At 62.3% G+C, this 55,866-nt stretch carries 59 protein-coding genes and 1 pseudogene (2 of these 60 cut by a window edge); 54 read left to right on the forward strand and 6 right to left on the reverse strand.

The annotated features are described in order from the left end of the window. From ispC to ispD, 17 genes are all read left to right on the forward strand, one after another. A protein-coding gene (ispC, locus tag DCO48_RS05405) for a 1-deoxy-D-xylulose-5-phosphate reductoisomerase (RefSeq protein WP_116549591.1) crosses the window boundary here: on the forward strand, positions 1–643 show its 3' portion. 548 nt of this gene lie to the left of the window's left edge; only the last 643 of its 1,191 coding nucleotides appear in the window; the start codon falls outside the window, past its left edge; its stop codon occupies positions 641–643. A gap of 57 nt (positions 644–700) precedes the next feature. Next, the gene (gene rseP, locus DCO48_RS05410) at positions 701–2,053 is read left to right on the forward strand and encodes an RIP metalloprotease RseP (protein ID WP_116549592.1); all 1,353 of its coding nucleotides are present in this window, start codon (positions 701–703) and stop codon (positions 2,051–2,053) included. A 74-nt stretch (positions 2,054–2,127) separates the two neighbouring features. Next, positions 2,128–4,476 carry an outer membrane protein assembly factor BamA gene (gene bamA / locus DCO48_RS05415; RefSeq protein WP_116549593.1) on the forward strand — a complete coding sequence of 783 codons (2,349 nt, stop codon included), beginning with the start codon at positions 2,128–2,130 and terminating at the stop codon, positions 4,474–4,476. A 45-nt stretch (positions 4,477–4,521) separates the two neighbouring features. Beyond that, positions 4,522–5,025 (forward strand): OmpH family outer membrane protein, encoded by a 504-nt coding sequence (locus DCO48_RS05420; protein ID WP_116549594.1) that lies wholly within the window; start codon positions 4,522–4,524, stop codon positions 5,023–5,025. Positions 5,026–5,027: 2 nt separating this feature from the next. After that, a complete protein-coding gene (gene lpxD, locus DCO48_RS05425) occupies positions 5,028–6,083 on the forward strand; it encodes a UDP-3-O-(3-hydroxymyristoyl)glucosamine N-acyltransferase (RefSeq protein WP_116549595.1) in 1,056 nt (351 codons plus the stop codon). 111 nt (positions 6,084–6,194) lie between these two features. Then, positions 6,195–6,635, forward strand: a complete 441-nt coding sequence (gene fabZ / locus DCO48_RS05430; RefSeq protein WP_085724505.1) for a 3-hydroxyacyl-ACP dehydratase FabZ — start codon at positions 6,195–6,197, stop codon at positions 6,633–6,635. After that, entirely contained in the window at positions 6,632–7,408 is a 777-nt protein-coding gene (gene lpxA, locus DCO48_RS05435; RefSeq protein ID WP_116549596.1) for an acyl-ACP--UDP-N-acetylglucosamine O-acyltransferase, read from the forward strand. The genes fabZ and lpxA overlap by 4 nt, the downstream gene beginning before the upstream one ends. Before the next feature lies 1 nt (position 7,409). Beyond that, positions 7,410–8,537 carry a lipid-A-disaccharide synthase gene (gene lpxB / locus DCO48_RS05440; protein ID WP_116549597.1) on the forward strand — a complete coding sequence of 376 codons (1,128 nt, stop codon included), beginning with the start codon at positions 7,410–7,412 and terminating at the stop codon, positions 8,535–8,537. Continuing rightward, positions 8,538–9,167, forward strand: a complete 630-nt coding sequence (rnhB, locus tag DCO48_RS05445; RefSeq protein ID WP_116549598.1) for a ribonuclease HII — start codon at positions 8,538–8,540, stop codon at positions 9,165–9,167. Positions 9,168–9,259: 92 nt separating this feature from the next. Next, positions 9,260–12,781 carry a DNA polymerase III subunit alpha gene (gene dnaE, locus DCO48_RS05450; protein WP_116549599.1) on the forward strand — a complete coding sequence of 1,174 codons (3,522 nt, stop codon included), beginning with the start codon at positions 9,260–9,262 and terminating at the stop codon, positions 12,779–12,781. Positions 12,782–12,887: 106 nt separating this feature from the next. Further along, on the forward strand, positions 12,888–13,835 hold the full coding sequence (gene accA, locus DCO48_RS05455) for an acetyl-CoA carboxylase carboxyl transferase subunit alpha (RefSeq protein ID WP_116549600.1): 948 nt from the start codon (positions 12,888–12,890) through the stop codon (positions 13,833–13,835). Positions 13,836–13,953: 118 nt separating this feature from the next. Continuing rightward, positions 13,954–15,261, forward strand: coding sequence for a tRNA lysidine(34) synthetase TilS (gene tilS, locus DCO48_RS05460; RefSeq protein ID WP_116549601.1), 1,308 nt, complete (start codon positions 13,954–13,956; stop codon positions 15,259–15,261). Between the two features lie 272 nt (positions 15,262–15,533). Beyond that, positions 15,534–17,162 (forward strand): CTP synthase, encoded by a 1,629-nt coding sequence (locus DCO48_RS05465; RefSeq protein WP_116549602.1) that lies wholly within the window; start codon positions 15,534–15,536, stop codon positions 17,160–17,162. A 3-nt stretch (positions 17,163–17,165) separates the two neighbouring features. Continuing rightward, entirely contained in the window at positions 17,166–18,011 is an 846-nt protein-coding gene (gene kdsA, locus DCO48_RS05470; protein WP_116549603.1) for a 3-deoxy-8-phosphooctulonate synthase, read from the forward strand. A 154-nt stretch (positions 18,012–18,165) separates the two neighbouring features. Beyond that, entirely contained in the window at positions 18,166–19,455 is a 1,290-nt protein-coding gene (gene eno / locus DCO48_RS05475; RefSeq protein ID WP_116549604.1) for a phosphopyruvate hydratase, read from the forward strand. A 159-nt stretch (positions 19,456–19,614) separates the two neighbouring features. Further along, positions 19,615–19,893 (forward strand): cell division protein FtsB, encoded by a 279-nt coding sequence (gene ftsB / locus DCO48_RS05480; protein ID WP_116549605.1) that lies wholly within the window; start codon positions 19,615–19,617, stop codon positions 19,891–19,893. Beyond that, entirely contained in the window at positions 19,890–20,597 is a 708-nt protein-coding gene (ispD, locus tag DCO48_RS05485) for a 2-C-methyl-D-erythritol 4-phosphate cytidylyltransferase (RefSeq protein WP_116549606.1), read from the forward strand. Before ftsB ends, ispD begins: the two co-directional genes overlap by 4 nt. A 40-nt stretch (positions 20,598–20,637) precedes the next feature. Here the strand turns inward: ispD and DCO48_RS05490 are convergent, their stop codons facing one another. Next, positions 20,638–21,534, reverse strand: a complete 897-nt coding sequence (locus tag DCO48_RS05490; RefSeq protein ID WP_116549607.1) for a LysR substrate-binding domain-containing protein — start codon at positions 21,532–21,534, stop codon at positions 20,638–20,640. Positions 21,535–21,641: 107 nt separating this feature from the next. Here DCO48_RS05490 and DCO48_RS05495 point away from each other — a divergent pair, with 107 nt between their 5' ends. The 9 genes and pseudogenes from DCO48_RS05495 (at position 21,642) to DCO48_RS05535 (ending at position 29,855) form a co-directional block, all read left to right on the forward strand. After that, the gene (locus DCO48_RS05495; protein WP_116549608.1) at positions 21,642–22,754 is read left to right on the forward strand and encodes an S-(hydroxymethyl)glutathione dehydrogenase/class III alcohol dehydrogenase; all 1,113 of its coding nucleotides are present in this window, start codon (positions 21,642–21,644) and stop codon (positions 22,752–22,754) included. A gap of 8 nt (positions 22,755–22,762) precedes the next feature. After that, on the forward strand, positions 22,763–23,611 hold the full coding sequence (fghA, locus tag DCO48_RS05500) for an S-formylglutathione hydrolase (RefSeq protein ID WP_116549609.1): 849 nt from the start codon (positions 22,763–22,765) through the stop codon (positions 23,609–23,611). Positions 23,612–23,690: 79 nt separating this feature from the next. Continuing rightward, positions 23,691–24,164: a 2-C-methyl-D-erythritol 2,4-cyclodiphosphate synthase gene (ispF, locus tag DCO48_RS05505; RefSeq protein WP_116549610.1), complete on the forward strand. Its 474-nt coding sequence runs from the start codon at positions 23,691–23,693 to the stop codon at positions 24,162–24,164. Beyond that, a complete protein-coding gene (truD, locus tag DCO48_RS05510) occupies positions 24,161–25,219 on the forward strand; it encodes a tRNA pseudouridine(13) synthase TruD (RefSeq protein WP_116549611.1) in 1,059 nt (352 codons plus the stop codon). Before ispF ends, truD begins: the two co-directional genes overlap by 4 nt. Continuing rightward, the gene (gene surE / locus DCO48_RS05515; RefSeq protein WP_116549612.1) at positions 25,207–25,956 is read left to right on the forward strand and encodes a 5'/3'-nucleotidase SurE; all 750 of its coding nucleotides are present in this window, start codon (positions 25,207–25,209) and stop codon (positions 25,954–25,956) included. Before truD ends, surE begins: the two co-directional genes overlap by 13 nt. A 38-nt stretch (positions 25,957–25,994) precedes the next feature. Beyond that, positions 25,995–26,633, forward strand: a complete 639-nt coding sequence (locus DCO48_RS05520) for a protein-L-isoaspartate(D-aspartate) O-methyltransferase (protein WP_165840735.1) — start codon at positions 25,995–25,997, stop codon at positions 26,631–26,633. 172 nt (positions 26,634–26,805) lie between these two features. Continuing rightward, positions 26,806–27,663, forward strand: coding sequence for a peptidoglycan DD-metalloendopeptidase family protein (locus DCO48_RS05525; protein ID WP_116549614.1), 858 nt, complete (start codon positions 26,806–26,808; stop codon positions 27,661–27,663). Between the two features lie 110 nt (positions 27,664–27,773). Continuing rightward, entirely contained in the window at positions 27,774–28,781 is a 1,008-nt protein-coding gene (rpoS, locus tag DCO48_RS05530; protein WP_116549615.1) for an RNA polymerase sigma factor RpoS, read from the forward strand. 547 nt (positions 28,782–29,328) lie between these two features. Then, a pseudogene (locus tag DCO48_RS05535) lies at positions 29,329–29,855 on the forward strand (transposase). Positions 29,856–29,969: 114 nt separating this feature from the next. On the opposite strand, the gene fdxA reads toward DCO48_RS05535, so the two are convergent. Continuing rightward, complete coding sequence (gene fdxA / locus DCO48_RS05540; RefSeq protein ID WP_116549616.1) at positions 29,970–30,293, reverse strand: ferredoxin FdxA; 324 nt, start codon at positions 30,291–30,293, stop codon at positions 29,970–29,972. A 138-nt stretch (positions 30,294–30,431) separates the two neighbouring features. Then, on the reverse strand, positions 30,432–32,999 hold the full coding sequence (gene mutS, locus DCO48_RS05545; protein ID WP_116549617.1) for a DNA mismatch repair protein MutS: 2,568 nt from the start codon (positions 32,997–32,999) through the stop codon (positions 30,432–30,434). Positions 33,000–33,172: 173 nt separating this feature from the next. Here mutS and DCO48_RS05550 point away from each other — a divergent pair, with 173 nt between their 5' ends. From DCO48_RS05550 to recX, 24 genes are all read left to right on the forward strand, one after another. Further along, positions 33,173–33,907, forward strand: a complete 735-nt coding sequence (locus tag DCO48_RS05550) for an XRE family transcriptional regulator (RefSeq protein ID WP_116549719.1) — start codon at positions 33,173–33,175, stop codon at positions 33,905–33,907. A gap of 467 nt (positions 33,908–34,374) precedes the next feature. Beyond that, a complete protein-coding gene (locus DCO48_RS05555) occupies positions 34,375–34,707 on the forward strand; it encodes a phage holin family protein (protein WP_116549618.1) in 333 nt (110 codons plus the stop codon). Positions 34,708–34,930: 223 nt separating this feature from the next. Continuing rightward, complete coding sequence (locus tag DCO48_RS05560) at positions 34,931–35,209, forward strand: hypothetical protein (RefSeq protein ID WP_165840734.1); 279 nt, start codon at positions 34,931–34,933, stop codon at positions 35,207–35,209. A 145-nt stretch (positions 35,210–35,354) separates the two neighbouring features. Continuing rightward, positions 35,355–35,894 (forward strand): hypothetical protein, encoded by a 540-nt coding sequence (locus DCO48_RS05565; protein ID WP_116549619.1) that lies wholly within the window; start codon positions 35,355–35,357, stop codon positions 35,892–35,894. A gap of 85 nt (positions 35,895–35,979) precedes the next feature. Next, positions 35,980–36,498: a hypothetical protein gene (locus DCO48_RS05570; protein WP_116549620.1), complete on the forward strand. Its 519-nt coding sequence runs from the start codon at positions 35,980–35,982 to the stop codon at positions 36,496–36,498. Continuing rightward, positions 36,495–37,055, forward strand: coding sequence for a phage baseplate assembly protein V (locus DCO48_RS05575; protein WP_116549621.1), 561 nt, complete (start codon positions 36,495–36,497; stop codon positions 37,053–37,055). Before DCO48_RS05570 ends, DCO48_RS05575 begins: the two co-directional genes overlap by 4 nt. Positions 37,056–37,124: 69 nt before the next feature. Then, complete coding sequence (locus DCO48_RS05580) at positions 37,125–37,451, forward strand: GPW/gp25 family protein (RefSeq protein WP_116549622.1); 327 nt, start codon at positions 37,125–37,127, stop codon at positions 37,449–37,451. Further along, positions 37,448–38,329: a baseplate J/gp47 family protein gene (locus DCO48_RS05585; RefSeq protein ID WP_116549623.1), complete on the forward strand. Its 882-nt coding sequence runs from the start codon at positions 37,448–37,450 to the stop codon at positions 38,327–38,329. Before DCO48_RS05580 ends, DCO48_RS05585 begins: the two co-directional genes overlap by 4 nt. Before the next feature lies 1 nt (position 38,330). Continuing rightward, entirely contained in the window at positions 38,331–38,942 is a 612-nt protein-coding gene (locus DCO48_RS05590; protein ID WP_116549624.1) for a phage tail protein I, read from the forward strand. Next, the gene (locus DCO48_RS05595) at positions 38,935–40,533 is read left to right on the forward strand and encodes a phage tail protein (protein WP_116549625.1); all 1,599 of its coding nucleotides are present in this window, start codon (positions 38,935–38,937) and stop codon (positions 40,531–40,533) included. The genes DCO48_RS05590 and DCO48_RS05595 overlap by 8 nt, the downstream gene beginning before the upstream one ends. Then, on the forward strand, positions 40,523–40,966 hold the full coding sequence (locus DCO48_RS05600; protein ID WP_116549626.1) for a phage tail assembly chaperone: 444 nt from the start codon (positions 40,523–40,525) through the stop codon (positions 40,964–40,966). The genes DCO48_RS05595 and DCO48_RS05600 overlap by 11 nt, the downstream gene beginning before the upstream one ends. A gap of 98 nt (positions 40,967–41,064) precedes the next feature. Next, complete coding sequence (locus DCO48_RS05605) at positions 41,065–42,234, forward strand: phage tail sheath family protein (RefSeq protein ID WP_116549627.1); 1,170 nt, start codon at positions 41,065–41,067, stop codon at positions 42,232–42,234. A 19-nt stretch (positions 42,235–42,253) separates the two neighbouring features. Then, complete coding sequence (locus tag DCO48_RS05610; RefSeq protein WP_116549628.1) at positions 42,254–42,763, forward strand: phage major tail tube protein; 510 nt, start codon at positions 42,254–42,256, stop codon at positions 42,761–42,763. Positions 42,764–42,772: 9 nt separating this feature from the next. Beyond that, positions 42,773–43,075, forward strand: a complete 303-nt coding sequence (locus DCO48_RS05615; RefSeq protein WP_116549629.1) for a phage tail assembly protein — start codon at positions 42,773–42,775, stop codon at positions 43,073–43,075. A 140-nt stretch (positions 43,076–43,215) separates the two neighbouring features. Continuing rightward, the gene (locus tag DCO48_RS05620; RefSeq protein WP_116549630.1) at positions 43,216–45,207 is read left to right on the forward strand and encodes a hypothetical protein; all 1,992 of its coding nucleotides are present in this window, start codon (positions 43,216–43,218) and stop codon (positions 45,205–45,207) included. 9 nt (positions 45,208–45,216) lie between these two features. After that, entirely contained in the window at positions 45,217–46,062 is an 846-nt protein-coding gene (locus DCO48_RS05625; RefSeq protein WP_116549631.1) for a phage tail protein, read from the forward strand. After that, positions 46,037–46,243 carry a tail protein X gene (locus DCO48_RS05630; protein ID WP_116549632.1) on the forward strand — a complete coding sequence of 69 codons (207 nt, stop codon included), beginning with the start codon at positions 46,037–46,039 and terminating at the stop codon, positions 46,241–46,243. The genes DCO48_RS05625 and DCO48_RS05630 overlap by 26 nt, the downstream gene beginning before the upstream one ends. A 22-nt stretch (positions 46,244–46,265) precedes the next feature. Beyond that, entirely contained in the window at positions 46,266–47,297 is a 1,032-nt protein-coding gene (locus DCO48_RS05635; protein WP_116549633.1) for a phage late control D family protein, read from the forward strand. A 140-nt stretch (positions 47,298–47,437) separates the two neighbouring features. Further along, the gene (locus DCO48_RS05640) at positions 47,438–47,923 is read left to right on the forward strand and encodes a DUF1566 domain-containing protein (protein WP_116549634.1); all 486 of its coding nucleotides are present in this window, start codon (positions 47,438–47,440) and stop codon (positions 47,921–47,923) included. A gap of 316 nt (positions 47,924–48,239) precedes the next feature. Continuing rightward, complete coding sequence (locus tag DCO48_RS05645) at positions 48,240–48,791, forward strand: glycoside hydrolase family 19 protein (RefSeq protein ID WP_116549635.1); 552 nt, start codon at positions 48,240–48,242, stop codon at positions 48,789–48,791. Continuing rightward, positions 48,788–49,288, forward strand: coding sequence for a lysis system i-spanin subunit Rz (locus DCO48_RS05650; protein ID WP_116549636.1), 501 nt, complete (start codon positions 48,788–48,790; stop codon positions 49,286–49,288). The genes DCO48_RS05645 and DCO48_RS05650 overlap by 4 nt, the downstream gene beginning before the upstream one ends. A gap of 60 nt (positions 49,289–49,348) precedes the next feature. After that, positions 49,349–49,831 (forward strand): CinA family protein, encoded by a 483-nt coding sequence (locus DCO48_RS05655; RefSeq protein ID WP_116549637.1) that lies wholly within the window; start codon positions 49,349–49,351, stop codon positions 49,829–49,831. A gap of 103 nt (positions 49,832–49,934) precedes the next feature. Next, a complete protein-coding gene (recA, locus tag DCO48_RS05660; RefSeq protein WP_116549638.1) occupies positions 49,935–50,999 on the forward strand; it encodes a recombinase RecA in 1,065 nt (354 codons plus the stop codon). Positions 51,000–51,006: 7 nt separating this feature from the next. Further along, positions 51,007–51,474, forward strand: a complete 468-nt coding sequence (gene recX, locus DCO48_RS05665) for a recombination regulator RecX (RefSeq protein WP_116549639.1) — start codon at positions 51,007–51,009, stop codon at positions 51,472–51,474. A 54-nt stretch (positions 51,475–51,528) separates the two neighbouring features. Here the strand turns inward: recX and DCO48_RS05670 are convergent, their stop codons facing one another. After that, complete coding sequence (locus DCO48_RS05670) at positions 51,529–52,653, reverse strand: LOG family protein (RefSeq protein WP_116549640.1); 1,125 nt, start codon at positions 52,651–52,653, stop codon at positions 51,529–51,531. A gap of 164 nt (positions 52,654–52,817) precedes the next feature. Here DCO48_RS05670 and DCO48_RS05675 point away from each other — a divergent pair, with 164 nt between their 5' ends. After that, positions 52,818–53,033: a hypothetical protein gene (locus tag DCO48_RS05675; RefSeq protein WP_116549641.1), complete on the forward strand. Its 216-nt coding sequence runs from the start codon at positions 52,818–52,820 to the stop codon at positions 53,031–53,033. Here DCO48_RS05675 and DCO48_RS05680 read toward each other — a convergent pair. Further along, on the reverse strand, positions 53,030–53,446 hold the full coding sequence (locus DCO48_RS05680; RefSeq protein WP_116549642.1) for a quorum-sensing-regulated virulence factor family protein: 417 nt from the start codon (positions 53,444–53,446) through the stop codon (positions 53,030–53,032). The two genes, DCO48_RS05675 and DCO48_RS05680, sit on opposite strands and share 4 nt — an antisense overlap. 232 nt (positions 53,447–53,678) lie before the next feature. Here DCO48_RS05680 and DCO48_RS05685 point away from each other — a divergent pair, with 232 nt between their 5' ends. The 3 genes from DCO48_RS05685 (at position 53,679) to DCO48_RS05695 (ending at position 55,638) form a co-directional block, all read left to right on the forward strand. Continuing rightward, positions 53,679–54,392 (forward strand): tRNA-uridine aminocarboxypropyltransferase, encoded by a 714-nt coding sequence (locus DCO48_RS05685; protein ID WP_116549643.1) that lies wholly within the window; start codon positions 53,679–53,681, stop codon positions 54,390–54,392. Positions 54,393–54,548: 156 nt separating this feature from the next. After that, a complete protein-coding gene (gene erdR / locus DCO48_RS05690) occupies positions 54,549–55,199 on the forward strand; it encodes a response regulator transcription factor ErdR (RefSeq protein ID WP_116549644.1) in 651 nt (216 codons plus the stop codon). 76 nt (positions 55,200–55,275) lie between these two features. Further along, positions 55,276–55,638 (forward strand): diacylglycerol kinase, encoded by a 363-nt coding sequence (locus DCO48_RS05695; RefSeq protein ID WP_116549645.1) that lies wholly within the window; start codon positions 55,276–55,278, stop codon positions 55,636–55,638. Here DCO48_RS05695 and DCO48_RS05700 read toward each other — a convergent pair. Next, positions 55,635–55,866 carry the 3' portion of a LysR family transcriptional regulator gene (locus tag DCO48_RS05700; RefSeq protein ID WP_116549646.1) on the reverse strand. 695 nt of this gene lie beyond the right edge of the window, so the window shows 232 of its 927 coding nt (coding positions 696–927); the start codon falls outside the window, past its right edge — the gene reads right to left on this strand; the stop codon is at positions 55,635–55,637. The two genes, DCO48_RS05695 and DCO48_RS05700, sit on opposite strands and share 4 nt — an antisense overlap.

The following is a 55,866-nucleotide window of genomic DNA, read 5'->3' on the forward strand; positions in this document are numbered from 1 at the left end:
GTCCGGCGGCCCGTTCCGCGAAACCCCGTTGCACCAGCTGGCCGAAGTGACCCCGGAGCAGGCTTGCGCTCATCCGAACTGGTCGATGGGGCGGAAAATTTCCGTCGACTCGGCCAGCATGATGAACAAAGGCCTGGAACTGATCGAGGCGTGCTGGCTGTTCGATGCCCGGCCGGCGCAGGTCGAGGTCGTGGTGCACCCGCAAAGCGTGATTCATTCGCTGGTCGACTATGTCGACGGTTCGGTGCTGGCCCAGCTGGGCAACCCGGACATGCGCACGCCCATCGCCAATGCCTTGGCCTGGCCGCAGCGGATCGATTCGGGGGTGGCGCCGCTGGACCTGTTCGCCATTGCCCGCCTGGACTTCCAGGCGCCCGACGAGCAGCGCTTCCCGTGCTTGCGCCTGGCCCGCGACGCGGCCGATGCGGGTAACAGCGCGCCAGCCATGCTCAATGCAGCCAACGAAGTGGCGGTGCAAGCTTTTCTTGAGCGGCGCATCCGCTTCCCCGAGATCGCGAGTATGATCGACCACGTGCTCAACCTTGAGCCAGTAGTGGCCGTGGCGTCGCTGGATGCGGTGTTTGCCGCCGACCAGCGGGCTCGGGTGCTGGCCGGCCAGTGGTTGGACCGTCACGGGCGCTGAGGTGCGACGCCATGCGGCGTTGTACCCGGCCCTGCTGAACGTCATTCGGAGAGAGACATGAGTGCGCTCTATATGATTATCGGCACCCTGGTGGCATTGGGTGTGCTGGTTACCTTTCACGAATTCGGTCACTTCTGGGTGGCGCGGCGCTGTGGCGTCAAGGTGCTGCGTTTTTCCGTCGGCTTCGGCATGCCGCTGCTGCGCTGGCACGACCGTCAGGGTACCGAGTTCGTGGTCGCGGCGATTCCCCTGGGGGGCTACGTCAAGATGCTCGACGAGCGCGAAGGCGAGGTGCCGCTCGACCAGCTCGATCAATCGTTCAATCGCAAGTCGGTACGCCAGCGTATTGCTATCGTCGCGGCGGGCCCGATTGCCAACTTCCTCCTGGCCATCGTGTTCTTCTGGGCCCTGGCCATGCTCGGTAGCCAGCAGGTGCGGCCGGTCATCGGTGGGGTAGAAGCGGGTAGCATCGCTGCGCTCGCCGGGCTTGGCGCTGGCCAGGAAATCGTTGCCGTCGACGGCAAGCCGACCAATGGCTGGGCGGCGGTCAACCTGCAACTGGTGCGGCGCCTGGGCGAAAGCGGTTCGCTGCAGGTCACCGTACGTAATGAAGGCAACAGCGCCGGCAGTGCGCACGTGCTGGCCCTGGACAACTGGCTCAAGGGAACCGAGGAGCCGGACCCGATCCGCTCGCTGGGTATCAAGCCTTGGCGTCCGGCCCTGGCCCCGGTGCTCGCCGAACTGGATCCGAAAGGCCCGGCGCAAGCCGCTGGTCTGAAAACCGGTGATCGCCTGCTGGCCCTCGATGGCCAGGCGCTCAGCGATTGGCAGCAAGTGGTCGATACCGTGCGTGGGCGTGCCGGCAGCAAGGTCGTGCTGCGCGTCGAGCGTGACGGGGCGACGCTGGAGCTGCCTGTCACCCTCGCCAGTCGCGGCGAAGGCAAGAATGCCAGCGGTTACCTGGGGGCTGGGGTCAAGGCCGTGGAGTGGCCAGCAGCCATGCTGCGCGAGGTCAGTTACGGACCGCTGGAGGGCTTTGTAGAAGGCGTTTCGCGGACCTGGAACATGAGCGTCCTGACCCTCGATTCGCTGAAGAAAATGCTCTTCGGCGAGCTCTCGGTAAAAAACTTGAGCGGACCGATAACGATTGCTAAAGTGGCGGGCGCTTCGGCCCAGTCGGGCGTTGGAGATTTCCTTAATTTCCTCGCTTACCTGAGCATTAGCCTGGGGGTTCTTAACTTGCTGCCCATTCCTGTACTGGATGGGGGGCATTTGCTGTTCTACCTGATCGAGTGGGCGCGTGGTCGTCCGCTCTCGGATCGGGTGCAAGGTTGGGGGATCCAGATCGGTATCAGTTTGGTAGTCGGGGTGATGTTGCTTGCCCTGATCAACGATTTGGGTCGACTGTAAAGCTTCGCTCAATTGCGAACCTGCCGCCTTTCGCGGCAGGTCGTTTATTGCCAGTTGGAATAAGAAAGGACTTCATGAAACGTCTGCTGCTAACTGCGGTTCTCGCCGTACTGATGATCGCTGAAGTTCACGCCGAGTCCTTCACCATCTCCGATATTCGTGTCAATGGCCTGCAGCGGGTTTCCGCTGGCAGCGTCTTCGGTGCGTTGCCATTGAACGTTGGTGACCAGGCGGACGATCGTCGCCTGGTGGATTCGACCCGTGCGCTGTTCAAGACCGGGTTCTTCCAGGACATCCAACTGGGTCGCGACGGCAACGTCCTGATCATCACCGTGGTTGAGCGTCCTTCCGTTTCGAGCATCGAAATCGAAGGCAACAAGGCCATCAGCACCGAAGACCTGATGAAGGGTCTGAAGCAATCGGGCCTGGCCGAAGGTGAAATCTTCCAGCGTGCGACCCTCGAAGGCGTGCGTAACGAACTGCAACGCCAGTACGTCGCCCAGGGCCGCTATTCGGCCGAGGTGGACGCCGAGGTGGTGCCGCAACCGCGTAACCGGGTGGGTCTGAAGATCAAGATCAACGAAGGCACCGTGGCGGCGATCCAGCACATCAACGTGGTCGGCAACACCGTCTTCAGCGACGAAGACCTCGCCACTCTGTTCGAGCTGAAAACCACCAACTGGCTGTCGTTCTTCAAGAACGACGACAAGTATGCCCGCGAAAAGCTCTCTGGTGACTTGGAGCGTCTGCGTTCCTACTACCTGGACCGTGGCTACATCAATATGGACATCGCGTCCACCCAGGTGTCGATCACCCCGGACAAGAAACACGTCTACATCACCGTCAACGTCAACGAAGGCGAGAAGTACACGGTTCGTGACGTCAAGCTCTCCGGCGACCTGAAGGTCCCGGAAGATCAGGTCAAGGCGCTGCTGCTGGTGCAACCTGGCCAGGTCTTCTCGCGCAAGGTGATGACCACCACATCCGAGCTGATCACCCGCCGCCTGGGTAACGAAGGCTACACCTTCGCCAACGTCAACGGCGTGCCACAGCCTCACGATGACGACCACACCGTCGATATCATGTTCGTGGTCGATCCGGGCAAGCGTGCCTACGTCAACCGCATCAACTTCCGCGGCAACACCAAGTCCGAAGACGAAGTGCTGCGTCGTGAAATGCGCCAGATGGAAGGTGGCTGGGCGTCGACCTACCTGATCGACCAGTCCAAGACCCGTCTGGAGCGCCTGGGCTTCTTCAAGGAAGTCAACGTCGAGACCCCGGCCGTACCGGGTACCGATGACCAGGTCGACGTGAACTACAGCGTCGAAGAGCAAGCGTCCGGTTCGATCACTGCAAGCGTCGGTTTCGCCCAGAGCGCCGGCCTGATCCTCGGCGGTTCGATCAGCCAGAACAACTTCCTCGGTACCGGTAACAAGGTGTCCATCGGCCTGACCCGCAGCGAATACCAGAGCCGCTACAACTTCGGTTACGTTGACCCCTACTGGACCGCCGACGGCGTGAGCCTGGGTTACAACGCCTTCTACCGCACCACCAACTACGACGACCTCGACGTCGACGTGGCCAGCTATGCGGTCGACAGCCTGGGTGCCGGCGTCAGCGTGGGCTACCCGATCAGCGAAACCTCGCGTCTGACCTTCGGCCTGGCGGTACAACAGGACAAGATCAAGACCGGTAAGTACACCGTTGACGAGATCTTCGATTTCGTTAAACAGGAAGGCGACAACTACCTGAACTTCAAGGCGTCGGCCGGCTGGTCCGAGTCCACCTTGAACAAAGGTGTCCTGGCTACCCGCGGTCACTCGCAAAGCCTGACCCTGGAAGCCACTACTCCAGGTAGCGACCTGTCGTTCTTCAAACTGGATTACCGTGGTCAGCTGTTCAAGCCGATCACCAACGATTACACCCTGCGCCTGCACTCTGAACTGGGGTATGGCGATGGCTTCGGTTCCACTTCGGGCCTGCCGTTCTACGAGAACTACTACGCCGGTGGCTTCAACTCGGTACGTGGTTTCAAGGACAGCAGCCTGGGGCCACGCAGTACACCTAGTACCGGCAAGAACCCTGGCACCGTGCTCGACCCGGATCAGGACCCGCTGCCGTTCGGTGGTAACGTGCTCGTCCAGGGCGGTATGGAACTGCTGTTCCCGCTGCCATTCGTCAAGGATCAGCGTTCGCTGCGTACCTCTGTGTTCTGGGATGTGGGTAACGTGTTCGACACCAACTGCGGCTCCAAGCCGGACTGCGAAAAACTCGGCCTGTCGGGCTTGGCCAGCTCCGTTGGTCTGGGCGTGACCTGGATTACCGCCCTGGGCCCGTTGAGCTTCAGCCTGGCAATGCCGATCAAGAAGCCGGACGACGCCGATACCCAGGTGTTCCAATTCTCTCTGGGTCAGACCTTCTAAGGGTCTGCCCCGCGTAAACGACAACGGATTCTGTAGGAGTGCATCGTGCGTAAGTTGACCCAACTGGCTGTACTGGCTGCGACCCTGGTTGCTACCCCGGCCTTCGCTGAAATGAAGATCGCGGTTCTGAACTATCAGATGGCGCTGCTCGAATCTGACGCGGCGAAGAAATACGCTGTCGATGCCGAGAAGAAGTTCGGTCCGCAACTGACCAAACTGAAGAACCTGGAAAGCAGCGCCCAGGGCATCAAGGACCGCCTGATGAAAGGTGGCGACAAGATGGCCCAGCCTGAGCGTGAGCGTCTGGAGCTCGAGTTCAAGCAGAAAGCCCGCGACTACCAGTTCCAGTCCAAGGAACTGAACGAGTCCAAGGCCGTCGCCGATCGCGATATGCTCAAGCAGCTCAAGCCGAAGCTGGATGGCGCCGTCGAGGAAGTGATCAAGAAAGGCGCGTTCGACCTGGTGCTCGAGCGTGGTGCGGTCATTGATGTCAAACCTCAGTACGACATCACCCGCCAAGTCATCGAGCGCATGAACCAAGCGCGTTGAACATGACCCCGACCCTGAAACTCGGCCAACTGGCCGAGTTCCTCGGCGCCACCCTGCGTGGCCCCGAGGAACTGGACATCACCGGCCTTGCGACCCTGCAGGAAGCCGGTGCCGGGCAGCTGAGCTTCCTGGCCAATCCGCACTATCGCAAATTCCTGCCGGACACCAAGGCGGCAGCGGTGCTGCTCAAGGCCGACGATGCCGAAGGCTTCGCCGGGCATGCGTTGATCGTGCCCGATCCGTACCTGGCGTATGCGCGGGTTTCTCATCTGTTCGATCCAAAGCCCAAGGCTGTGGCGGGAATTCATCCCAGCGCCGTGGTGGCTGTGGATGCCCAGGTGGATGCCAGCGCCAGTATCGGTGCGTTTGCGGTGATCGAAAGCGGCGCGCAGATCGGTGCCGGCGTCACCATTGGCGCGCAGTGCTTCATTGGCGCACGCAGCGTGGTTGGCGAAGGTGGCTGGCTGGCACCGCGCGTGACCCTTTACCACGACGTGCGCATCGGCAAGCGCGTGGTGATTCAGTCGGGCGCTGTGCTGGGCGGTGAAGGTTTCGGCTTTGCCAATGAGAAGGGCGTGTGGCAGAAGATCGCCCAGATCGGTGGTGTGAGCATCGGCGACGACGTCGAAATCGGTGTGAACACGGCAATCGATCGCGGCGCACTGGCCGATACCTGTATCGGCAATGGGGTCAAGCTCGACAACCAGATCCAGATTGCCCACAACGTGCAGGTCGGTGACCATACCGCCATGGCCGCGTGCGTCGGCATTTCCGGCAGCACCAAGATTGGCAAGCATTGCACCATCGCTGGCGGCGTCGGCATGGTGGGGCATATTGAAATCTGTGATGGCGTTTTCGTTTCCGGGATGACCATGGTCACCCGCTCCATTACCGAACCGGGCGGCTATTCTTCCGGTACGGCGATGCAGACGCTGGGCGATTGGCGCAAAAGTGCCGCGCGTATTCGCCAGCTGGACGAGATGGCAAAACGGCTTCAACAGCTGGAAAAGCGTGTCGATGCCGTGACCTCAGGCGGCAAAGCTTCATCTGAAGGCTGATACCATTTCCTGATCAAGAGCTGACAGCCGCTGAACTGCTCTCTTGATTTGCAAAAGGAGCGCTGTGCGAAGGCCGGCGCTCCCTATCTTTACTACAGGCTTCCCCCCGAAATGATGGACATCAACGAGATTCGCGAATACCTGCCTCACCGTTACCCGTTCCTGCTCGTGGACCGGGTAGTGGACCTGGACGTAGAGGGTCAGCGCATTCGTGCCTACAAGAATGTCAGCATCAACGAGCCGTTCTTCAATGGTCACTTCCCTGCGCATCCAATCATGCCGGGCGTGCTGATCATCGAAGCCATGGCCCAGGCGGCCGGCATCCTCGGCTTCAAGATGCTCGACGTCAAACCGGCGGACGGCACGCTGTACTACTTCGTCGGCTCCGACAAGCTGCGCTTCCGTCAGCCTGTGTTGCCGGGCGACCAACTGATCCTCGAAGCCAAGTTCATCAGTTGCAAGCGCCAGATCTGGAAGTTCGAATGCCAGGCGTCGGTTGACGGCAAGCCGGTATGCTCGGCCGAGATCATCTGCGCGGAACGCAAACTATGAGTTTGATTGACCCTCGGGCAATCATCGATCCGACGGCGAAGCTCGCCGACGGTGTCGAGGTCGGCCCATGGTCGATCATCGGCGCTGGGGTCGAGATCGGGGAAGGGACCGTCATCGGTCCGCACGTTGTGCTCAAAGGACCGACCCGTATCGGCAAGCACAACCGCATCTATCAGTTCTCCTCGGTTGGCGAAGACACCCCGGACCTCAAGTACAAGGGTGAAGAAACGCGCCTGGTGATCGGCGATCACAACGTGATCCGCGAAGGCGTGACCATTCACCGTGGCACCGTGCAGGACCGCAGCGAAACCACGCTGGGCGATCACAACCTGATCATGGCCTACGCGCACATCGGTCACGACAGTGTCATCGGTAACCATTGCATCCTGGTCAACAACACCGCCCTTGCCGGGCATGTGCATGTTGACGACTGGGCGATCCTTTCCGGGTTCACGCTGGTGCATCAGTTCTGCCATATCGGCGCCCACAGCTTCTCCGGCATGGGTACTGCCATTGGCAAGGATGTTCCGGCCTTCGTCACCGTGTTCGGTAACCCGGCCGAAGCCCGCAGCATGAATTTCGAAGGCATGCGCCGTCGCGGATTCAGCGAGGATGCCATTCATGCACTGCGTCGCGCCTACAAGGTGGTCTACCGTCAGGGCCTGACCGTCGACCAGGCGATTGCCGAGCTCGAAGAAGCGTCGCAGCAGTTCCCGGAAGTGGAAATGTTCCGCCAGTCCATCCAGACCTCCGCCCGCGGCATCACCCGCTGATATGGCGGCTCTGTGCGTCGCGCTGGTGGCCGGTGAGGCCAGCGGCGATATTCTTGGCTCCGGCCTGATGCGTGCGCTGAAGGCGCGCCACCCGGAGGTGCGCTTTATCGGTGTCGGCGGCCCGCTGATGGAAGCCGAGGGGCTGCGCTCCTACTTCCCGATGGAGCGCCTGGCGGTGATGGGCCTGGTGGAAGTGCTGGGCCGCCTGCGCGAGTTGCTCAAGCGGCGCAAGGAACTGATCCAGACCCTGATCGGCGAAAAGCCCGATGTATTCATCGGTATCGATGCGCCGGACTTCACCCTTAATATCGAACTCAAACTGCGTCAGGCCGGGATCAAGACCGTGCACTACGTCAGCCCGTCGGTCTGGGCCTGGCGGCAGAAGCGTGTGCTGAAGATCCGCGAAGGCTGCGACCTGATGCTGACGCTGTTCCCGTTCGAAGCCAAATTCTACGAAGAGCAGGGCGTGCCCGTGCGCTTCGTCGGTCACCCACTGGCCGATACCATCCCGCTGGATGCCGACCGCAGTGCTGCACGTGCGGCGCTGGGGCTGGCCGATGGACCGCTGGTGGCGTTGATGCCGGGCAGCCGTGGCGGTGAAGTCGGCCGTCTTGGCGCGCTGTTCCTCGATAGCGCACAGCGTCTGCGCGAACTGGTGCCAGGGGTGCGTTTCGTATCCCCGTGCGCCAACCCGGCGCGGCGCCAGCAACTGGAACAGATGCTCGAAGGTCGTGACCTGCCGCTGACCCTGCTCGACGGCCAGTCGCACCAGGCCTTGGCGGCTTGTGACGCGGTGCTGATCGCCTCGGGCACCGCCACCCTTGAAGCGCTGCTGTTCAAACGGCCGATGGTGGTGGCCTATCGCCTGGCACCATTGACCTACTGGATTCTCAAACGTCTGGTGAAAAGCCCCTACGTGTCCTTGCCCAACCTGCTGGCTCAGCGCCTGCTGGTTCCCGAGCTGTTGCAGGAGGCCGCTACCAGCGAAGCCTTGGCACAGACTGTGGCGCCGCTGATTAGTGGTGGTCTGCAACAGACCGAAGGCTTCGATCAGATTCACCGCACCCTGCGCCGCGACGCCTCTAATCAGGCGGCGGACGCGGTGCTGGCCTTGCTGGAAAACCGTTAAATGCAATTTGGACTGGACTTCAACCTGGTCGAAGACCTGGTCGCCGGCGTCGACGAAGTAGGCCGTGGCCCGCTGTGCGGCGCCGTGGTGACGGCAGCGGTGATTCTCGACCCGAACCGGCCGATCCTGGGTCTGAACGATTCGAAGAAACTGACCGAAGCCAAGCGCGAGAAACTTTTCGACGAGATCTGCGAAAAAGCCCTGAGCTTTCATATCGCCCGCGCCGAAGTCGAGGAAATCGACGAACTGAACATCCTGCACGCCACCATGCTGGCCATGCAGCGCGCGGTCGAAGGCCTGCACGTGACACCGAAACTGGCGCTGATCGACGGCAACCGTTGCCCCAAGCTGAATGTGCCGTCGGCACCGGTGGTCAAGGGTGATAGCCAGGTGCCGGCGATTGCTGCTGCGTCGATCCTGGCCAAGGTCACCCGTGACCGCGAGATGGCTGCATTCGAGCTGATCTACCCCGGTTATGGCATCGGTGGGCACAAGGGCTACCCGACGCCTGTGCACCTGGAGGCGCTGGCCCGGCTCGGCCCCACGCCGATTCACCGGCGTTCGTTCGCCCCGGTCCGCGCCGCTTTCGAGGCGCACGGCGGTCAAGGGCGCAGCCTGCTCAAGGGGTAGCTGCGGGCAGGTTTACCGCCTGTCAGGATGCTGTTTTGATCGAGGCCCGGTACAATCCGGGCCTTGTTGTTTTGTGCTGCTATAGGATCATCATGTCGGCTTCCTTCATTCATCTGCGCTTGCACACCGAATACTCGCTGGTTGACGGCCTGGTACGGATCAAGCCGCTGGCCAAGGCGCTGGCAGCGATGAACATGCCGGCGGTGGCGGTCACCGACCAGAGCAACATGTGCTCGCTGGTCAAGTTCTACAAAGCCGCCATGGCCGGCGGCATCAAGCCGATCTGCGGTGCCGACTTGTGGCTGGCCAACGCCGACCCGGATGCGCCGCTGTCACGCATCTGCTTTCTGGCGATGGACGCCAAGGGCTATCGCAACCTCACCGAGTTGATCTCGCGGGGTTGGGTCGATGGCCAGCGTAATGGCCTGGTGGTCATCGAGCGCGACTGGATCGCCCCAGCCAGCGAAGGGCTGATTGCCCTGTCGGCGGCCAAGGAAGGCGATATCGGCATGGCCCTGCTGGCGGGCAACGAGGCGCACGCCGAAGCCTTGCTCGGCGACTGGATGCGGATGTTCCCGGAGCGCTTCTATGTCGAGGTGCAGCGCACCAACCGCGCCGGCGACGAAGAATACCTGCACGCCGCCGTGGCCCTGGCCGACCGGCTCGGCGCGCCGCTGGTGGCGACCAACGACGTGCGCTTCATCAAGCAGACCGACTACGACGCCCACGAAACCCGCGTGTGCATCGGCGAAGGACGGGCACTCGACGACCCGCGCCGCTCGCGCAACTACAGTGACCAGCAGTACCTGAAAAGCCCGGAAGAAATGGTCGAGCTGTTCAGCGACCTGCCCGATGCGCTTGCCAACACCGTCGAGATCGCCAAGCGCTGCAACATCCAGGTGCAATTGGGCAAGCACTTCCTGCCCGACTTTCCGACGCCCAACGGCATGGGCATCGACGACTACCTGCGCCACGTTTCGCACGAAGGCCTGGAAGAGCGCCTGGCGGTGCTCTGGCCCAAGGACACCACGCCCAATTACGAAGAGAAGCGCCAGGTTTACCTCGACCGCCTGAAGTTCGAGCTGGATATCATCATCCAGATGGGTTTCCCCGGTTACTTCCTGATCGTTATGGACTTCATCAAGTGGGCCAAGAACAACGGCGTACCGGTTGGCCCGGGGCGGGGTTCGGGGGCCGGCTCGCTGGTGGCCTACGTACTGAAGATTACCGACCTCGACCCGCTGGCCTACGACCTGCTGTTCGAACGTTTCCTCAACCCGGAACGGGTTTCCATGCCCGACTTCGACGTCGACTTCTGCATGGACGGCCGCGACCGGGTGATCGAGTATGTCGCCGACGCCTATGGGCGTAACGCGGTAAGCCAGATCATCACCTTCGGCACCATGGCGGCGAAGGCGGTGGTGCGTGACGTGGCACGGGTGCAGGGCAAGTCCTACGGCCTGGCCGACCGCCTGTCGAAGATGATTCCGTTCGAAGTCGGCATGACCCTGGAAAAGGCCTACGAGCAGGAAGAGATCCTGCGCGACTTCCTCAAGACCGACGAGGACGCCAAAGAAATCTGGGACATGGCGCTCAAGCTCGAAGGCGTCACCCGCGGTACCGGTAAGCACGCCGGTGGGGTGGTTATCGCCCCGACCAAGCTGACCGACTTCTCGCCGATTGCCTGCGACGAAGAGGGCGGCGGCCTGGTAACCCAGTTCGACAAGGACGATGTCGAGGCGGCCGGCCTGGTGAAGTTCGACTTCCTCGGCCTGCGAACGCTGACCATCATCAAGTGGGCGATGGAGACAATCAACCGCGAACAGGCCAAGCAGGGCCTGCCGGACCTGAACATCGACTTCATCCCGCTGGATGACAAGAAAACCTACGAGCTGCTGCAAAAAGCCGAAACCACGGCGGTGTTCCAGCTTGAATCGCGCGGCATGAAGGAGCTGATCAAGAAGCTCAAGCCCGACTGCCTGGAAGACCTTATCGCACTGGTGGCGCTGTTCCGCCCAGGCCCGCTGCAATCGGGCATGGTCGACGACTTCATCAACCGCAAGCACGGCCGAGCCGAACTGGCCTATCCGCACTCCGATTACCAGTACGAGGGCCTCAAGCCGGTACTGGCGCCGACCTACGGCATCATCCTGTACCAGGAACAGGTGATGCAGATCGCCCAGGTCATGGCGGGTTATACCCTGGGTGGTGCGGACATGCTGCGCCGGGCCATGGGCAAGAAAAAGCCCGAAGAGATGGCCAAGCAGCGTGGCGGTTTCATCGAAGGTTGTGTCGCCAACAATATCGATGGCGACCTCGCGGGTAACATCTTCGACCTGGTAGAGAAATTCGCCGGCTACGGTTTCAACAAATCCCACTCCGCCGCCTATGGCCTGGTGTCGTACCAGACCGCCTGGCTGAAAACCCACCATCCGGCCGCGTTCATGGCGGCGGTGCTGTCGGCGGATATGCATAACACCGACAAGGTCGTGACCTTGATCGAGGAAGTGCGCAGCATGAAGCTGCGCCTCGATGCGCCGGATGTGAATACCTCCGACTTCAAGTTCACGGTCAACGACGACGGGCGTATCGTCTATGGCCTGGGGGCGATCAAGGGCGTCGGCGAGGGGCCGGTCGAGGCCATCGTCGATGCCCGCGCCAGCGGGCCGTTCAAGGACCTGTTCGACTTCTGCGAGCGGATCGACCTCAAGCGCATCAACAAGCGTACCCTCGACGCGCTGATCCGCAGCGGTGCGCTCGACCGCCTTGGGCCGTATTTCCATGACGAGATCAAGGCCTACCAGGCCAACATCGACCGCAATCGCGCGGTGCTGCTGACGGCAATGGAAGAGGCGATCAAGGCTGCCGAGCAAACCGCGCGGACGCTCGACAGCGGTCACGCCGACCTGTTTGGCGGCTTGTTTGTCGAAGAAGACGCCGATGTCTACGCTAATCACCGCAAGGCCCGCGAGCTGACCCTCAAGGAGCGCCTGCGCGGCGAGAAGGACACCCTCGGCCTGTACCTGACCGGTCACCCGATCGACGAGTATGAAGGCGAGATCCGGCGCTTCGCTCGCCAGCGCATCATCGACCTGAAGCCGGCGCGCGATACCCAGACGGTGGCGGGGATGATCATTGCCCTGCGGGTGATGAAGAACAAGAAGGGCGACAAGATGGGCTTTGTCACCCTCGACGACCGCTCCGGGCGGATCGAGGCCTCGCTGTTCGCCGATGCCTTCATGGCTGCGCAGCCGTTGCTGCAGACCGACGCCATGGTGGTGATCGAGGGCGAGGTGAGTAACGACGATTTCTCCGGGGGGCTGCGCCTGCGGGTCAAACGCGTGATGAGCATGGAAGACGCCCGCACCAACCTGGCTGAAAGCCTGCGCCTGAAGGTGCACGCCGACGCGCTCAAGGGCGATCGGCTGGCCTGGCTTGGCGAGCTGTTCAAGCGCCATCGCGGCGCCTGCCCGATCAGCATGGAGTACACCGGCAACGATGCCCGCGCCTTGCTGCAGTTTGGCGAGGGCTGGCGAATCGACCCGGCGGACGGCCTGATTCAGGCGCTGCGTGACCAGTTCGGGCGTGAGAACGTCTTTTTGCAATATCGATGAATTGATGCTTTTTTAATCTCGACCTGAATGCGCCCGATCCCTTAAGGTAGGGCGCCAAACGGATCAACCGGCCGGCCGCCTGGCCGTCGACCCAAGACGGATGCCTATGAACCCGAATTTTCTGGATTTCGAACAGCCGATTGCTGACCTGCAAGCCAAGATCGAAGAGCTGCGCCTGGTCGGCAATGACAACTCGCTGAACATCGGCGATGAGATCGCCCGTCTGCAAGACAAGAGCAGCACGCTCACCGAAAGCATTTTCGGCAACCTGAGCAGCTGGCAGATTGCGCGTCTGGCGCGTCACCCGCGTCGTCCGTACACCCTGGACTACATCGAGCACATCTTCACCGAGTTCGACGAACTGCACGGCGACCGTCACTTCGCCGACGACGCCGCGATTGTCGGCGGCGTTGCCCGTCTGGACGGCCGTCCGGTCATGGTTATCGGCCATCAGAAGGGCCGTGAAGTGCGCGAGAAAGTCCGCCGCAACTTCGGCATGCCACGTCCGGAAGGCTACCGCAAGGCCTGCCGCCTGATGGAAATGGCCGAACGCTTCAAGATGCCGATCCTGACCTTCATCGACACCCCAGGTGCTTACCCGGGTATCGATGCCGAAGAGCGCAACCAGAGTGAAGCGATTGCCTGGAACCTGCGCGTCATGGCCCGCCTGAAAACCCCGATCATCGCGACCGTGATCGGTGAAGGTGGTTCGGGCGGTGCGCTGGCCATCGGTGTCTGCGACCAACTGAACATGCTGCAATACTCCACCTACTCGGTGATTTCGCCGGAAGGCTGTGCGTCGATCCTGTGGAAGACCGCCGACAAGGCTGCCGACGCTGCCGAAGCGATGGGTATCACGGCCGAGCGCCTGAAGGGCCTGGGTATCGTCGACAAGGTCATCCAGGAGCCGCTGGGCGGCGCCCACCGCGATCCGGTTGGCGTTTCGGCGTCGATCCGCGGCGAGCTGATCGAGCAGCTGGACATGCTGAAGAAGTTCGACAATGACGCGCTGCTCAAGCGTCGTTACGACCGTCTGATGAGCTACGGGCTCTGATCTGAGGTCGGCGGGGCGCCTGTCGTCGGCAAGGCCGGCGCCCACATGAACGCCTGTGCAATCCTGTGGGCGCTGGTGTTGCCAGCGATAGAGGGCAAAGCCCTCGCCAGGTGCTCCCATGACTGACCTTACGCAACAACTCTTCTCGCGTCTTACCCCCTGGCAGCAGGCTCCGTCCTGGTGCATCGCCCTCTCCGGTGGCCTCGACTCTACCGTCCTGCTGCACCAGTTGGCCGAACTGTCCCGCCAGCATTCCTTGCCGCCACTGCGCGCCCTGCATGTCCATCACGGCCTGCAAGCTGCCGCCGACGCCTGGCCAGCCCATTGCCAGCACCTCTGCGCACAGCTAGGGATCCCGCTCCAGGTCATCGCGGTACAGGTTGCCGACAGCGCCAGCCTCGAACAGGCGGCTCGCGACGCCCGCTACGCTGCCTTCGGTGCCGCGCTGGGCCCAGGTGAAGTGCTGCTGACCGGCCAGCACCGCGAAGACCAGGCCGAAACCCTGCTCCTGCGGCTGTTGCGCGGTGCCGGCCTGCGTGGCCTGACGGCCATGCCGGAGTCGCGGCCATTGGGGCCGGGCGTGCTGCTGCGGCCCCTGCTCGACACCCCCCGCAACGATCTCCAGGCCTATGCCCAGGTCCACGGCCTCGACTGGATCGAAGACCCGTCCAACCGCGACACGCAGTTCTCGCGCAATTACTTGCGCCATCAGGTGCTGCCGGCGCTGCTCCAGCGCTGGCCGCAAGCTGCGCGCAGCCTGGCCCGCAGTGCGGCGCACCTGGGCGAAGCCCAGGCCCTGCTCGACGAACTGGCCGCGCAGGACCTTGCCCTGGCGCAACCCCTCGACCAATGGCCATGGTTGCAACTGCCGTCGCTGCAACTGGCTGCGTTACGCCAGCTGTCCCCGGCGCGCCAGCGCAACGCCCTGCAATACTGGCTGGCGGCTCGCACGCGGCTGCCGGACACGCGCCACTGGTCGGGTTGGGACGACCTGCGTGACGCCGCCGGCGACGGCCGGCCAGTGTGGCGGCTGACCGACGGCGAACTGCACCGCTGCGGCGAGCGCGTGTACTGGCTCAGCGGCGCCTGGCTGCAAACACCACCGGCAGTCCAGCCCTGGCTTGCACCGGCGCAAGCGCTGGCGCTGAGCGGCAACGGCCGGGTCGAACTCAGCGGCACGTTGCCGCAGGGGCCGTTGCAGATCCGCTACCGGCGCGGCGGCGAAATCCTCGATTTGCCCGGGCGTGGCCGCCGCGACCTGAAGCGCCTGCTCAACGAGCAACAGCTGCCGTTGTTTGCCCGCGCACGCCTGCCTTTGCTGTTCCAGGGCGACCGACTGCTGGCGGTCGCCAACCTGCCAGAACTGTCCGTCGGCGACTGGCAATTGCAATGGTATGCGCCGACGAGCGAGCAAGGTTTGAGATGAAAGGGACATTCGGGTAGACTACGCTCCCTTCTTGATACAGCTTCTGTGAGCTCACTTCGAACCACAGCAGTTGCCGATTACCAAGCAGTTTTTTGCTGGGCGATTCTAAAAATGTGTAGCGAGCTCCGTACCGGGTTTTCAACCCCCGGTCTGTCCAGGCGCGGCAGTTTTTTAAGTAGCACTGTGATTGACGCAGGTGATCGGGGGCTTCGGCCTTCCTTCGCTTTCCCCGGCGGCGCAGACCGCTTTAACGCAGACTTCTAGGGTTTTTCATGACGCGCTACATATTCGTCACGGGCGGTGTTGTTTCTTCATTGGGGAAAGGCATTGCCTCGGCTTCATTGGCGGCCATCCTGGAGGCGCGGGGGCTCAAGGTCACCATGCTCAAGCTGGACCCGTACATCAACGTCGACCCGGGCACCATGAGCCCGTTCCAGCACGGTGAAGTGTTCGTCACCCACGACGGCGCCGAAACCGACCTGGACCTGGGCCACTACGAGCGGTTCATCCGCACGACCATGACCCAGAACAACAACTTCACCACCGGCCGTATCTACGAGCACGTGCTGCGCAAAGAGCGCCGTGGTGATTACCTGGGCGCGACCATCCAGGTCATTCCGCACATCACCGACGAAATCAAGCGCCGCATCATCAAGGGTGCCGGCGATGCCGACGTGGCCCTGGTGGAAATCGGCGGTACCGTGGGTGACATCGAGTCGCAACCGTTCCTCGAAGCTATCCGCCAGCTGCGTGTTGAAGTGGGCTCCAAGCGCGCCATGCTGATGCACCTGACCCTGGTGCCGTACATCGCTACCGCAGGCGAAACCAAAACCAAGCCGACCCAGCACTCGGTCAAGGAGCTGCGCTCCATTGGCCTGCAGCCGGACGTGCTGATCTGCCGTTCCGACCACCCGGTCGACGTTTCCTCGCGTCGCAAGATCGCCCTGTTCACCAACGTTGAAGAGCGTGCGGTGATCTCCCTGGAAGACGTCGATACCATCTACAAGATCCCGGCCGTACTGCACGCCCAGGGCCTGGACGACTTCGTCGTCGAGCGCTTCGGCCTGCAATGCAACGGTGCTGACCTGTCCGAGTGGGAAAAGGTCGTCGACGCCAAGCTCCACCCAGAGCACGAAGTCACCATCGCGATGGTCGGCAAGTACATGGAACTGCTGGACGCCTACAAGTCGCTGATCGAAGCGATGAGCCATGCCGGCATCCAGAACCGCACCAAGGTCAACCTGCGCTACATCGACTCCGAAGACATCGAGAACCAGGGCACTGGCCTGCTCGACGGCGTCGACGCCATCCTGGTCCCGGGCGGCTTCGGTCTGCGCGGCGTGGAAGGCAAGATCACGGCTGTGCAGTACGCTCGCGAAAACAAGGTGCCGTACCTGGGGATCTGCCTGGGCATGCAAGTGGCGGTCATCGAATTCGCCCGTAACGTCATGGGCTGGAAAGACGCCAACTCCACCGAGTTCGATCGCAACAGCGCTCACCCGGTCGTCGGCCTGATCACCGAGTGGGAAGACGCCACCGGCGCTGTCGAAACCCGTACCGAGGCGTCCGACCTGGGCGGCACCATGCGCCTGGGCGCACAGGAATGCCAGCTGGAAGCCGGCTCCAAAGTGCACGATTGCTACGCCAAGGACGTGATCGTCGAGCGTCACCGTCACCGCTACGAAGTGAACAACAACCTGCTGCCGCAACTGGTCGAGGCCGGCCTGAAGGTTTCCGGTCGTTCCGGCGACGGTGCGCTGGTTGAAGTGGTCGAGTCCAAGGATCACCCATGGTTCGTCGCTTGCCAGTTCCACCCGGAGTTCACCTCCACCCCGCGTGACGGTCATCCGCTGTTCAGCGGCTTCGTCAAGGCGGCACTGGCTCAAAAGAACAAGGCCTGATCCATGACCCAGAAGATCATTCGCGTCGGTAACATCGAGATCGCCAACGACAAGCCGTTCGTCCTGTTCGGCGGCATGAACGTGCTGGAATCCCGTGACCTGGCCATGAAGGTCTGTGAAGAGTACGTGCGGGTTACCCAGAAACTGGGTATCCCTTACGTGTTCAAGGCCAGCTTCGACAAGGCCAACCGTTCGTCGATCAACTCCTACCGTGGCCCAGGCCTGGAAGAGGGGATGAAGATCTTCGAAGAGATCAAGCGCACCTTCAACGTGCCGGTGATCACCGACGTCCACGAGCCACACCAGGCGCAAGCCGTGGCGGACGTCTGCGACATCATCCAGCTGCCGGCCTTCCTTTCGCGCCAGACCGACCTGGTGGTGGCGATGGCCAAGACCGGCGCAGTGATCAACATCAAGAAGGCGCAGTTCCTCGCACCGCAGGAAATGAAACACATCCTGACCAAGTGCGAAGAAGCCGGTAACGATCAACTGATCCTCTGCGAGCGTGGTTCCAGCTTCGGTTACAACAACCTGGTAGTGGACATGCTCGGCTTCGGCATCATGAAGCAGTTCGAGTACCCGGTGTTCTTCGACGTGACCCATGCCCTGCAGATGCCGGGTGGCCGCGCCGATTCCGCCGGTGGTCGCCGGGCCCAGGTCACCGACCTGGCCAAGGCCGGTCTGAGCCAGGGCCTGGCCGGGCTGTTCCTTGAGGCGCATCCGGACCCGGACAACGCCAAGTGCGACGGTCCGTGCGCTTTGCGCCTGGACAAACTGGAGCCATTCCTGGCCCAGCTCAAGCAACTGGACGACCTGGTTAAAGGTTTTCCGACGGTAGAAACCGCGTAACGCTCATTTCTCCGGTAAAGTACCGCTCGTTCAATCCCTGACCGCAAGGTCAGGGGCTTGTCCGCGTCAGGCCTGCCTGCGTTTTACTGCCTGACGACGGACCCGGTTTTTTCTCAGCTGCGTTGTTTTCGTCAATTCTGGAGTGCTTACAACAATGGCAAAAATCGTCGACATCAAAGGTCGTGAAGTTCTCGATTCGCGTGGCAACCCCACCGTGGAAGCGGACGTACTGCTCGACAACGGCATCATCGGCAGCGCGTGCGCGCCGTCCGGTGCTTCCACCGGCTCGCGTGAAGCACTTGAGCTGCGTGATGGCGACAAGAGCCGTTACATGGGCAAGGGCGTGCTGAAAGCCGTTGCCAACATCAACGGGCCGATCCGCGACCTGCTGCTGGGCAAGGACCCGCTGGACCAGAAAGCCCTCGACCGCGCCATGATCGAACTGGACGGTACCGAGAACAAGGCCAAGCTGGGCGCCAACGCCATCCTCGCTGTGTCCCTGGCTGCGGCCAAGGCTGCTGCCCAGGATCAGGACCTGCCGCTGTACGCACACATTGCCAACCTCAATGGCACCCCAGGCCAGTACTCGATGCCGGTTCCGATGATGAACATCATCAACGGTGGCGAGCACGCCGATAACAACGTCGACATCCAGGAGTTCATGGTTCAGCCGGTTGGCGCCAAGACCTTCTCCGACGCGCTGCGCATGGGCACCGAGATCTTCCATCACCTCAAAGCAGTGCTCAAGGCCCGTGGCCTGAACACCGCCGTGGGCGACGAAGGTGGTTTCGCGCCTAACCTGGCGTCCAACGAAGACGCGCTGTCGGCCATCGCCGAAGCAGTCGCCAATGCTGGTTACAAGCTAGGCACCGACGTGACCCTGGCCCTGGACTGCGCCGCCAGCGAGTTCTTCGAAGGCGGCAAGTACAACCTGTCCGGCGAAGGCAAGTCGTTCGACGCCGAAGGTTTCGCCGAGTACCTCAAAGGCCTGACCGAGCGCTTCCCGATCATCTCTATCGAAGACGGCCTGGACGAGTCCGACTGGGCTGGCTGGAAGATCCTTACCGACAAGATCGGCGAGAAGGTGCAACTGGTCGGCGACGACCTGTTCGTGACCAACACCAAGATCCTGAAAGAAGGCATCGACAAGAAGATCGCCAACTCGATCCTGATCAAGTTCAACCAGATCGGCTCGCTGACCGAAACCCTGGAAGCCATCCAGATGGCCAAGGCGGCCGGTTACACTGCGGTGATTTCGCACCGTTCGGGCGAAACCGAAGACTCCACCATTGCCGACCTGGCCGTGGGTACCTCGGCGGGTCAGATCAAGACCGGCTCGCTGTGCCGTTCCGACCGCGTCTCCAAGTACAACCAGCTGCTGCGTATCGAAGAGCAACTGGGCGCCAAGGCGGTTTACCGCGGTCGTGCCGAGTTTCGCGGCTAAGCGAGAGATGGTAAAAAGACCGCGGAGTGACGCCGATCGGTCCTGCTGATCGTTGGCTAAACTCTCGCTGCAAGTGCTTGTCCCACAAAGCCTGGCTTCGGCCAGGCTTCGTGCCATCAGCGCCTTGCACATGGCGGTCTTTTTCCACTGGATACCCTGATGCGCAGTCCTTATTGGTTGTTCCTCGTCTTGCTCTTGTTGCTGGGTGGCCTGCAATACCGCCTCTGGGTCGGTAATGGCAGTCTGGCCCAAGTCACCGAGCTGAAACAGCAGATTGCCGAACAGCACGCCGAAAACGAGCGTTTGCTGGAGCGTAATCGCGTGCTCGATGCCGAAGTGCTGGAGTTGAAGAAAGGTATGGAAACCGTCGAAGAACGGGCTCGCCACGAGCTGGGTATGGTCAAGGAGGGTGAAACCCTCTACCAGTTGGCCCAATGATGCAGTCGCTACCGGCCTTCTGGGCAGTGATTCCCGCTGCGGGTGTTGGTGCCCGCATGGCAGCCGACCGGCCCAAGCAGTATCTGCAATTGGGCGGGCGGACGATTCTCGAGCATAGCCTCGACTGTTTTCTCGACCATCCCTGCTTGAAGGGGGTGGTGGTCAGCGTTGCCGCTGACGATCCTTATTGGCCGGGCCTGGCCTGCGCCAGCGATCCGCGTATTCAACGTGCGGCCGGTGGCCGCGAACGGGCCGACTCGGTGCTCAATGCCTTGTTGCTGCTGCATGCGCAGGGTGCGGCGGACGGCGACTGGGTACTGGTGCATGATGCGGCGCGACCTAACCTGGCGCGGGCCGATCTCGACCGTTTGCTCGGTGAACTGGCCGACGATCCGGTTGGAGGCCTGTTGGCGGTGCCGGCGCGTGACACGCTCAAGCGTGCCGACGCCAATGGCCGGGTCAGCAGCACCATCGATCGCAGCACGGTGTGGCAGGCGTATACCCCGCAGATGTTCCGTCTGGGCGCGTTGCACCGGGCGCTGGCCGATAGCTTGGTGGCCGATGTAGCCATCACCGACGAAGCGTCGGCACTGGAATGGGCTGGGCAGGCGCCACGCTTGATCGAGGGGCGCAGCGACAACATCAAGGTGACGCGGCCCGAAGACCTGGAGTGGTTGCGCCAGCGCTGGGCCAAACGCGGCTGAACGTGAGAGCCTCATCGCGGGCTCGTCCCGCGATGCTCATTCAACCACCGCGATACTCGGGCAGATTCCCCAAGCCCTCGCGCAGATAATCCACCAGCTTGCGCACCTTCGGCGACAAGTGCCGCTGTTGCGGATACAGCGCCCACACTGCAGTGTTCGGCGGTTGATGCGCCTCCAGCAGCGACACCAGCGCGCCGCTGCCCAGGTGTTCCAGCACGTAGTAATCCGGCAACTGGCACAACCCCATGCCCTGTAACGCCGCATCCAGCACCGCCTGCCCGCTGTTGCAGCGCCAGTTGCCCTGCACCCGCTGGGCAATCTCGCGGCCGTCCTGCTGCAGTTGCCAGACATCCGAACTGCCGATCAGGCAGTTGTGCCGGGCCAGTTCCGACAGGCTGTGCGGCCGCCCATAACGCTCCAGGTACGCCGGCGACGCACACAAGTACATCCGCCGTGGTGCCAGCCGTGCCGCGACCAGCCGCGATTCCTGCAGGCGTCCCAGGCGAATCGCCAGGTCCATACCTTCATGCAGCAAGTCCAGGGTGCGGTTGCTCAGTTCGATGTCCACCCGCAACTGCGGATACTGCGCCATGAAGCGCGTTACCAACGGCACGATGAAGCGTTCGCCGTAGGCCACCGCGCAGGTCATGCGCAGCAGCCCCTTGGGCTCGCTGGTCAGATCGCTCATCGCGCGCAAGGCTTCCTCGCGGCCGTCCTGCAGGCGCTGGCAATGCTGCAGAAAGGTCTGCCCGGCCTCGCTCAGGGTCACCCGCCGCGTGCTGCGATAGAGCAGGCGGGTTTGCAGGCGCTCTTCCAGCCGCGCCACCTGACGGCTGATGTGCGACGACGACAGCCCCAGGCGCTCGGCAGCTGCGGTGAACTGGCCCGACTCGGCCACCGCGACAAACTCGTCGATGCCTTCCCAGCGATTGCTCATCGATTATCCCTGTGTAGCAATAAAGTTTTGTCTTTGGCCTGATTATTCATCAAAAGGCGATGAATTACACTTCAGCCCTTGAACTGACCCCTTGTTGGAGAACCTTGATGATCAAGTCCCGTGCCGCTGTAGCCTTCGAGGCCAAAAAACCGCTGGAGATCGTCGAAGTCGACGTGGCCATGCCCAAGGCTGGCGAAGTGCTCTTGCGCGTGGTGGCGAGCGGCGTTTGCCACACCGACGCCTACACCCTGTCCGGCGCCGACCCGGAAGGCATCTTCCCGTCGATCCTCGGCCATGAAGGCGGCGCGATCGTCGAAGCCATCGGCGAGGGCGTGACCTCGGTGGCCGTCGGCGACCACGTGATTCCGCTGTACACCCCGGAATGCGGCCAGTGCAAATTCTGCCGTTCCGGCAAGACCAACCTCTGCCAGGCGATCCGCGCCACCCAGGGCAAGGGCCTGATGCCGGACGGCACCACCCGGTTCTCCTACAAGGGCCAGCAGTTGTTCCATTACATGGGCACCTCGACCTTCTCCGAGTACACCGTGCTGCCGGAAATCTCGGTGGCCAAGATCCAGAAGGAGGCGCCGCTGGAGAAGGTCTGCCTGCTCGGTTGCGGCGTCACCACCGGCATTGGCGCGGTGCTGAACACCGCCAAGGTCAAGCCTGGCGACACCGTGGCCGTCTTCGGCCTGGGCGGCATCGGCCTGTCGGCGATCATCGGTGCGGTCAAGGCCAAGGCGGGGCGGATCATTGCCGTGGACATCAACCCGGAAAAATTCGAGATCGCTCGCCAGCTGGGGGCCACCGACTGCGTGAATCCGAAGGACTACGACCGGCCGATCCAGGAGGTGATCGTCGACCTGACCGACGGCGGCGTGGACTTTTCCTTCGAATGTGTCGGCAACGTGCAACTGATGCGCGCGGCACTCGAGTGCTGCCACAAGGGCTGGGGCGAATCGGTGATCATCGGCGTGGCCGGGGCTGGCCAGGAAATTGCCACCCGACCGTTCCAACTGGTAACCGGGCGCGTCTGGCGCGGTTCGGCATTCGGTGGCGTGCGCGGGCGCAGCGAGCTGCCAAGCTACGTCGAGATGGCCGAAACCGGTGAGATCCCGCTGGATACGTTCATCACCCATACCATGGGCCTGGAAGACATCAACAAGGCCTTCGACCTGATGCATGAAGGCAAGAGCATCCGCAGCGTGATCCACTTCTGAGGTGTGACATGAGCCTGGAAAACATCTCCTGCCAGAAGAGTTTTGGCGGCTGGCACAAGCGTTACCGGCATCGCTCTGCGGTGCTCGGGTGCGACATGGTGTTCGCCGTCTACCTGCCGCCGCAGGCAGAGCAGGGCGGTACGTTGCCGGTGCTGTACTGGCTGAGCGGGCTGACCTGCACCGACGAGAACTTCATGCAGAAGGCCGGTGCGCACAAGCTGGCCGCCGAGCTTGGCCTGATCATCGTTGCCCCCGATACCAGCCCGCGTGGGTCGCAGGTGCCGGGTGACCCGGACGGCGCCTGGGACTTTGGCCAGGGCGCCGGCTTCTACCTGAATGCCAGCGAGTCGCCGTGGGCCGAGCATTACCGCATGCATGACTATGTGGTGAGCGAGTTGCCAGCGTTGGTCGAGGCACATTTTCCGGCCTCGACGGCGCGCGCGATCAGCGGTCATTCGATGGGCGGGCATGGTGCGTTGGTCTGTGCGCTACGCAATCCGGGGCGTTATCGCTCGGTGTCGGCGTTCGCCCCGATCAGCAACCCGATGGATTGCCCGTGGGGACAGAAGGCGTTTTCCCGTTACCTTGGGGAGGAGCGTTCGCGCTGGTGCGAGTGGGACGCCAGCGTGCTGATTGCTCAGGCCCAGGAGCAGTTGCCGCTGCTGATCGACCAGGGCGATCGCGATGATTTCCTTGAGGGACAGTTGAAGCCGCAAGTGCTGGTCCAGGCTGCGCAGCAGGCGGGCTACCCGTTGACGCTGCGGATGCAGCCTGGGTATGACCACAGCTATTACTTCATTGCCAGCTTCATCGACGAGCATTTGCGCCATCACGCCGAGGCTTTGAGTAACGGCTAAGCGCATCGCGGGCTCGTCCCGCGATGCCTTTGCTTTTCAGGTAGAATCACGCCCTGTCTCAATCAGGGCGTTTTATCTCATGCGTATTGGCCACGGCTACGATGTGCACCGCTTCGCGGACGGCGATTTCATCACCTTGGGTGGGGTGCGCATTGCGCACACATTCGGCCTGTTGGCCCATTCCGATGGCGACGTGCTGTTGCACGCCTTGAGCGATGCGCTGCTCGGCGCCGCTGCACTGGGCGACATCGGCAAGCACTTCCCCGACACCGACCCGCAATTCAAGGGCGCCGACAGCCGTGTGCTGCTGCGTCACGTGGTCAAGATCGTCCAGGGCAAAGGCTGGAAAGTCGCTAACATCGACGCCACCATCGTCGCCCAGGCCCCGAAAATGGCCCCGCATATCGAGACCATGCGCCAGCTGATCGCCGAGGACCTGCAGGTCGAACTCGACCAGGTCAACGTCAAGGCCACCACCACCGAAAAACTCGGCTTCACCGGCCGTGAAGAAGGCATCGCCGTCCACGCCGTCGCCTTGTTGCTTGCCGCATGACCGAACTCGAACTGCTCGGCCCACGCGCATCGGGCCCATCCCTGGGGAGCGCCGTGCTCAAGGCGGTGGCCGAAGACTTCCAGGTCGACGAAGTGCTCGACATCCCCCTCTCCGGCCAGGGCGAACACCTCTGGCTGTGGGTGGAAAAACGCGAACTCAACACCGAGGAGGCCGCCCGCCGCCTGGCCAAGGCCGCCGGCGTGCCGCTGCGCACGGTCAGCTATGCCGGGCTCAAGGATCGCCAGGCGCTTACCCGCCAGTGGTTCAGCCTGCACCTGCCGGGCAAGGCCGACCCGGACCTGAGCGCTGCCGAGAACGAAACCCTGAGCATCCTCAAGGTCACCCGCCACAGCCGCAAACTGCAGCGTGGTGCGCACTCGGCCAACGGTTTCACCCTGCGCCTGACTGCGCTCAATGCCGATCACGCCGCGCTCAATGCGCGCTTGGAAATCCTGCGTAGCCAGGGCGTGCCGAACTACTTCGGCAGCCAGCGCTTCGGTCACGCTGGCGGCAACCTGCACGACGCCCGGCAGTGGGCGCAGCGCCAGGCTCTGCCGGAACAACGCAACGTCCGCTCGCGGCTGCTTTCCACCGCGCGCAGCTTCATCTTCAACCAGGCTCTGGCCGCGCGTGTGGCCGATGGCAGTTGGAACCAGGCGCGGGTCGGCGACCTGTTGTCGTTCACTGAAAGCCGTAGTTTCTTCCCGGCCGGCGAGGCCGAATGCAGTGACCCGCGCCTGGCGATTCTCGACCTGCATCCGACCGGCCCGCTGTGGGGCGACGGGGCGCTGGCCACCAGTGCCGAGCCCGGCGCGATCGAGCAGCGACTGGGCGAACAGGAGCAGGCGCTGTGCCAATGGTTGGCGCGAGCCAACCTCAATCAGGAACGTCGCATTCTGCGGCTGCCCATTGGCGGTCTGACGTGGCATTATCCCGAGCCTGATATCCTGCAACTGGAATTCGTCCTGCCGGCCGGATGCTTCGCCACCGTGGTTGTGCGCGAACTTGTCGATCTGGTGCCGGTAGGGCAGACGGACAGCCCATGCGTATTCTGATTTCGAACGACGACGGGGTCACTGCCCCCGGCCTCGCCGCGCTGCACAGCGCGCTGGCGGATTATGCCGAGTGTGTGGTGATCGCCCCGGATCAAGACAAGAGCGGCGCCAGCAGTTCGCTGACGCTCGATCGGCCCTTGCATCCGACGACCCTGGCCAACGGCTTCATCAGCCTCAACGGCACGCCGACCGACTGTGTCCACCTGGGCCTGAACGGCCTGCTGGAGCACACCCCGGACCTGGTGGTGTCGGGTATCAACCTGGGGGCCAACCTGGGCGATGACGTGCTGTATTCCGGCACCGTTGCGGCGGCCCTCGAAGGGCGTTTCCTCGGTGGCACCTCGTTTGCCTTCTCGCTGCTGTCGCGACTGCCGGACAACCTGCCGACTGCCGCCTACATCGCGCGCAAGCTGGTCGAGGCGCACGAGCGTCTGCAATTGCCCGCGCGCACCGTGCTCAACGTGAACATCCCGAACCTGCCGCTGGAGCACATCCGTGGCATCCAGCTGACCCGCCTGGGCCACCGGGCCCGCGCTGCGGCGCCGACCAAGGTGGTCAACCCGCGCGGCAAGGAAGGCTACTGGATTGCGGTGGCCGGCGATGCCGAGGACGGCGGTCCGGGTACCGACTTCCATGCAGTGATGCAAGGCTACGTGTCGATCACCCCGCTGCAGCTCGACCGCACCTTCAACGATGCCTTCGAAAGCCTCGATGGCTGGCTGGAGGGGCTGCTCTGATGCGCGAGCAGGACGACTTGATGCGCCGGGGCATCGGCATGACCTCGCAGCGTACCCGCGAGCGGCTGATTCAGCGCCTGTGCGAAGAGGGGGTATCGAATCCGCAGGTGCTCGATGTGCTGCGTCGTACCCCTCGGCATCTGTTCGTCGACGAAGCGCTGGCGCATCGGGCCTACGAGGACACCGCGCTGCCGATCGGGCACAACCAGACCATTTCCCAGCCGTTCATGGTGGCGCACATGAGCGAAGTACTGCTTGAGGATGGTCCGCTGGACAAGGTGCTGGAGATCGGTACCGGTTCGGGCTACCAGACCGCGGTGCTGGCGCAACTGGTCGAACGGGTATTCTCGGTGGAGCGGATCAAGGTCCTGCAGGACCGTGCCAAGGAGCGCCTGCTCGAGCTCAACCTGCGTAATGTGGTGTTCCGCTGGGGCGACGGTTGCGAAGGTTGGCCGGCGCTGGCGCCGTACAACGGCATCATTGTCACTGCCGTGGCGCCGGAGGTGCCACAGGCATTGCTCGACCAGCTCGCCCCGGGCGGGCGCATGGTCATTCCGGTGGGGCCAGCCGGCGAGGCGCAGCAGTTGTTGCTGATCGTGCGCGAAGAGCATGGCTTCTCGCGGCGGGCCCTTGGCGCGGTACGCTTTGTACCGCTGCTGAACGGGCCGCTGGCCTGAGCGGACTTTTTTTCCGCGGCGGCGAATTCTCGGCCTGAAGCCGGGTCTATCTGGCGTGCCAGGCAGCGCGTCGATCACTGATGCCTGCAATGCGTCGGCAAATTGCTTGCGCAGGGTTATAATTGCAACATTATTGCATTTCTGTTTTCGGTCACCTTTAAGGGAGCGGCGGGTGAGTCACACAATCATTCGGCAGCGTATGGATCTATCGAGCTTCAGGCTTCTGGTGATTGCACTTGCCTTCGGCACGCTGGTATCGGGCTGTACCAGCTCGTCTTCGAGCAGTGTCCGGGTGGTCGATCGCAACAACGCGGCCGCAGCTAAACGCCCGGTCGTCACCTCCGGGCAGTACGTCGTGCGCCCCGGCGATACGCTGTTCTCCATCGCCTTCCGCTATGGCTGGGATTACAAGGAGCTGGCCGCGCGCAACGGTATCGGTGCGCCGTATACCATTCGTCCAGGGCAGACCATTCGTTTTGGCTCCGACAATGGTGGCGGCTCGCGGGTGGTCACCTCGACCTCGCCTTCAAGCAAGACCACCGTCACCCGGCGCCCGGCGGGCACGCCGGCACCGGCCAAATCGGGCGCCGGTGATAGCGTGGCGACCGCTCCGGTCACGCCGGCTGCACCGGTCCAGGTGCCGGCCTCGGAACGCTCGGCAGGCGGTTGGGCCTGGCCGGCCAACGGTGTGCTGATCGGCAAATTTGCTTCAAACGGTAGTTTGAATAAAGGCATTGATATCGCCGGTGATTTGGGACAGCCTGTTTTTGCTGCATCTGATGGTTCGGTTGTCTACGCCGGAAGTGGCTTGCGGGGCTACGGCGAGTTGGTAATCATCAAGCACAGCGATACCTACGTCAGTGCCTACGGTCACAACCGCAGGCTGTTGGTTCGGGAGGGACAGCAGGTCAAGGTTGGGCAGACAATTGCCGAAATGGGGTCCACGGGCACCGACCGGGTGAAGCTTCACTTCGAGATTCGCCGTCAGGGTAAACCTGTAGATCCGCTGCAATTCCTGCCACGTCGTTGATTTAGCGTGTACCCGGCCTGTTCCTTCGCGTAGTGGGGACAGGCTCAAGCGCTGCCAGGGAATAAGGTGCCGCTCGAGTCTGAGTTCGAACTCAGCAAAGGACTATAACAATGGCTCTCAGTAAAGAAGTGCCGGAGTTTGACATCGACGATGAGGTTCTCCTGATGGAGACCGGCATCGTTTTGGAAACGGATGTGGTGTCAGACGAACCTGCTGTATCTCCGGTTCGGACCAGGGCTAAAACGGGCACAGCCCTCAAACAGCACAAGTACATCGATTACACGCGTGCACTTGATGCGACACAGCTTTACCTCAATGAAATCGGTTTTTCGCCCCTGCTGTCGCCGGAGGAAGAGGTCCACTTTGCACGCCTGTCGCAAAGCGGAGACCCGGCCGGTCGCAAGCGCATGATCGAGAGTAACCTGCGGCTGGTGGTCAAGATCGCCCGCCGTTACGTCAACCGTGGGCTGTCTCTGCTGGACTTGATCGAGGAAGGCAACCTGGGCCTGATTCGTGCAGTCGAGAAATTCGACCCTGAGCGCGGCTTCCGGTTCTCTACCTACGCCACCTGGTGGATCCGGCAGACCATCGAACGGGCGATCATGAACCAGACCCGGACCATCCGCCTGCCTATCCACGTGGTCAAAGAGCTCAACGTTTACCTGCGGGCAGCGCGCGAACTGACCCAGAAGCTCGATCACGAACCGTCCCCGGAAGAAATCGCCAGCCTTTTGGAAAAGCCGGTCGGCGAGGTCAAGCGTATGCTTGGGCTCAACGAGCGAGTCTCTTCGGTGGACGTGTCGCTCGGCCCGGACTCCGACAAAACCCTGCTCGATACGCTTACCGATGATCGTCCCACCGATCCATGCGAACTGCTGCAGGACGACGACTTGTCGCAGAGCATCGACCAGTGGCTCAGCGAGCTCACCGACAAGCAGCGTGAAGTGGTGATCCGCCGCTTTGGTCTGCGCGGGCATGAAAGCAGTACGCTTGAAGATGTGGGCCTGGAGATCGGCCTGACCCGTGAACGGGTACGCCAGATCCAGGTGGAAGGGCTCAAGCGCTTGCGCGAGATCCTGGAGAAGAACGGCCTGTCCAGCGAGTCGTTGTTTCAGTAAGCGCTGACGACGTCATCCGCGAAGGGCGCCCCGACCGATTCGGGGCGTTTTCGTTTCTGCCGCAGGTACATGTTTGGGCGGCTGGCGGTTTTGTTCGGGCCTTCGGCACGCCCTGTAAGCCATTGCTTACTCGTCGCGTAAGTGATGGTAGCCAGGCGCAGTAGATCGTTGGCGTTTTCAGTGTCTTACTTTGTTTATCTCATTGATAAACAAGAAGTTTATTTTCGATAGCTGACAGCTGACAGACTTTTTTTGAGAGCTTTTGTCAGTTGCTCTGCTGCGGGTAACGGCTAGTATTCGAACTGTGTCTACGGACTGACACAGGCTATCAAGGATGACGGCCAGGGACATCGCAGGACGCGATTCATCAGGATGATGAAAGGGAATACAGGGACTACGGAAAAAAATGTGGGCGGGTTATACCGCCCCTTTTTTTTGCCCGCAATAAATGAAAAAAGGCCCGTGAACAGACTGTGTGAAAACCGAGCAATCTGCTCGGCCCTTTAAGAAAATGCCCCGTATCGGAAGATACGGAGCATTTTTTGTGATGGCCTATATCCAAGGAGAGTCTCGGCGCCAGACCAGTTTGTTCCCGGTCTCGCTGGAAGAGCTGATTCCCGAGGATCACCTTGTTCGCGTCATCGACCTGTATGCCGCCAGGCTGGATCTGGTGCAGCTAGGTTTCGACAAAGCCCAGCCCAAGGCCACTGGCCGCCCCGCCTACGACCCCGCCGATCAGCTCAAGCTCTACCTCTACGGATATTTTCAGCGCATTCGTTCATCGCGGCGTCTGGAAGCCTCCATTACCGCGTACGTGCCGCCAAACCGAACCTCTAACCCAGGCGGAGAGACATTGTTCGAGCGCAAGGACTTTATCCAGAAATGATGGAGCGGCGTAGATCCATCGTGGAGCACCCGTTTGGCAATCTCAAACAATGGCTATTTGGTAACGGGCGCTTCCTGCTGCGACAACTCGAAGGCGCGCGAGCTGAAATGGCGCTCGCTGTGACCGCTTACCTCAAGCGGGCGATCAGTGCCTTGGGTGCCAAGCAAATGATGCAACTGATGGGCTGAAGAGCCTTTTTCAGCACAAAAACAAACGCCCCGAACAAGTCGGGGCGTTTGGTCTAAGGCCTGTCAGTGTGTTTTCACACAGCCTGGTGAAGGGCCTTTTTTGTCGATCCGGGCTTAGCGCTCCAGATCGGCGATCTTGCCTGGCTTGCCATCCCATTCGGCGGCGTCCGGCAGCGAATCTTTCTTCTCGGTGATGTTCGGCCAGATTTCCGCCAGCTCGGCATTCAACTCGATGAAGTTTTCCATGCCGGCCGGGATCTCGTCTTCCGAGAAGATAGCCACGGCAGGGCACTCGGGCTCGCACAGTGCACAGTCGATGCACTCATCCGGGTGAATGACCAGGAAGTTCGGGCCTTCGTAGAAGCAGTCCACCGGACAGACTTCTACGCAGTCGGTGTACTTGCACTTGATGCAGTTGTCGGTGACGACGAAGGTCATTTCTAATTTTCTCCTCAGGCGACGGCAGCGGGCCCATCCAGACGAGCCGCTCGGTTTGGTCAATGGGTGGTGAGCCAGGCTAATAACTCGCCACCACACCAAACCGCGCGGGATTCTACCAGCTTGTACGGGGCCGCGTTATAACAGAGTCTTCAGTGTATAGAGCATTTCGATAGCTTGGCGCGGCGTCATGTTGTCCAGGTCGAGCTTGCCGATCTTTTCAATGACCGGGTGCGGCAGGCTGGCAAACAGGTCGCTCTGATGCGGAACGGCTGCTGCACCGGGTGTTGCCTGTGTTGTTTCATGCGGCAGGCTGGCGGTTTCCAGCCGGCCCAGGTGCTCACGGGCACGCTGGATTACCGGGCTTGGCACACCCGCCAACTGGGCCACGGCCAGGCCGTAGCTCTGACTGGCCGGGCCGGGCAGCACATGGTGCAGGAACACGATGCGCTCGTTGTGTTCGGTGGCATTCAGGTGCACGTTGGCCACCAGCGGTTCGCTTTCCGGCAGTACGGTCAGTTCGAAGTAGTGGGTGGCGAACAGGGTATAGGCGCGCAGTTGGGCCAGGCGCTCGGCGGCGGCCCAGGCCAGCGACAGGCCGTCGAAAGTGCTGGTGCCGCGGCCGACTTCGTCCATCAGTACCAGGCTGCGGTCGCTGGCGTTGTGCAGGATGTTGGCGGTTTCGCTCATCTCGACCATGAAGGTCGAACGGCCGCCGGCCAGGTCGTCGCTGGAGCCGATCCGGGTGAAGATACGGTCGACCAGCGACAGCTCGCAGGCGGCCGCCGGGACGAAGCTGCCGATATGCGCCATCAGCACGATCAGTGCGGTCTGGCGCATGTAGGTGGATTTACCGCCCATGTTCGGACCGGTGATCACCAGCATACGGGTGTTATCGTCCAGTGCCAGGTCGTTGGCCACGAATGGTGTGGTCAGTACCTGTTCGACCACCGGGTGACGACCCTGGCTGATGCGCATGCACGGCTCGTCGACGAAGCGTGGGCAGTTCAGGTCGAGGTTCAGTGCGCGTTCGGCGAGGTTGCTCAGCACGTCCAGCTCGGCCAGCGCGGCAGCTGTGTCCTGCAACGGTGCCAGATGGCCGATCAGGGTTTCCAGCAGCGCGTCGTAGAGCATCTTTTCGCGCGCCAGGGCCCGGCTCTTGGCCGACAGCGCCTTGTCCTCGAAGGTTTTCAGCTCCGGGGTAATGAAGCGCTCGGCACCTTTGAGCGTCTGCCGGCGGATATAGTCCGCCGGGGCCTGCTCGGCCTGTTTGCTCGGCAGTTCGATGAAGTAGCCATGCACACGGTTGTAGCCGACCTTGAGGTTGGCCAGGCCCGTGCGGGCTTTTTCGCGGGCTTCCAGATCGATCAGGAACTGCCCGGCGTTCTCGCTCATCGACAGCAGCTCGTCCAGCTCGGCGTCGTAGCCGGCCTTGAGTACACCGCCATCGCGAATGACCGCGGGTGGCGTGTCAACGATGGCTTTGAGCAGCAGGTCGGCCAGCTCCGGGTAGGTGCCGGCGATGGCGGCCAGTCGTGCCAGGTGTGGCGCTTCCAGCTCGGCCATGGCGTTTTGCAGCTCGGGCAGGGCGCCGAGGGCGTCGCGCAGGCGTGCCAAGTCACGCGGGCGGGCGTTGCGCAGGCCGATCCGGGCGAGGATCCGCTCGATATCGCCAATGTCCTTGAGCTGTGGCTGGAGCTTTTCGAAGCGGTAGCCGTCGAGCAGGCAGCGGATCGAACCCTGGCGCGCCTGCAACACTTTCAGGTCGCGCAGCGGGCGGTTCAGCCAGCGGGTCAGCAGGCGGCTGCCCATGGCCGTCTGGCAGCGGTCGATCACCGATTGCAGGGTGTTGTCGCGGCCGCCGGCGAGGTTTACGTCCAGCTCAAGGTTGCGCCGGCTGGCGCCGTCGAGCACCACGGTGTCGTCCAGGCGCTCGTGCTTGAGGCTGCGCAGGTGCGGCAGGGCGGTGCGCTGGGTTTCCTTGGCGTAGGCCAGCAGGCAGCCGGCGGCGCCGATGGCCAGGGTCAGCTTCTCGCAGCCGAAGCCTTTCAGGTCTTGGGTGGCGAACTGCTGGCACAGGCTCTTGCGCGCGCTGTCGCGGTCGAAGTCCCACGGCGCGCGGCGGCGAGCGCCACGACGTTTCTCGGCAGGCAGGCCTTGTGGCCAGTCGTCGGGGATCAGCAGCTCGACCGGGTTGGTGCGCTCAAGCTCGGCCAGCAGGTTTTCCCAGCCCTTGAATTCCTGCACGGTGAAGTTGCCGCTGGTGATATCGAGCACCGCCAGGCCAAACAGGCGCTCGTCGCCGAGCACGGCAGCGATCAGGTTGTCGCGGCGCTCGTCGAGCAGGGCTTCGTCGCTGACCGTGCCGGGGGTGATGATTCGTACCACCTGGCGCTCGACCGGGCCCTTGCTGGTGGCCGGGTCGCCGATCTGTTCGCAGATCACCACCGATTCGCCCAGCTTCACCAGCTTGGCCAGGTAGCCCTCGGCCGCGTGGAAAGGGATACCACACATGGGGATCGACTGGCCGGCCGACTGCCCGCGGGCGGTCAGGGTGATATCCAGGAGTTTTGCGGCTTTCTTCGCGTCTTCGTAGAAGATTTCGTAGAAGTCGCCCATGCGGTAGAACATCAGCTGGTCCGGGTGCTGGTTTTTCAGCTTCCAGTACTGCTGCATCATCGGGGTGTGTGCGGAAAGATCAGTCATTGCAGAAACTTGGCTCGCGAGTCGTTTAGACCAAAGGCAAGCGGGCAATGGTACAGGGATTTTGCCTGGCCTGCCGAGCGCAAAGCCCGGGTCGCGACCTTTTGTCCTTGTCCTTTATACAGGCAGCTATCTGCCGTTTGCATTTTGCGCAGGTGCTGGTCAATATGCACGTTATGCAAAAGCGCAACGTAGCATCCGTCTTAAGAGCACTGCTCGATCGCCACGGGATCTCCCCCACGGAGCTTCACCGGCGCACCGGCGTGCCGCAATCCACCCTGTCGCGGATTCTCAGCGAGAAGATCGTCGATCCTTCGGACAAGCACGTGTCGAAGATCGCCGAATACTTTGGCGTGAGCACCGACCAACTGCGCGGCCGGGTCGACCTTGGCGACAGCCGCGAGGCCGGTCCGGGCCATAGCCATGCCGAGCTGCGCGACATCAGCCTGTGGGATGACGACACCCCCGTCGAGGAAGACGAGGTGTCCATTCCGTTTCTTCGCGAGGTCGAGTTGGCAGCAGGATCAGGACGATTCGTCATCGAAGAAAGTGAGAAGGCCAGCCTGCGCTTCGGCAAGCGCAGCCTGCGCCATAACGGCGTGCAGTTCGACCAGGCCAAATGCGTGACCGTGCGCGGCAACAGCATGCTGCCGGTATTGCGCGACGGCGCTACCGTCGGGGTGAATGCCGGCAAGAGCGGCATCGGCGACATCGTCGACGGTGACCTCTATGCCATCAATCACAACGGTCAACTGCGGGTGAAGCAGCTTTACCGGCTGCCCACTGGCATTCGCCTGCGCAGTTTCAACCGCGACGAGCACCCCGACGAGGACTATACCTTCCAGCAGATGCAGGACGAGCAGATCAGCATCCTCGGCCATGTGTTCTGGTGGGGCATGTACGCCCGTTAAGCCCAGCCCCGTCTCCCCAAGCCCGCCTCGGCGGGTTTTTTTTCGCCCCGAGAAACCCCCGCCAGCCCTGTCAGCACAAGGCTTTCATGCATATGCGCAAAATATAATGCATAAATATTTCCATAAATGCATTGACTGCATATGCATCAATGCATAATCTCTGCCTCAAGCCGGACGAACACCGGCGGCGACACAGGCAGCGATGAACAGGCCTCAACTGTTCAGAGGGTTGGCAACTGACCCGGGTGTGCAGCGTAAAGCACCAGAAGCAGTTATCCGGCGGGCAGGCGGCCGCGGCCGGAGGAACAACTCGAAATGCAACCGCACGGCGCACCAGTCGTGGCCGGCGGTAGACGACGCATTACTGAAAAGCCTGGGCGACCGGGCTTTTTGGAATGCCGGGCAATCGGCTTTCAAGCACCTCCTGCCAGCCCCTGGCTGTGCGGGATCAACAAGGAGACAGGACCGTGACTAACGAGCAACAGGCGTTGCTGGATATGCCGATCTGGTTGGTGATCGTCCTGGCGTTGCTGGGCGGACTCAGCGGCGAGATGTGGCGGGCCGATAAGGCCGGCATCCGTGGCTGGGGGCTGTTCAGGCGGCTCCTGCTGCGCTCGGGGGCCTGCATGGTCTGCGGGGTTTCGGCGGTGATGCTGCTGTACGCCAGCGGCATGTCGATCTGGACCGCCAGTGCGTTCGGCTGCCTGACCGCGATGGCCGGCGCCGATGTCGCCATCGGGCTGTACGAACGTTGGGCGGCGAAACGCCTGGGTATTACCCAATCGCAAACGGATAGATAGCAGCAACCCGAAGCATCTTTCAGTAACGCCAATGACAGGTACTCGATATGTTCGCTTTAACCCCCTTCTACGGTGTGCTGGGCCAGCAACAGTGCTATTGCAGTGACCCCGGATCAGCCAGCAATCATGATTCCCGCCGGTAACACGCTGGAGGTCGACAAGCGCTACGTGTGTGGCGGTACCACGCTGATCTTCCAGTCCGTCGGTAACCTGGTGGTGTCGAATGGCCCGCTGGGCGAGCTGGACGCAGAACAAGGGCGCGACCCGCGCGGTGATGCAAAGCGACGGCAATTTCGTGATCTATGGCGCGAACAATGTGCCGCTGTGGCAGACCGGTACTGCCGGGCAGCCGACCGCGTATGCACGGGTGCAGGCCAACGGCAGTTTCTCGATTGCCGCCGAGATGCCGGCGTGGGCGCGCTTCGGCTATCCCCCGACGCTGAAGTCGGTGCGCCGCTTGATTGAGTACGGGCCGTTTACGGTGTTCTCGTACAACTGGTAGAAAGGCGCGGCAGCCCTGCGCTGGATCGCGGGACGAACCCGCTCGCACAGGGACGGAGCGTGCTTTGTGGGAGCGGGCTTGTCCGGCGATGGCCTCACTTCGATTCATGCTAGTGTGTCGGGCTTTCCCAAGGACAGGACCATACATGCTTGCCTGGATCAAAATGCTCCGCAGCCAGCCGCTTGCGCTCCAGCTACGAATCCTGCGCTGGTTCGGGGTGATCATGGCCGTGATGACCCTGATCCCGGTCCTATGCTGGCAAAGCCCACCAACCCCAGCGGCAAACACCGGTGTGACCTTGCTCGGCAAAGTCACTGGTGGCCCCAGTGAATGGAAGACCGACCGCTCCATGGTTTCCTTCACCATCAAATACCCGTTGCCCGGCAAGCGCCTGTATCACACCTCGGGTATCTATACCTTCAAGAGCAACTACGCCGCCTCCGGCATTGCGCTGCATTCGCCGGTCTATGTAACGATCGACGAGGGCACTGAACGGCCGGTGGTGCGTGAAGTATTCACCCCGCAAGGCTATGTGCTGCATACCCCGGCAATCAAGGCCCACACCGTTGCCGTAAGCAATCAGCACGGCCTGATGATGGCGATCGTCCTGGTGTGCCTGTCCCTGGCCAGTTTCATCTCCAGTGGCGTGGTCTGGCTGCGCCAGCGCAAGCCGCAGACAGCCTGAACACCGTATCCACCTAGAACCCGCCTGCGGCGGGTTTTTTTTCGCCCTGAATAGACCGCAAGGCACCCTTGCATGGGAGAACGTCGTGATTGAACTGACCCAGTTGCACGCGGCCGTCAGTGCCACCCTCAAGGCCGGCATGCCGCAGTTGGCAACCGTCGAAGCCCTTGCCAGCCCGGCTGCGGACATCCCACTGCCGGCACTGCTGCACGGCCTGAGCGGCCTGCAGTCGGGCCGTGACGCTGGCGATGGACGTTGCGCGGTACTGGCCACCTTTGTCGCTCGACTACTGGTCGGTGCCGATGCCACCCAGGCGTCAATGCAGGCCGCGACACTGGCGGCGCAACTGACCGTGCTGCTGCGCAAGCAGTTCTGGGGCCTGGGCTTTGTCGAGGCCAGCGCCAACGTCCAGGCCAGCGCCGTCGTTAGCGTCGAACCCAGCCCCTATGTGGCCTGGCAAGTGCAGTGGCAGCAGCCGCTGTACCTCGGCGAAGCGCAATGGCCATGGCCGGACGAGCCGCCGGGGTCGCTGCTGGTCGGCCTCAGCCCCGACACCGGTGCCGGCCATGAGGCCGACTATCACAAGCCGGAGGACCTCGTATGAACTACGCCAGCGCTGCCCACGACCGCATGCTTGCCGCGCTGCTGATTCCTTGCCGGGTGGTCGGCGTCGACCTTGCCGCAGCCCGCGTCCGCGTCAGCGATGGCGCCGGCTGGACCAGTGCCTGGGTGCGCTGGCATAGCCAGGCGGCCGGTCAGGCCCGGCACTGGCGCTCGCCAACGTTGGGCGAGCAGGGCGTGCTGCTCAGCCCCAGCGGCGAGCCGGCCCAGGGCACCTTCGTTACCGGCCTGTATGGCAACGCCGGCGCCGCCCCGGACAACCGCGACCATGTCGAAACCTGGCGCTTCGCCGATGGCGGCTCGCTGGTCTACGACTGGCAGGCGCGCAGCTACAGCATCGAGTTACCGAGCGGCACCGTTAGCATCAAGGTCGGCGCCAGTTCGGCAGTGCTCACCGACAGCGCCATCAGCGCCAACGCCGCCAGCATCAGCCTGACCGGTGCGGTGCAGATCGACGGCAACCTGCGCGTCAGCGGCGATATCAATGGCGGCGGCAAGATTATCGACACCGCCGGCAACACGCCGAACCACAAGCACTGACCAGGCTCACCACGGTGGGCCTTTTTTCTGCCAGGACGCCTCCTGGCCATCACCACAAGGAGTAACGCGATGATCGGAGTGGATCGCCGCAGCGGCTTGCCGCTATCCGGCATCTCCCATCTGCGCCAGTCCATCGAGGACATTCTGGCCACGCCGCTGGGCAGTCGGCGCATGCGCCCGGAGTACGGCAGCAGCCTGCGCCGCTTCGTCGACCTACCGGTCAACGATGGCTGGAAGAGCGCCGTGCAGGCCGAGGTGGCGCGCTCGCTGTCACGCTGGGAGCCGCGTCTGAAACTGGAGCGGGTACGGGTGACGGCGGTAGTCGGAGGACAAATTACCCTGCAGCTCACCGGGCAGTACCTGGGTGACCGGCAGATCGTCGAGGTGACGGCATGAGTATCGTTGATCTATCGGCGCTACCCGCGCCGCAATTACTGGAAGACCTCGACTTCGAGGCCCTGTACGAGCAGGACCTGGCAGCCTTCCGTGCGCACATGGGCGATAACTGGAACGCGGCCCTGGAGAGCGACCCTATCAGCAAGTTGCTGGAAGTTGGCGCTTACCGCAAGCTGCTGAACCGGGCGCGGGTCAACGACGCGGTCAAGGCCTTGCTGCTGGCCTATGCGCAAGGCAGCGACCTCGACCAGTTGGCGGCCAACGTACAGCTTAAGCGTCTGGTGGTACAAGCGGCGGACCCTGCTGCCGTGCCACCGCTGCAACCGCTGCTGGAAGAGGACGACGCCCTGCGTGAGCGGGTCCAACTGGTGTACGAAGGCTTGACCACGGCGGGACCGCGCAACAGCTACATCCTGCATGCACGCAATGCTTCAGGGCAGGTCGCCGATGCGACCGCCGAGAGTCCGTCGCCAGCGGTGGTCAATGTGACCGTTCTGAGCATGGACGCTAATGGCGTCGCGAGCCCTGAACTGCTCGCGGAAGTCGCGGCCTATCTGAATGACGAAAACATCCGCCCGGTGGCCGACCGGCTGATCGTACAGCGCGCCGAAGTAGTGCCCTACCGCATCGATGCCACGTTGTACATGAACGGCAACGGCCCGGAAAACGAAGCGACGCTGCTGGAATGCCAGCGCCGTCTGCAAGCCTGGATTAATCCACGGCGGCGGCTTGGCGTGGAGGTGGCGCGCTCGGCGATCGATGCCCAGTTGCACATTGCCGGGGTCAGCCGGGTCGAGCTGCCGGGCTGGAGCGACATTCGCCCGGGGAAATCGCAGGCCGCGTGGTGTACGGGCATCTCCGTGACCCGTGGAGGCTGAGATGAAAAGTTTCCTCCCGCTCAACCGCACACCGCTGGAACGCGCACTCGAAGTGGCCGCCGAGGACCCGCTCGAAGTGGCCTTGCGGGCCCTCTACAACCCTGACACCTGCCCGGTACATCTGCTTCACCAGCTGGCCTGGGCCTGGTCGGTGGACCGCTGGGACGACAGCTGGCCCGAGGCGATCAAACGTTCGGTGATTCGCTCTTCCTTTGGTGTGCATGCACGCAAGGGAACTATTGGTGCGCTGCGCCAAGTAGTGGAGCCATTCGGTTATTTGATTGATGTCGTGGAGTGGTTTCAGACCGAACCCCAAGGCGTTGCTGGCACCTTCTCACTGAAAATCGGTGTATCCGAAACCGGTATCACGGAGGACGTCTACCGTGAGTTGTCCTGGCTGATTGATGACGCTAAGCCAGTGACACGACATATGACTCAGTTGGATATCAGTCTGGAAACCCGGCTGGGCGCCTATCAGGCGGTTGCTGTATGCGATGGTGACGTGCTGGAGGTCTACCCCTGGGAGTCTGCGGATATCGAGATTTATCTGGCCGGGCACCATGCGCTCGCCGACCACACTACCGACATTCTGGATGTCTATTTAAATGGCTAACTTAACGACGCAGTTCGGCGGCTTCCTGACCACTATCGGGGTTGCGCGCCAAACCAATGCCAACGCATTGGGTATTCCCTGGAAAATTTCGCACATGCTGATCGGCGATGCCGGAGGCGATCCTGCGCAGTTTCCAGACCCCACGCCAAGCCCCTCGCAAGCGGCATTGGTGCGTAGGGTTTACCGCGCACCGCTAAACAGTTTGTACAAGTCGCCCCAGGACCCTGGTGTATTGGTCGCAGAGCTGATCTTGCCGCCGGATATCGGCGGCTGGTGGATGCGGGAGCTGGCATTGGAAGATGCCGATGGTAACTTTGTTGCTGTCGCCAAACCCGCGCCGAGCTACAAACCTTTATTGACCCAAGGCTCAGGGCGCACTCAAACCGTGCGCATGCACGTTGTCTTCGGCAATGTTGCCAACGTTGCGTTGAAGATTGACCCGGCAGTCGTCACCGCCTCTCGGGAATGGGTGGATCTGCGGATTGCCGAGGAACTGGCGAAGCTCGATGCCAAGACCTCATGCCGCTACGCGACCAAGGCTGCAATCAACCTTTCAGGGCTGGCTGTACAGGCCGGTGCTGACTGGGTAGCACCGCTTGCGGCTGGTGACCGGATTCTGGTCAAAAACCAGACCCAGGCGGCCCTAAATGGTATCTATGTCGCGTCTGCCGGCGCCTGGTTGCGCTCTACTGATGCCGATAGCTCGGCCAAGGTAACAGCTGGCCTTACGGTATCGGTTGAAACCGGCGTAACCCAGGCTGACACCATCTGGCAACTGGTGACCGATGACCCGATTGTACTGGGGGGCACCGCATTGACCTTCATGGACATCACCAATGGCCTTGCTCGGCTTTTGTCGCCTGCCTTCGCCGGGGTCCCCACTGCCCCCGCTCCCACTCAGTTCGATGCTTCACTGCGTCTTGCCACTACCGGCTATGTAACACAGGTGGGACAGCGGTATTCAACCTCGGCCTCCATCAGCGGGGCGACTGCACTGAGCGCTTCGGCGATTGGCGGTATCACCTTCTGTGGGGGCACGCAGTCTTCCTATGTGGTGACCCTACCAGAGTTCGGTGCTTCGACGCGTGGTGGGCTGGTAACGCTGGCGGGCAACTCCGAAGCCCTGGTGACCGTTGCCGCTCCGGCTGGTGCCTCGTTGACGTTGACGAGTGGCGGAGTGTTGTTGAACCCAGTACTCGAGCGGGATGAAACAGCGGTTTTCATGCAGACCTCCGGCATCGAATGGCGTCTGGTCGGCGGTACGCTGGCGCTCAAGTACAGCACCCAGTTCTCTGCTTCGCTCGGTGCCACCGGGTGGAAGCGTGAGCCAAGCGGCTTCATTGAACAATGGGGTGTGGTAACGATCGAGGACAACATCCAGATGACCATTACCTTACCTATCGCCTTCAACACGGCAGTTTTCGGCGTGATGGCGACAACCCAGAACGCAGGTTTGCTGGGCGGGGATCAGTTCATGACCGTAGGGGCCAAGAAGAATGGCGCTTCACTTTCAACCATCCTGATCGACGCGAACACCGGACCTTCCCGATCTTTGGCACAGACCCTCTTCTGGAGGGCGTATGGCAAGTGAAAACACGGTGCTGTACAGCGCCACACTAGGCGGTTTCTTCTCTCCGGGTGTGAGCGATAACGTACCTGCGGACGCGGTGAGCATCGCGCTTTCCGTTTACCTGGAGCTGCTCGGTGGCCAGGAAGCCGGGCTTGAAATCGTTCCCAGCGAACAGGGCATGCCGATGCTGCGTGCCCGGCTCGGCCCCAACAGGGCCCAACAGCAAGCAGTCGAGCGTTCGTGGCGCGACGACGTTCTGCAGCACACCGACCGCAGCGTCGCACGGCACCGCGATGAAATCGACCTGGGGGCCATCAGCTCGCTGACTATCGTGCAGTTCGGCGAGCTGCTGGGATATCGCCAGGCACTCCGCGAGTGGCCGTTGTCTGCTGCTTTTCCTGACGCCAGCAAACGCCCTGTGGCCCCGGTGTGGCTAGCCTCGGTTACACCATGACCTTGCGCCCGAGAGGGTGGTTCTTTTCCGCTGCGCCCGACGCAGCACATTCCCAAAGCCCCGCTGAAGCGGGGCTTTTATTTATTGGAGCTTGAACAATGACTAGCGGATTTTTCCATGGTGTTACGGTCACCAACGTCGACACCGGCGCCCGCACCATCGCCTTGCCGTCGTCCTCGATCATCGGCCTGGTCGACACCTTTACCGAAGGCCCGACGGCAGCAGCCAAGGCCAACGAGCTGGTGCTGATCACCAGCGAGCGCGAAGCCATCGCCGCCTTCGGCGCCGGTTCGGCGATCACCAAGGCCTGCCAGGCCATCTACACCCGGGCCAAGGCGGTGATCGTCGCCTGTGGTGTGGCCAAGCTTGAAGATGCCGCCGAGCAGACCTCGGCCATCATCGGCAGTGTGCTCGCCGACGGCAAACGCACAGGCCTGCAAGCGCTGCTCGACGGTAAGAGCCGCTTCAACGCCCAACCGCGCCTGCTGGTGACGCCGAAACACAGCGCCACCCAGGCCGTCGGTAGCGCCCTGGTAGCACTGGCCGACAAACTGCGCGGCGTGGCCATCATCGACGGCCCGAACAGCACCGACGAAGCGGCTCTGGCCTACGCGGAACACTTCGGCGCCAAACGTGCGTTCCTGGTTGATCCGGGGGTGCAGTACTGGGACACCACCGCGAACGCCACTGTCGACGCCCCGGCCTCGGCCTTCGTCGCCGGGCTGTTCGCCTGGACCGACCGCGAGTACGGCTTCTGGGCCTCGCCGTCGAACAAGGAGTTCGTCGGCATCACCGGCACCACGCGCCCGATCGAGTTTCTCGACGGCGACGAAACCTGCCGCGCGAACCTGCTGAACAACGCCAACATCAGCACCATCATCCGCGACGACGGCTACCGCCTGTGGGGCAACCGGACTCTGAGCAGCGACCCGAAATGGGCCTTCGTCACCCGTGTGCGGACCATGGACATCGTCATGGACGCGATCCTCTACGGACACAAATGGGCGGTCGACCGCTCGATCACCGCCACCTACGTCAAGGATGTCACCGAAGGCCTCCAGGCGTTCATGCGCGACCTCAAGGCACAGGGCGCGATCATCAACTTCGAAGTGTTCGCCGACACGGAACTGAACACGGCCAGCCAGCTGGAGCAGGGCAAGGTCTACTGGAACATTCGCTTCACCGACGTGCCGCCTGCGGAGAATCCGAATTTCCGCGTCGAAGTGACCAACCAATGGCTGACCGAAGTTCTCGATACCACCGCTTAACTCAAGGAGCACTACAACCATGGCAATGATTCCCGAAACTCTGGCGAACCTGAACCTGTTCGTCGACGGCGTGAGCTTCCAGGGCGATGTCCCGAGTCTGACGCTGCCCAAGCTCACCCTGAAAATGGAAGAGCACCGTGCCGGCGGCATGGACATGCCGGTCGAGATGGACCAGGGCATGGAAAAACAGGAAGCCGGCTTCGTCACCACCGGCGTACGTCGCGAGTCGCTGAAGTTCTTCGGCCTGGCCGACGGCAGTGCCTTCAACGGCACCTTCCGGGGGGCCTTCAAAGGTCTCAAGGGCCAGATCACCCCGGTGATCGTGACCCTGCGCGGCGCCCTCAAGGAAGTCGACATGGGCGACTGGAAGCCCGGCGACAAGGCCGAGATCAAGCACAACGTGGCACTGACCTACTACAAGCTGGAAGTGGATGGGCGCGCGGTCTATGAGATCGACCCACTGGGCATGAAACGCGTGATCAACGGCGTCGACCAGCTCGCCGCGCAACGTGCCGCCCTTGGCCTATAAGGAGTGCCCATGACCCCGTCCAACAATTCACCGAGCTGGCTCAGCGTCAGCGCCGAGCGCGTCGTGGTGCGGCTAACCAAGCCTGCCGAGGCCAATGGCCTACAGGTCGACAGCCTGACGCTGCGGGCACCTACCGTGCGCGACATCCGTGTCGCCCAGGCGCAGGTCGACAGCGATGACGAGCAGCGCGAACTGAACCTGTTTGCCTCGCTGGCCGAGGTTGGCATCAAGGACCTCGAAGGCCTGTCGCTGAAGGACTATGGCCGCTTGCAGGCCGGGTATTTTCGCCTGGTGCAGGATGACGAGGTTTGACCCGGTCTCGCAGAAGGCGGCAGCCAGGCGGCTCGCCCAGGAGCTGAACTTTTCCGCAGCCGAGATCATGAGTATGTCGTTCGGCGACATGGTCTGGTGGCTCACGGGTTGAGCGCATGACGCGGCCAGAGGAGGACCTGATGGCGAATCAGACATTCAAGCTAGAAATCGGCGCCTCCGTGACGTTCACGGTAGGTAACGTGTTCAAGGCGGTCGATGACCGCCTGCGCAAACTGGAGAAAAACAGCGATCAGCGCAAGCTGCTTGAGGACCTCCTCGAGGAGAGCGAAAACCTGCAAGAGGCTCTGGTCCGCAGCGAGTCTGGCGAAGCGGCGCTGTACGTGGCTTTGCGGCGTTATATGGACAGCAATCTGGGCCTGCTGCAGCAACAAAACGTCGAATTGGGGCGGCTGGCGCGACAGGGCAGGGAAGCTATTGCGGTGTCGGTTACCCTGCCGGCTGCTGTGGTCAAACCGGCGGACAAGGAAGCCACTGAAACCAAGGGCAGCCTTGAGGTCATCAAGGACGTACCCGTGGTCGGCGACGCCGTGAAGACCGCGCAGGCATTGGCCTTGCCAGTCACGATCAGTGCCGGCTACGAGAAGCTGATTCGGGATGTCTCGATTCACACCGGGGTGAAATCCGAAAAAGAACTTGAGAAAACCGAAGAGACAGTCCGCAAACAGGTCGGCAGTGTGTCGAAAGACACTGGTATGGAGCGTAACGCCAGTGTCGTGTTGCTCAAGCAACTGGTCGATACCGGCATGGGGCTGGGTCAGGCACTGGCTTACCTGCCGCTGGCAGCCAAGTATGTGGTCGGGCAGGGGGCAGACAGCGAGGGCACGGCCAAGCTGATGCAGTCGCTGCTGCGTGAGGCCGGGGTGAAGGATCCGGGCGGTATGCAAACGGCTCTCGGACTGGTCGCGCTGCAACGTAAGGGTAGCGCAGAGGCCGCGGCCGAGCCGTTGTCGACGGTGCAGATGAGCGATTTGCAGAAGCAATTGCAGGGCAAGGACCCCGCTGCCCGAAAGCGTGCCGCCGAGGTGCTCGACAGCGATTTGTCATTGCGCCGCGCAACAGTCGAACAGCAACTGATCGAAACGTCCCAGGCTGTCGATGATGCGTTACGTGGGCTGGGCGATGCCTTGCGTGGTGTAACACTCAATACCACTGCGTTTGTTGCCAGTACAGCGAACGCTTACTCGGGATTGGGCGCCTTCGCCAAGGTCGCTATTGCCATTGGTGCCGTACTGGGTACGACGGTGTTGGCATTCAAGGGCAAGGCTCTCGGCGGCATTCTGGTGGATAAGGTGCGCGAACGTTTCAAGCGCGCACCGCCGTCGCCCGATGTGCCCAAGCCGGCAGTTGAACCGCTACCCGAGCCTGCCAAGCCAGTGCCTGCACCTGCCAGCCAAGCTCCCTCGCCGGCCATATCGCCGGACAGCCAATTCCGCCAGAAGGCGATGCAGGACAAGCGTCGCAAGGGCGGCGGCAAAGGCCAGGCCAAGCCTCGCAGCGCACCACGACCTGGCAATGCGCTGAGCCTTACCACTAACCCTGGGCGTGCTGCGCGCCCCCATGGGGGCGGCGGGGCCGTTACCGAAGCGACCTCTCAAACGCTCGATACTTTGGCCAACGCCGAAACTGCGCAAGACAAAGCTGAAGGCTACGGTCGAGCCATCGGTAGTCTGGTCGGTTCGGTTGGTACTGCGTTCATTCCCGTGGTCGGACCGATGCTGGCAGCAACGGTCGGGCCGCTGGTCGGTGAGGCCATCGGTGGCTGGGTCGGCAAGACCGTTTTCGCCCCCAAGGACGCCGACAAACCTGCCGCCCCGGACAAGCCGGGCGCTACCCAGCCGGGCGAAGTGGTGCGGGCAATGGCGCCAGCTAGCCCTGCCGAGCAGCGCCTGCCGGGGTTGAGTCAGGCCGCAGCTGCGAGCCAGCAACTGCCGGCGCAGGTCACCCAGCAATTCACCTTCACCCCGAACATGCCGATCACCGTGCAGGGCAGCGTGCCCGATGTCGGCCTGTTCACCCAGGACCTGCAAGCGATGATCCGTCGGCAGTTCGAAGAAATGATGCGCATGGCCACCTCGCGCCAGCTGGCTGATGCTCCGCATGTTCAGGTTTAAGGAGCCACTATGAATTACCTGCAACAACTGCAATCGGCGCTGCGCTACGTTGCGGCGGCCGGTGAAGCTGGGCGGCGCAGTGCCGACGAAATGCTCGCGCCGATGAATAGCGCGGTCGGCGATATCACCGGTGCCGTCGCCGAGCTGGAGGGCATCCCCTTCGTCGGCCCGGCAATTGGCGCCAAGTTGCAACGCACCCTGCGCGCTATTCATACCGCGCAAGCGGCGGTGAACCAGATGTCAGCGAAATACGACCAGGCGCAGGCGGTGGTCGTTCAGGTGCAGGCGCGGGTGCAGGCGTTCGGTGTGCAAGCGGCCAAGGCGGCTGCCAGCATCAACCGGATCGCCGGCAGGATCAGCCCGTCGCTGGGCAACATCCTGCCTACCAGCAGCTTCGCCCCCGAGGCCACGCCTGCCGTGGAGGCGGTGAAGCCTTTTCCGCACCTGCTGATCCTGCAACCGCTGGATGGCGAGTCGCCGGCCTATTACTTCAACCTCGACACCGCCGCGTTCGATGAGCTGCGCCGGCAGACCAGCTTCCGCTGGGTCGGTCAGGAGCGTCTGGCACGCAGTGTCGCGCAGCAGGCGGTGAGCTTGAGCGAGGAAAAAATCAGCATTCGCGGGGCGATTTTTCCCGGCTTCAAAGGCGGGCTGGGGCAGTTGCAGACCTTGCGCAGTATCGGCCGCCAGTTGTGCCCATTGAGCCTGACCAGCGGTTATGGCGAAGTACTGGGCAACTGGTGCCTGACCGGCATCGACGAAGACCAGAGCAGCCTGCTGGCAGGTGGCATTCCGCGTAAACAAGGCTTTTCACTGGAGTTTGTGAGCTATGGCGACGACTTGCAGAACCTCTGAAGGAGACCTGCTCGACACCTTGTGCCAGCACTACTACGGGCACCTGAACGGCAGCGTCGAGGCCGTGCTCAATGCCAATCAGGGCCTAGCCGACGAGCCGCAGCCGTTTCGCGCCGGGGTACTGATCGTGCTGCCGGTGCTGACGACGGCGAGCGAGGCAATGGTGCAGTTGTGGGACTGAACATTCTTCTGGAGCATGAGCCATGCAACCTGTGTATCGCATCGTCGCCGACGGCAACGACATCACCGCGCTGATCAATGACCGCCTGTTGCTGCTGAGGACCACTGACAAGCCCGGCATGGACTCGGACGATTTTGAGTTGCGTATCGATGACCGCGATGGTGCGGTGGCTTTGCCGGCACGTGGGGCACTGATCGAGGTCCACCTGGGGTATGCCGGCCAGACGTTGACGCGTCTGGGGCGTTACACCGTGGATGAGGTCGAGTTGTCCGGCCCGCCGGACACCGTAGTAATCCGTGGTAAGGCCAGCGACATGCGTGGCAGCGGCAAGACTACCCGCAGCGGTAGCTGGGAAAACGTGCCGTTGCAACGGATCGTCTTCGATATCGCGGCACGCAATGGCTGGCAGCCGGCCTGCCCGGTGCTCACGAAGGTGGCGCGGGTCGACCAGTTCAACGAGTCGGATTTCAACTTCATCACTCGCTTGGCCAAGCAGTACGACTGTACCGCAAAGATCGGCGACGGGAGCTTGCTGATGCTGCCGCGTCAGGGCGGGCAGAGTGCCAGTGGGCAACCGCTGGGTACGGCCGTGGTGCGGCGCAGGGATGTCAGCCGCTGGCAATTTCGTATCGCCGACAAGGGCACGCACAAGGCTGTGCAAACCCGGCATCAGGACAAGAAAAGCGGACAGTCGCAACTGGTGCACCTGACCAACGACCAGGCACCGGATGGGCTGGCACCGGTCTACACCGACCGCCACTTGTACCCGGACAGGGCCGCAGCCGAGCAGGCGGCGCGCGCGCGGCTGGCTGCGTTGAACCGCAGTACGGCGCACGTGCGGCTGGAGATGGCCGGGCGCACCGATGTGTTCAGTGAACGGCTCATCGATATGCAGGGCTTCAAGCTCGGGCTGGACGGCGAATACCTGGTCGAGTCGGTGGAGCAGACCTTCACCTCGTCGGGCTGGGGCACCACCGTCGAGTGCAACGGTGGCCGTCAGGGAAAGGCGCGGGCCACAGGCAACAAGGCACAACGGACCTACACGGCGCGTTGATTGCGTCGTAGCGCACCCCAGGAACCGGTGCAACCGAACAACTAGCACTACGTCAGCCTGACGCTAACTGCCGCATCAGCTGGTATTCGCCAGGCTGTATCAACCCTGACAAGGAAGTCATTCAAAGAAAGGACATCACCATGAACGTACAACAAAAACAACAACTCACCCCACCGGCCATTGGCGAATACTGGCTGGGCCAGGGCGGCATCTATGCGGGGCGACGCGAGTACCCCGAAGGTTTGTGTTACGTCATCTTTGCCAGTGCCGATGTGGGCAGGCATGCCTATGGCGGCTATGGCGTTGACAGCGCGACGACCGATCACATCGATGGCCGGACGAACACGGCCACCCTGGTCCAGGAGGAAGATTCACGTCCCGCTGCGGAGGTGTCGGACACCTTTAGCGCCGATGGCCTCGACGACTTTTACCTGCCGGCGATTGGCGAGTTGAGTCACGGCTGGCAGCGCATTCCGGGGCTGTTCGTAAACGAGTGGTACCTATCGAGTTCGCAGCAATCTGCCAATAGCGCCTTCACCCTGCACATGGCCGAAGGGCAGCAGTACTACCGCGGCAAGAGCGGTGAGTACCGTGTACACCCGGTGCGCCGGTTGCTGGTTGAGTAATGCGCGCGAGGGTGTCCTACGCCCATTGCTCTAGACAGAAAAACCAATGAAATCGGGCGATCTGGCCCGTTAGCGTGAGGGCCTCGGTACGATCGGCGCGTGCCGCTTTCTGGTGCGTGCTGGTCGGCCGATCCCCGGCCGACAGCGAGGTCATGCTCAAGGCCGCAGAAGCAGCCAAACCCAACGGAGCTCAATTGATGTCGATACGTTCTGGCAACATCCCCGCGATTATTCCGGCCCCGCAGTGCTACGTCGAGAGGGACCAATCGGTCGCCAGCAGTAGCACCTTCTCGGTGCGTTAGCAGGGGGCGCGGCCATGTTGATAACGGAAGCTCAACTACGAGAAATCCTCCCCAACGCCCGCCCTCAAGCGGGTGTTTTCGTTCCTGCGCTCAACATGTCGATGTCCCGCTGGGAAATCGACAACCCGCGACGCGCTGCCGCCTTTCTTGCCCAGGTCGGCCACGAGTCCGGCCAACTGCGCTATCTGAAGGAGCTGGGCAACGAGCGCTACCTGGCGCGCTACGACACCGGCCGCCTGGCCCTGCGCCTGGGCAACACGCCGCAGGCCGATGGCGATGGCCAGCGCTATTGCGGCCGGGGCCTGATCCAGGTTACCGGGCGCAACAACTACCGTGCCTGCAGCATTGCGCTGTTTGCGGACGAGCGGTTGCTGGAGTTGCCGCAACTGCTGGAGCAGCCACAGTGGGCCTGTGAGTCGGCGGCGTGGTTCTGGCAGTCCCGTGGGTTGAACCCGTTGGCCGATCGCGGCGAGTTCAACCGCATCACCCGGCACATCAATGGCGGCCTCAATGGTCTCGAAGAGCGCCTGAAACTCTGGGCACGAGCCCGTGAGGTGCTCTGTTGAGCCGGCTCAAGGCCGTCTTGCTGCTGATACCGCTGCTACTGGCCGTGGCGCTGACCTGGCACGTCCAGGCCTGGCGCTACGGCCGGGAGCTGGCGCAGCGCGAGCAGGCCCACGTCGAGGCGCGTCGGCAACAGGCCGAGGCGAGTACCCGCCAGTTGCTCGGCGAGCGGCAGCAACGACGGGTGCTGGAACAACAGATCGAACTCAACGACAACAGCCACTATCAGGAGCTGCTCGATGCCCAACAGGCTCAAGCGCGTTTGCGCGACCGGCTGGCTACTGCTGATCTGCGGTTGTCAGCCCTCCTTGCCAGTGACAGCAACCCCAACCGATCAATGCCGGCCACCCCCGGCGCCGGCGGCGTGGATCATGGCCCCGTACGCGCCCGACTTGACCCGGCGCATGCTCGACGAATTATCGCCATCACCGACGCCGGTGATGCCGGACTGATCGCCTTGCGCGCCTGCCAGGGGTATGTGCGGGCGTTGGCGCGCTGAGGATTTTCTGCCGGAGCGGCGCTGGTGTAGGGTAGGCGGCAGACTGTCAAGGAGCTTGCCATGGACCCGATCACCGCACTTTCCGCCCGGCTGGGCGAACACCTCCGTCGCTTCCACGCCCAGGTCACTACCGCCGAATCCTGTACCGGCGGCGGCATTGCCGAGGCGATCACCCGTGTGCCGGGCAGCTCGGCCTGGTTCGAGGCCGGCTACGTGACTTACTCCAATGCGCAGAAAACCCGCCAGCTGAATGTGCCGCAGGCCTTGTTCGGTGAGGTCGGGGCGGTTAGCCAGGAAGTGGTCGAGGCCATGGTCCGTGGGGCCCGTGCCGCCAGCGGCGCGCGCTTTGCAGTGGCGGTCAGCGGCGTGGCTGGGCCGGATGGCGGCTCGCCAGCCAAACCGGTTGGTACTGTATGGCTGGCTTGGGCCGATGGCGAACACGTCAGCAGCGAGCGCCGGCACTTCGACGGCGACCGCGAAGCGGTGCGCCGACAAACGGTAATCGCCGCGTTAGAGGGTTTGTTACAGCTTGGCGCAGAGTAATTCGCCAGACGGGGGTAGGCGGGAAGAAAACCCTGTGGAATAATACTGGCTACTTATACAGGTGTTCAGGCCGTCAGGCCCTATCGATTACGTGAGGACTTCAATGGACGACAACAAGAAGCGTGCCTTGGCTGCGGCCCTGGGTCAAATCGAACGTCAATTCGGTAAAGGCGCGGTCATGCGCATGGGCGATCACGAGCGCCAGGCGATTCCGGCCATTTCCACCGGTTCCCTGGGGCTGGATATTGCCCTGGGTATCGGCGGTCTGCCAAAAGGTCGTATCGTCGAGATCTACGGCCCGGAGTCGTCGGGTAAAACCACGCTGACCCTGTCGGTCATTGCTCAGGCCCAGAAGATGGGCGCCACCTGCGCCTTCGTCGATGCCGAACACGCACTCGACCCGGAGTACGCCGGCAAGCTGGGCGTCAACGTCGACGACCTGCTGGTCTCACAGCCGGACACCGGCGAACAGGCCCTGGAAATCACCGACATGCTGGTGCGTTCCAATGCCGTTGACGTGATCATCGTCGACTCCGTGGCCGCGCTGGTACCCAAGGCCGAGATCGAAGGCGAAATGGGTGACATGCACGTGGGCCTGCAAGCCCGTCTGATGTCCCAGGCGCTGCGTAAGATTACCGGTAACATCAAGAACGCCAACTGCCTGGTGATCTTCATCAACCAGATCCGTATGAAGATCGGCGTGATGTTCGGCAGCCCGGAAACCACCACTGGTGGTAACGCGCTGAAGTTCTACGCCTCGGTGCGTCTGGACATCCGTCGTACCGGCGCGGTGAAGGAAGGCGACGAAGTGGTTGGCAGCGAAACCCGCGTCAAGATCGTCAAGAACAAGGTCGCTCCGCCATTCCGTCAGGCCGAGTTCCAGATCCTCTATGGCAAGGGCATCTACCTCAACGGCGAGATCATCGACCTGGGCGTGCAGCACGGCCTGCTGGAAAAATCCGGCGCCTGGTACAGCTACCAAGGCAGCAAGATCGGTCAGGGTAAAGCCAACTCCGCCAAGTTCCTGCAGGAGAACCCAGAGATCGCCGCTACCCTTGAGAAGCAGATTCGCGACAAGCTGCTGAACGCGGGCGCTGTTGAAGCTGCCGGCAAAGTTGCTGCGGTGAACGAAGCCGACGAGCCAGCAGACGCTGACGCCGACTTCTGATCTGCCTATGTCCGCCGTACTCGACACCCCCGTCGCAGTTCGACGGACAGCCATGGACCTGCTCGCGCGACGCGAGCACGGTCGAGTCGAGCTGACGCGAAAATTGCGTCAGCGCGGCGCTCCAGACGAACTCATCGAGCAGGAACTCGACCGTCTTACGGACGAAGGCCTGCTCAGCGAGGCCCGCTATCTGGAGAGTTTTATCAGCTACCGATCACGTTCTGGCTATGGCCCTTCGCGTATTCGTGAAGAACTGGGCCAGCGTGGCTTGCAGCGCAGCGATATCGAGCAGGCCCTGCGCGAAGCAGATGTCGACTGGCAGGCCAAGTTGATCGATGTCTGGCAGCGCAAGTTCGCCGGGCAGTTACCCAGCGACCCGCGCAGCCGCGCACAGCAAACCCGTTTTCTGGTTTACCGTGGTTTTTCCATGGAGATGGTCGGCCGCCTATTGAGCGGCCGGGGGCTGGACGATTAGTCGGTGCAGCGCCTGAGCCATCGTGGGGCAGGCGGGCGAGTGGCATGCAAACCGTCAACTTAACTTGATCGCTTCCCGTGCCCGTTGTGTGGCCTGGGAAGGGTGCAAGTGGGGTCGCGCCCAGTTCTCCGGCAGATTGATGAAGTCCACCAGTTCGCGCAGGCGGCCCTGATCGCGGCCGTTGAAGGCAAATGCCAGACGATGCAGGTGGCTGAAGCGTGCTTCGTCCTGTTCCGCGCCCGTGTACCGATGCTGATGGAAGTTGCCGCTCAGGCGCAGATCGGCGAAACCGTCCTGCAGGTCGAGCAGCGCAGCTTCGCTCAACGGGTGCTGCAAGCGAATCACGAACTGGTTCTTCAGCCAGCGGCTGGAGTGATAGTTGCTGTAGAACTGGTTGATTTCTGCCACCGCCTCGTCGGCGTTGTACACCAGGCGCAGCAGCTTCATGTCGCTGGGCAGGATGTAGCGGTTTTCTTCCAGTTGCCGGGTGATGAAGTTCAGTGCGTCCTGCCAGAAGGTACCGCCGGGGGCGTCGAGCAACACCACTGGTACCAGCGGGCTTTTGCCGGTCTGGATCAGGGTCAGCACTTCCAGGGCTTCGTCGAGGGTACCGAAACCACCAGGACAGAGCACCAGGGCGTCGGCCTCCTTCACAAAGAACAACTTGCGAATGAAGAAGAAGTGGAACGGCAGCAGCTTGTCGGTGCCATCGACGGTGGCGTTGGCATGCTGTTCGAAGGGCAGGGTGATGTTGAAGCCCAGGCTGTGTTCGACGCCCGCGCCCTCATGGGCGGCGGCCATGATGCCACCGCCGGCGCCGGTGATGACCATCAGGTCGGAGCGCGCCAGCGTGGCGCCGAGCTCGCGCGCCAGGGCATACATGGGATGTTCCACCGGGGTGCGTGCCGAGCCGAATACCGTGACTTTGCGGCGGCCGCTGAATTGTTGCAGTGCGCGGAAGGCGTGATCCAGTTCACGCAGGGCTTGCAGGGTAATCTTGGCGTTCCAGCGGTTGCTGTCGTCATGCGCCATGCGCAACACGGTGAGCATCATGTCCCGGTACAGCGGCAGGTTGGGGCTGTTTGGGGCGATCAATTGCAGTTGTGCGTCGATGTGGCTGAGGTCGATCCCGTGGTTGTGGAAGTGGCTGGCAAGCAGCTCGTTCGGTAGATAAGGCATTGAAATCTCCTTGTGCAACAAACCTCTATCCAGGTCTTCGTTATCAATTTAGACCCAGACGCGTGTTTGTGCGATGAACCGACCGCTCGTCAGGTGGGATCCAATCGCTGGAACACTCTGATTAACTGAAAGTTAGCGACTGGTGCGCGCAGGGAGGCTGCGGTATGCAACGTGTAAGTATCGAATTGGATACGCAGCTGTATCGGCTGCTACAACGTGCAGCCCAGGCAAATAACCTGAGCCTGGAAGAAGAGTGCCTGCAGCGGCTGGCGGGAGGGGAACGGCGTTCGCGCTATATCCAGGCGCTGGTCGCCGAGCTGCGCGCCGATGAAGAACAGCGGCGCGCCAGTGAAGACCGGGTGTGCACGCTCAGGCGCTAGTTGACCCGTTTGATTGCACAGCTGGCTGCATCGAAGGCTTGCTCGCCGACAGCGCGGTTGGTCTTGTACTCGGTGAAGCGATAGGTCAGCACCGCACCTTTGGCCAGCAACTGGCGGAAACCGGTGTTCTTGCAGACGCTGGCGCCCAGTTGATCGCGCACTTTTTCCGGGTTGGCCTGCATCTGTTCGGCGTGGCTGGCACGCACGCTCAGGTGGTTGATCAACTGCCGGCCTTCGACGGTGTAGCCCTGATCGAGAATGTCTTCGTTGATCGCCCGCGGGGTGCCGACGCTGCTTTCCCTGGCGACTTTTTCCAGCATCTTGGTCAGCTCGAAGTCCTTGAGCGACGCAGCCTGTGCCGACAGTGGCAGGGCGAGCAGCAGGCCCAGGGTTGGAGCGATGAAACGCAGCATGAAATTCTCCTGATTCGGTAACTGGCGCTTTGACCGACAACCGCCTGCGGTGTTCCCTTCGCGACGCGGCCCGGTGCCAGCAGGCAACGATAGGTCGGGGATTATAGGGGAGGAGCCGCGCCGCCTGCACGGCAAACGTTCGGTGACCCGGCGCGCTCTGATAAACTGCCGCGCTTTCGTCTCGCCGAGTGTGTGCAGTGTCCTTTGTTTTCCGTTCGTCTGGCCGTCGGTCATGAGTCACGCTGTCTCGCGCCTGCGCGCCGAGCGCCTGGCGCTCAGTGTCAAACCCTTCATCGCCCGTGGCTCGCGCGCCCCGCGTTGCCCGCGTTGCCGGGTGATCGACAGCTATTGCCTGTGTGCCTGGCGTCCGCAGGTGGCCGCCGACTCGGCCATGTGCCTGCTGATGCACGACACCGAGCCACTCAAGCCTACCAACACCGGCTGGCTGATTGCCGATGTGATCGCCGACACCAGCGCCTTCAACTGGCAGCGGGTTCAGGTCGACCCACGGCTGCTGGCACTGCTCGACGACCCTCAGTGGCAGCCGTATGTGGTGTTTCCAGGCGAGTTTGTCGAGCCGCCGGAGCGGGTGACCACCCAGGTGCAACCGCAGCCGGGCAAGCGCCCGTTGTTCATCCTGCTCGATGCGACCTGGACCGAAGCGCGCAAGATGTTCCGCAAGAGCCCGTATCTGAACCGCTTCCCGGTGCTCAGCCTGCAGCCCGAGCAGCTCTCGCGCTACCGCTTGCGCCGCTCCAAGCGCGACGACCACCTGTGTACCGTCGAAGTCGCTGCCCTGTGCCTCGAACTGGCCGGCGATCAGACCGCCGCGCAGGCGCTGGACGCCTACTTCGACGTGTTCAGTACGCACTACCTGGGCGCCAAGTTCAAACTGGCGCTGGACGAACAGGATGACGTACATCAACGTCTGAAACCCTTCCTATAGTACAAGGGGCAAGACGGCGACTTTGCTTCATAATGTGTAGCCGGCGCCTGGGCCCGCCCGGCCAGTGCCGGAGGAAGCTTGACCCTCCCGTCTGGCCTCGGCATCCTGCGCGCCTGCTCCCTTTCGACGCCTGCACAGAACAGGACCATTAGATCGATGGCCACATACGAAATCCTGATTGCCGATGACCACCCGCTGTTTCGCAGTGCCTTGCGCCAGGCCGTTACCCTGGGCCTGGGCCCGGATGTCCGTCTGGTAGAAGTTGCCAGCATTGCCGAACTGGAAACCCGTCTGGCCGAGAAGGCCGACTGGGACCTGGTGCTGCTCGATCTGAACATGCCTGGCGCCTACGGCTTTTCCGGCCTGGTGCTGTTGCGTGGGCAATACCCGCAGATTCCGGTGGTGATGGTCTCGGCGCAGGAAGAAGCCGCGGTGGTGGTAAAGTCCCGTGAATTCGGTGCCAGCGGCTTCATTCCCAAATCCAGCCCGCTGGAAGACATTCAGGATGCCGTGCAAAAAGTGCTCGACGGCGAGGTCTGGTGGCCGCCGCAGGCGTTCGAGAAGGTCGACGTCTCCGCCGAGGCCAAGGCCGCCAGCGAAGGCCTGGCCAGCCTCACGCCGCAGCAATTCAGGGTGCTGACGATGGTCTGCGAAGGCTTGTTGAACAAGCAGATCGCCTACGAGCTGAGCGTCTCCGAAGCGACCATCAAGGCCCACGTCACGGCGATCTTCCGTAAGCTCGGTGTGCGTACGCGGACCCAGGCTGCGCTGTTGCTGCAACAACTTGAATCGGTTTCCGCCGGTTAAGGCCATTGGCCTTCACGGTTTTTTGACCCGCGGTGCAGTAGCCTGCACCGCTCTTTCATGGTTGAAGTGACTTTCTATGTCGCCTTTTAAAGGCCAGACCGGCCTTAAACGTGTTTTCAACGCCGCGGGCTACTCGTTCGACGGTTTGCGCGCGGCGTTCACTGGCGAAGCCGCGTTCCGTCAGTTGGTGCTGCTGAACGTGGTGCTGATTCCGATCGCCTTCTGGCTGGACGTCAGCCGTGCCGAACGGGCGATCCTGATTGCTGTGTGCCTGCTGGGGCTGATCGTCGAGTTGCTGAACTCCGCCGTCGAAGCAGCCATCGACCGTATTTCCCTTGATCGCCACCCGCTGTCGAAGAACGCCAAGGACATGGGCAGCGCCGCCCAGTTCGTAGCCTTGAGCATGGTTGGCCTGATCTGGGCGGTGATTCTGCTCTAAGCGATGTTCGGCAGCACGATCTCGTCACTGCGGCGTACGCCGGCCGTGAAGTTGCGGCATAGATCGAGAAATTCGCGCATGGCCGAGGTCTGGTATTTCTGTTTGTGCCAGATGAAGAAAAACTGCCGGGCCAGGTCCAGGTCCGGCGTTTCCACCGCCACCAGGCTGCCGCGCCGGAAGGCGTCGCGCAGGGCCAGGCGGGAAATGCAGCCGATGCCCAGGCCCGAC

Source organism: Pseudomonas sp. SDI (assembly GCF_003105155.1).
In the GTDB taxonomy this organism is placed as follows: Bacteria; Pseudomonadota; Gammaproteobacteria; order Pseudomonadales; family Pseudomonadaceae; genus Aquipseudomonas.

Coding starts and splice junctions, on each gene's coding strand:
- rseP (WP_116549592.1), top strand. CDS start 701: ATGAGTGCGCTCTATATGATTATCGGCACCCTGGTGGCATTGGGTGTG.
- bamA (WP_116549593.1), top strand. CDS start 2,128: ATGAAACGTCTGCTGCTAACTGCGGTTCTCGCCGTACTGATGATCGCT.
- lpxD (WP_116549595.1), top strand. CDS start 5,028: ATGACCCCGACCCTGAAACTCGGCCAACTGGCCGAGTTCCTCGGCGCC.
- fabZ (WP_085724505.1), top strand. CDS start 6,195: ATGATGGACATCAACGAGATTCGCGAATACCTGCCTCACCGTTACCCG.
- lpxA (WP_116549596.1), top strand. CDS start 6,632: ATGAGTTTGATTGACCCTCGGGCAATCATCGATCCGACGGCGAAGCTC.
- lpxB (WP_116549597.1), top strand. CDS start 7,410: ATGGCGGCTCTGTGCGTCGCGCTGGTGGCCGGTGAGGCCAGCGGCGAT.
- rnhB (WP_116549598.1), top strand. CDS start 8,538: ATGCAATTTGGACTGGACTTCAACCTGGTCGAAGACCTGGTCGCCGGC.
- dnaE (WP_116549599.1), top strand. CDS start 9,260: ATGTCGGCTTCCTTCATTCATCTGCGCTTGCACACCGAATACTCGCTG.
- accA (WP_116549600.1), top strand. CDS start 12,888: ATGAACCCGAATTTTCTGGATTTCGAACAGCCGATTGCTGACCTGCAA.
- tilS (WP_116549601.1), top strand. CDS start 13,954: ATGACTGACCTTACGCAACAACTCTTCTCGCGTCTTACCCCCTGGCAG.
- DCO48_RS05465 (WP_116549602.1), top strand. CDS start 15,534: ATGACGCGCTACATATTCGTCACGGGCGGTGTTGTTTCTTCATTGGGG.
- kdsA (WP_116549603.1), top strand. CDS start 17,166: ATGACCCAGAAGATCATTCGCGTCGGTAACATCGAGATCGCCAACGAC.
- eno (WP_116549604.1), top strand. CDS start 18,166: ATGGCAAAAATCGTCGACATCAAAGGTCGTGAAGTTCTCGATTCGCGT.
- ftsB (WP_116549605.1), top strand. CDS start 19,615: ATGCGCAGTCCTTATTGGTTGTTCCTCGTCTTGCTCTTGTTGCTGGGT.
- ispD (WP_116549606.1), top strand. CDS start 19,890: ATGATGCAGTCGCTACCGGCCTTCTGGGCAGTGATTCCCGCTGCGGGT.
- DCO48_RS05490 (WP_116549607.1), bottom strand. CDS start 21,534: ATGAGCAATCGCTGGGAAGGCATCGACGAGTTTGTCGCGGTGGCCGAG.
- DCO48_RS05495 (WP_116549608.1), top strand. CDS start 21,642: ATGATCAAGTCCCGTGCCGCTGTAGCCTTCGAGGCCAAAAAACCGCTG.
- fghA (WP_116549609.1), top strand. CDS start 22,763: ATGAGCCTGGAAAACATCTCCTGCCAGAAGAGTTTTGGCGGCTGGCAC.
- ispF (WP_116549610.1), top strand. CDS start 23,691: ATGCGTATTGGCCACGGCTACGATGTGCACCGCTTCGCGGACGGCGAT.
- truD (WP_116549611.1), top strand. CDS start 24,161: ATGACCGAACTCGAACTGCTCGGCCCACGCGCATCGGGCCCATCCCTG.
- surE (WP_116549612.1), top strand. CDS start 25,207: ATGCGTATTCTGATTTCGAACGACGACGGGGTCACTGCCCCCGGCCTC.
- DCO48_RS05520 (WP_165840735.1), top strand. CDS start 25,995: ATGACCTCGCAGCGTACCCGCGAGCGGCTGATTCAGCGCCTGTGCGAA.
- rpoS (WP_116549615.1), top strand. CDS start 27,774: ATGGCTCTCAGTAAAGAAGTGCCGGAGTTTGACATCGACGATGAGGTT.
- fdxA (WP_116549616.1), bottom strand. CDS start 30,293: ATGACCTTCGTCGTCACCGACAACTGCATCAAGTGCAAGTACACCGAC.
- mutS (WP_116549617.1), bottom strand. CDS start 32,999: ATGACTGATCTTTCCGCACACACCCCGATGATGCAGCAGTACTGGAAG.
- DCO48_RS05550 (WP_116549719.1), top strand. CDS start 33,173: ATGCAAAAGCGCAACGTAGCATCCGTCTTAAGAGCACTGCTCGATCGC.
- DCO48_RS05560 (WP_165840734.1), top strand. CDS start 34,931: ATGGCCCGCTGGGCGAGCTGGACGCAGAACAAGGGCGCGACCCGCGCG.
- DCO48_RS05565 (WP_116549619.1), top strand. CDS start 35,355: ATGCTTGCCTGGATCAAAATGCTCCGCAGCCAGCCGCTTGCGCTCCAG.
- DCO48_RS05575 (WP_116549621.1), top strand. CDS start 36,495: ATGAACTACGCCAGCGCTGCCCACGACCGCATGCTTGCCGCGCTGCTG.
- DCO48_RS05580 (WP_116549622.1), top strand. CDS start 37,125: ATGATCGGAGTGGATCGCCGCAGCGGCTTGCCGCTATCCGGCATCTCC.
- DCO48_RS05585 (WP_116549623.1), top strand. CDS start 37,448: ATGAGTATCGTTGATCTATCGGCGCTACCCGCGCCGCAATTACTGGAA.
- DCO48_RS05590 (WP_116549624.1), top strand. CDS start 38,331: ATGAAAAGTTTCCTCCCGCTCAACCGCACACCGCTGGAACGCGCACTC.
- DCO48_RS05595 (WP_116549625.1), top strand. CDS start 38,935: ATGGCTAACTTAACGACGCAGTTCGGCGGCTTCCTGACCACTATCGGG.
- DCO48_RS05600 (WP_116549626.1), top strand. CDS start 40,523: ATGGCAAGTGAAAACACGGTGCTGTACAGCGCCACACTAGGCGGTTTC.
- DCO48_RS05605 (WP_116549627.1), top strand. CDS start 41,065: ATGACTAGCGGATTTTTCCATGGTGTTACGGTCACCAACGTCGACACC.
- DCO48_RS05610 (WP_116549628.1), top strand. CDS start 42,254: ATGGCAATGATTCCCGAAACTCTGGCGAACCTGAACCTGTTCGTCGAC.
- DCO48_RS05615 (WP_116549629.1), top strand. CDS start 42,773: ATGACCCCGTCCAACAATTCACCGAGCTGGCTCAGCGTCAGCGCCGAG.
- DCO48_RS05620 (WP_116549630.1), top strand. CDS start 43,216: ATGGCGAATCAGACATTCAAGCTAGAAATCGGCGCCTCCGTGACGTTC.
- DCO48_RS05625 (WP_116549631.1), top strand. CDS start 45,217: ATGAATTACCTGCAACAACTGCAATCGGCGCTGCGCTACGTTGCGGCG.
- DCO48_RS05630 (WP_116549632.1), top strand. CDS start 46,037: ATGGCGACGACTTGCAGAACCTCTGAAGGAGACCTGCTCGACACCTTG.
- DCO48_RS05635 (WP_116549633.1), top strand. CDS start 46,266: ATGCAACCTGTGTATCGCATCGTCGCCGACGGCAACGACATCACCGCG.
- DCO48_RS05640 (WP_116549634.1), top strand. CDS start 47,438: ATGAACGTACAACAAAAACAACAACTCACCCCACCGGCCATTGGCGAA.
- DCO48_RS05645 (WP_116549635.1), top strand. CDS start 48,240: ATGTTGATAACGGAAGCTCAACTACGAGAAATCCTCCCCAACGCCCGC.
- DCO48_RS05655 (WP_116549637.1), top strand. CDS start 49,349: ATGGACCCGATCACCGCACTTTCCGCCCGGCTGGGCGAACACCTCCGT.
- recA (WP_116549638.1), top strand. CDS start 49,935: ATGGACGACAACAAGAAGCGTGCCTTGGCTGCGGCCCTGGGTCAAATC.
- recX (WP_116549639.1), top strand. CDS start 51,007: ATGTCCGCCGTACTCGACACCCCCGTCGCAGTTCGACGGACAGCCATG.
- DCO48_RS05670 (WP_116549640.1), bottom strand. CDS start 52,653: ATGCCTTATCTACCGAACGAGCTGCTTGCCAGCCACTTCCACAACCAC.
- DCO48_RS05675 (WP_116549641.1), top strand. CDS start 52,818: ATGCAACGTGTAAGTATCGAATTGGATACGCAGCTGTATCGGCTGCTA.
- DCO48_RS05680 (WP_116549642.1), bottom strand. CDS start 53,446: ATGCTGCGTTTCATCGCTCCAACCCTGGGCCTGCTGCTCGCCCTGCCA.
- DCO48_RS05685 (WP_116549643.1), top strand. CDS start 53,679: ATGAGTCACGCTGTCTCGCGCCTGCGCGCCGAGCGCCTGGCGCTCAGT.
- erdR (WP_116549644.1), top strand. CDS start 54,549: ATGGCCACATACGAAATCCTGATTGCCGATGACCACCCGCTGTTTCGC.
- DCO48_RS05695 (WP_116549645.1), top strand. CDS start 55,276: ATGTCGCCTTTTAAAGGCCAGACCGGCCTTAAACGTGTTTTCAACGCC.